Origin of the sequence: Arthrobacter sp. ov407 (genome assembly GCF_900102895.1) — a bacterium.
Lineage (GTDB): Bacteria > Actinomycetota > Actinomycetes > Actinomycetales > Micrococcaceae > Arthrobacter.
Window position 1 is genome coordinate 114,544 of record NZ_FNGD01000009.1, and the last position, 57,671, is coordinate 172,214.

The 57,671-nt window shown below is 67.5% G+C and carries 46 protein-coding genes (2 of these 46 only partly in view); 11 read left to right on the forward strand and 35 right to left on the reverse strand.

Annotated features, from left to right (window positions below; genetic code table 11):
- On the forward strand, positions 1-311 hold the 3' portion of the coding sequence (locus tag BLS42_RS13230) for a 3-hydroxyacyl-CoA dehydrogenase NAD-binding domain-containing protein (protein WP_090581859.1). 1,867 nt of this gene lie to the left of the window's left edge; the window shows 311 of its 2,178 coding nt (coding positions 1,868-2,178); the start codon falls outside the window, past its left edge; the stop codon is at positions 309-311.
- Between the two features lie 121 nt (positions 312-432).
- Here BLS42_RS13230 and BLS42_RS13235 read toward each other — a convergent pair whose 3' ends face one another.
- Positions 433-1,086, reverse strand: a complete 654-nt coding sequence (locus BLS42_RS13235) for a TetR/AcrR family transcriptional regulator (RefSeq protein ID WP_090581861.1) — start codon at positions 1,084-1,086, stop codon at positions 433-435.
- 62 nt (positions 1,087-1,148) lie between these two features.
- On the opposite strand from BLS42_RS13235, the gene BLS42_RS13240 reads away from it, so the two are divergent.
- A complete protein-coding gene (locus tag BLS42_RS13240; protein WP_090581863.1) occupies positions 1,149-2,498 on the forward strand; it encodes a nucleotide disphospho-sugar-binding domain-containing protein in 1,350 nt (449 codons plus the stop codon).
- 18 nt (positions 2,499-2,516) lie between these two features.
- Here BLS42_RS13240 and BLS42_RS13245 read toward each other — a convergent pair whose 3' ends face one another.
- The 11 genes from BLS42_RS13245 to BLS42_RS13295 form a co-directional block, all read right to left on the reverse strand.
- Complete coding sequence (locus tag BLS42_RS13245; RefSeq protein ID WP_090581865.1) at positions 2,517-4,091, reverse strand: ABC transporter ATP-binding protein; 1,575 nt, start codon at positions 4,089-4,091, stop codon at positions 2,517-2,519.
- The gene (locus BLS42_RS13250; RefSeq protein WP_090581867.1) at positions 4,088-4,846 is read right to left on the reverse strand and encodes an energy-coupling factor transporter transmembrane component T; all 759 of its coding nucleotides are present in this window, start codon (positions 4,844-4,846) and stop codon (positions 4,088-4,090) included. Before BLS42_RS13250 ends, BLS42_RS13245 begins: the two co-directional genes overlap by 4 nt.
- A gap of 109 nt (positions 4,847-4,955) precedes the next feature.
- Positions 4,956-5,777 carry a glycosyl transferase family 9 gene (locus tag BLS42_RS13255; protein ID WP_090581869.1) on the reverse strand — a complete coding sequence of 274 codons (822 nt, stop codon included), beginning with the start codon at positions 5,775-5,777 and terminating at the stop codon, positions 4,956-4,958.
- A gap of 147 nt (positions 5,778-5,924) precedes the next feature.
- The gene (locus tag BLS42_RS13260; protein ID WP_090581996.1) at positions 5,925-6,953 is read right to left on the reverse strand and encodes a nucleoside hydrolase; all 1,029 of its coding nucleotides are present in this window, start codon (positions 6,951-6,953) and stop codon (positions 5,925-5,927) included.
- Between the two features lie 71 nt (positions 6,954-7,024).
- Positions 7,025-8,002, reverse strand: coding sequence for an aldo/keto reductase (locus BLS42_RS13265; protein ID WP_090581871.1), 978 nt, complete (start codon positions 8,000-8,002; stop codon positions 7,025-7,027).
- Positions 8,003-8,046: 44 nt separating this feature from the next.
- The gene (locus BLS42_RS13270) at positions 8,047-8,265 is read right to left on the reverse strand and encodes a helix-hairpin-helix domain-containing protein (protein ID WP_090581873.1); all 219 of its coding nucleotides are present in this window, start codon (positions 8,263-8,265) and stop codon (positions 8,047-8,049) included.
- 67 nt (positions 8,266-8,332) lie between these two features.
- Positions 8,333-8,890 (reverse strand): hypothetical protein, encoded by a 558-nt coding sequence (locus BLS42_RS13275; RefSeq protein ID WP_090581875.1) that lies wholly within the window; start codon positions 8,888-8,890, stop codon positions 8,333-8,335.
- Positions 8,891-8,963: 73 nt separating this feature from the next.
- Positions 8,964-10,937, reverse strand: a complete 1,974-nt coding sequence (gene dxs, locus BLS42_RS13280) for a 1-deoxy-D-xylulose-5-phosphate synthase (RefSeq protein WP_090581877.1) — start codon at positions 10,935-10,937, stop codon at positions 8,964-8,966.
- 193 nt (positions 10,938-11,130) lie between these two features.
- Positions 11,131-13,944, reverse strand: coding sequence for an aconitate hydratase (locus BLS42_RS13285; RefSeq protein WP_090581879.1), 2,814 nt, complete (start codon positions 13,942-13,944; stop codon positions 11,131-11,133).
- Between the two features lie 192 nt (positions 13,945-14,136).
- A complete protein-coding gene (locus BLS42_RS13290; protein ID WP_090581881.1) occupies positions 14,137-15,531 on the reverse strand; it encodes a class I SAM-dependent RNA methyltransferase in 1,395 nt (464 codons plus the stop codon).
- Entirely contained in the window at positions 15,528-17,507 is a 1,980-nt protein-coding gene (locus BLS42_RS13295) for an APC family permease (protein WP_176803423.1), read from the reverse strand. The genes BLS42_RS13290 and BLS42_RS13295 overlap by 4 nt, the downstream gene beginning before the upstream one ends.
- Positions 17,508-17,661: 154 nt before the next feature.
- Between BLS42_RS13295 and BLS42_RS13300 the strand changes: the two genes are divergently transcribed.
- Positions 17,662-18,333 carry a potassium channel family protein gene (locus BLS42_RS13300; protein ID WP_090581885.1) on the forward strand — a complete coding sequence of 224 codons (672 nt, stop codon included), beginning with the start codon at positions 17,662-17,664 and terminating at the stop codon, positions 18,331-18,333.
- Entirely contained in the window at positions 18,334-19,077 is a 744-nt protein-coding gene (locus BLS42_RS13305; RefSeq protein ID WP_090581887.1) for a potassium channel family protein, read from the forward strand.
- An 82-nt stretch (positions 19,078-19,159) separates the two neighbouring features.
- Here BLS42_RS13305 and BLS42_RS13310 read toward each other — a convergent pair whose 3' ends face one another.
- The 4 genes from BLS42_RS13310 to dut all read right to left on the reverse strand — a co-directional run bounded on the left by BLS42_RS13310 (position 19,160) and on the right by dut (position 21,924).
- A complete protein-coding gene (locus BLS42_RS13310; protein ID WP_090581889.1) occupies positions 19,160-19,990 on the reverse strand; it encodes a DUF3159 domain-containing protein in 831 nt (276 codons plus the stop codon).
- Positions 19,987-20,436, reverse strand: a complete 450-nt coding sequence (locus BLS42_RS13315; RefSeq protein WP_090581891.1) for a hypothetical protein — start codon at positions 20,434-20,436, stop codon at positions 19,987-19,989. Before BLS42_RS13315 ends, BLS42_RS13310 begins: the two co-directional genes overlap by 4 nt.
- On the reverse strand, positions 20,429-21,157 hold the full coding sequence (locus tag BLS42_RS13320; RefSeq protein WP_090581893.1) for a DUF3710 domain-containing protein: 729 nt from the start codon (positions 21,155-21,157) through the stop codon (positions 20,429-20,431). Before BLS42_RS13320 ends, BLS42_RS13315 begins: the two co-directional genes overlap by 8 nt.
- Before the next feature lie 248 nt (positions 21,158-21,405).
- A complete protein-coding gene (gene dut / locus BLS42_RS13325; RefSeq protein WP_090581895.1) occupies positions 21,406-21,924 on the reverse strand; it encodes a dUTP diphosphatase in 519 nt (172 codons plus the stop codon).
- A 152-nt stretch (positions 21,925-22,076) separates the two neighbouring features.
- Between dut and BLS42_RS13330 the strand changes: the two genes are divergently transcribed.
- The gene (locus BLS42_RS13330; RefSeq protein ID WP_090581897.1) at positions 22,077-22,562 is read left to right on the forward strand and encodes a DUF3093 domain-containing protein; all 486 of its coding nucleotides are present in this window, start codon (positions 22,077-22,079) and stop codon (positions 22,560-22,562) included.
- A 36-nt stretch (positions 22,563-22,598) separates the two neighbouring features.
- On the opposite strand, the gene BLS42_RS13335 is transcribed toward BLS42_RS13330, so the two are convergent.
- Positions 22,599-22,898 carry a DUF4193 domain-containing protein gene (locus BLS42_RS13335; RefSeq protein WP_090581900.1) on the reverse strand — a complete coding sequence of 100 codons (300 nt, stop codon included), beginning with the start codon at positions 22,896-22,898 and terminating at the stop codon, positions 22,599-22,601.
- Between the two features lie 323 nt (positions 22,899-23,221).
- Here BLS42_RS13335 and sepH point away from each other — a divergent pair, with 323 nt between their 5' ends.
- Positions 23,222-24,652 carry a septation protein SepH gene (sepH, locus tag BLS42_RS13340; RefSeq protein WP_090581902.1) on the forward strand — a complete coding sequence of 477 codons (1,431 nt, stop codon included), beginning with the start codon at positions 23,222-23,224 and terminating at the stop codon, positions 24,650-24,652.
- A 15-nt stretch (positions 24,653-24,667) separates the two neighbouring features.
- On the opposite strand, the gene BLS42_RS13345 is transcribed toward sepH, so the two are convergent.
- The 3 genes from BLS42_RS13345 to BLS42_RS13355 all read right to left on the reverse strand — a co-directional run bounded on the left by BLS42_RS13345 (position 24,668) and on the right by BLS42_RS13355 (position 29,522).
- The gene (locus BLS42_RS13345) at positions 24,668-25,963 is read right to left on the reverse strand and encodes an alkaline phosphatase family protein (protein ID WP_256336462.1); all 1,296 of its coding nucleotides are present in this window, start codon (positions 25,961-25,963) and stop codon (positions 24,668-24,670) included.
- Between the two features lies 1 nt (position 25,964).
- On the reverse strand, positions 25,965-26,708 hold the full coding sequence (locus BLS42_RS13350) for a DUF5998 family protein (protein ID WP_090581904.1): 744 nt from the start codon (positions 26,706-26,708) through the stop codon (positions 25,965-25,967).
- A gap of 102 nt (positions 26,709-26,810) precedes the next feature.
- Complete coding sequence (locus BLS42_RS13355; RefSeq protein WP_090581906.1) at positions 26,811-29,522, reverse strand: bifunctional acetate--CoA ligase family protein/GNAT family N-acetyltransferase; 2,712 nt, start codon at positions 29,520-29,522, stop codon at positions 26,811-26,813.
- A 68-nt stretch (positions 29,523-29,590) separates the two neighbouring features.
- Here BLS42_RS13355 and BLS42_RS13360 point away from each other — a divergent pair, with 68 nt between their 5' ends.
- Positions 29,591-32,119 (forward strand): DNA gyrase/topoisomerase IV subunit A, encoded by a 2,529-nt coding sequence (locus BLS42_RS13360; protein WP_090581908.1) that lies wholly within the window; start codon positions 29,591-29,593, stop codon positions 32,117-32,119.
- 63 nt (positions 32,120-32,182) lie between these two features.
- Here the strand turns inward: BLS42_RS13360 and BLS42_RS13365 are convergent, their stop codons facing one another.
- Together BLS42_RS13365 and BLS42_RS13370 are read right to left on the reverse strand one after the other, a co-directional pair.
- Entirely contained in the window at positions 32,183-32,566 is a 384-nt protein-coding gene (locus BLS42_RS13365) for a VOC family protein (protein WP_090581910.1), read from the reverse strand.
- 287 nt (positions 32,567-32,853) lie between these two features.
- The gene (locus tag BLS42_RS13370; RefSeq protein WP_090581912.1) at positions 32,854-34,587 is read right to left on the reverse strand and encodes an HNH endonuclease signature motif containing protein; all 1,734 of its coding nucleotides are present in this window, start codon (positions 34,585-34,587) and stop codon (positions 32,854-32,856) included.
- A 165-nt stretch (positions 34,588-34,752) separates the two neighbouring features.
- Here BLS42_RS13370 and BLS42_RS13375 point away from each other — a divergent pair, with 165 nt between their 5' ends.
- Positions 34,753-35,271 carry a DinB family protein gene (locus tag BLS42_RS13375; protein ID WP_090581914.1) on the forward strand — a complete coding sequence of 173 codons (519 nt, stop codon included), beginning with the start codon at positions 34,753-34,755 and terminating at the stop codon, positions 35,269-35,271.
- Between the two features lie 9 nt (positions 35,272-35,280).
- On the opposite strand, the gene BLS42_RS13380 is transcribed toward BLS42_RS13375, so the two are convergent.
- The 4 genes from BLS42_RS13380 to BLS42_RS13395 all read right to left on the reverse strand — a co-directional run bounded on the left by BLS42_RS13380 (position 35,281) and on the right by BLS42_RS13395 (position 42,703).
- A complete protein-coding gene (locus tag BLS42_RS13380) occupies positions 35,281-36,333 on the reverse strand; it encodes a GNAT family N-acetyltransferase (protein ID WP_090581916.1) in 1,053 nt (350 codons plus the stop codon).
- Positions 36,334-36,354: 21 nt separating this feature from the next.
- Positions 36,355-39,987, reverse strand: coding sequence for a thiol reductant ABC exporter subunit CydD (gene cydD / locus BLS42_RS13385; RefSeq protein WP_090581918.1), 3,633 nt, complete (start codon positions 39,985-39,987; stop codon positions 36,355-36,357).
- Between the two features lie 7 nt (positions 39,988-39,994).
- Positions 39,995-41,044 (reverse strand): cytochrome d ubiquinol oxidase subunit II, encoded by a 1,050-nt coding sequence (gene cydB, locus BLS42_RS13390; RefSeq protein WP_090581919.1) that lies wholly within the window; start codon positions 41,042-41,044, stop codon positions 39,995-39,997.
- 63 nt (positions 41,045-41,107) lie between these two features.
- Positions 41,108-42,703, reverse strand: a complete 1,596-nt coding sequence (locus BLS42_RS13395; protein ID WP_090581921.1) for a cytochrome ubiquinol oxidase subunit I — start codon at positions 42,701-42,703, stop codon at positions 41,108-41,110.
- A 321-nt stretch (positions 42,704-43,024) separates the two neighbouring features.
- Here BLS42_RS13395 and BLS42_RS13400 point away from each other — a divergent pair, with 321 nt between their 5' ends.
- Together BLS42_RS13400 and BLS42_RS13405 are read left to right on the forward strand one after the other, a co-directional pair.
- Positions 43,025-43,411, forward strand: coding sequence for a BlaI/MecI/CopY family transcriptional regulator (locus tag BLS42_RS13400; protein ID WP_090581923.1), 387 nt, complete (start codon positions 43,025-43,027; stop codon positions 43,409-43,411).
- 6 nt (positions 43,412-43,417) lie between these two features.
- On the forward strand, positions 43,418-44,407 hold the full coding sequence (locus BLS42_RS13405) for a M56 family metallopeptidase (RefSeq protein ID WP_090581925.1): 990 nt from the start codon (positions 43,418-43,420) through the stop codon (positions 44,405-44,407).
- Positions 44,408-44,500: 93 nt separating this feature from the next.
- Here the strand turns inward: BLS42_RS13405 and BLS42_RS13410 are convergent, their stop codons facing one another.
- Both BLS42_RS13410 and BLS42_RS13415 read right to left on the reverse strand, forming a co-directional pair.
- Complete coding sequence (locus tag BLS42_RS13410; RefSeq protein WP_090581927.1) at positions 44,501-46,027, reverse strand: M20/M25/M40 family metallo-hydrolase; 1,527 nt, start codon at positions 46,025-46,027, stop codon at positions 44,501-44,503.
- A gap of 160 nt (positions 46,028-46,187) precedes the next feature.
- Positions 46,188-48,296, reverse strand: coding sequence for a DNA gyrase/topoisomerase IV subunit B (locus BLS42_RS13415; protein ID WP_090581929.1), 2,109 nt, complete (start codon positions 48,294-48,296; stop codon positions 46,188-46,190).
- Positions 48,297-48,547: 251 nt separating this feature from the next.
- Between BLS42_RS13415 and BLS42_RS20620 the strand changes: the two genes are divergently transcribed.
- On the forward strand, positions 48,548-48,769 hold the full coding sequence (locus BLS42_RS20620; protein WP_026266251.1) for a DUF7455 domain-containing protein: 222 nt from the start codon (positions 48,548-48,550) through the stop codon (positions 48,767-48,769).
- Between the two features lie 262 nt (positions 48,770-49,031).
- On the opposite strand, the gene BLS42_RS13425 is transcribed toward BLS42_RS20620, so the two are convergent.
- The 7 genes from BLS42_RS13425 to BLS42_RS13455 all read right to left on the reverse strand — a co-directional run.
- Entirely contained in the window at positions 49,032-50,369 is a 1,338-nt protein-coding gene (locus BLS42_RS13425) for an RNA polymerase sigma factor (protein ID WP_090581931.1), read from the reverse strand.
- A 283-nt stretch (positions 50,370-50,652) separates the two neighbouring features.
- Positions 50,653-52,152 carry a DUF4192 family protein gene (locus BLS42_RS13430; RefSeq protein WP_090581933.1) on the reverse strand — a complete coding sequence of 500 codons (1,500 nt, stop codon included), beginning with the start codon at positions 52,150-52,152 and terminating at the stop codon, positions 50,653-50,655.
- Positions 52,153-52,316: 164 nt separating this feature from the next.
- Entirely contained in the window at positions 52,317-53,195 is an 879-nt protein-coding gene (locus BLS42_RS13435) for a hypothetical protein (RefSeq protein WP_090581935.1), read from the reverse strand.
- Between the two features lie 88 nt (positions 53,196-53,283).
- Positions 53,284-53,940, reverse strand: coding sequence for a response regulator (locus BLS42_RS13440; protein WP_090581937.1), 657 nt, complete (start codon positions 53,938-53,940; stop codon positions 53,284-53,286).
- The gene (locus tag BLS42_RS13445) at positions 53,937-55,196 is read right to left on the reverse strand and encodes a sensor histidine kinase (protein ID WP_090581939.1); all 1,260 of its coding nucleotides are present in this window, start codon (positions 55,194-55,196) and stop codon (positions 53,937-53,939) included. Before BLS42_RS13445 ends, BLS42_RS13440 begins: the two co-directional genes overlap by 4 nt.
- 208 nt (positions 55,197-55,404) lie before the next feature.
- Positions 55,405-56,736, reverse strand: coding sequence for an MFS transporter (locus BLS42_RS13450; protein WP_090581941.1), 1,332 nt, complete (start codon positions 56,734-56,736; stop codon positions 55,405-55,407).
- Positions 56,737-56,771: 35 nt separating this feature from the next.
- Positions 56,772-57,671, reverse strand: partial view of a proteasome assembly chaperone family protein gene (locus BLS42_RS13455; protein WP_090581943.1) — the 3' portion only. 39 nt of this gene lie beyond the right edge of the window; the window shows 900 of its 939 coding nt (coding positions 40-939); the start codon falls outside the window, past its right edge; the stop codon is at positions 56,772-56,774.

A 57,671-nucleotide genomic window follows, 5' to 3' on the forward strand; every position in this document is an offset into this window, starting at 1 on the left:
CGGTGCCGGGTCCGGACGGCAAGCCGTTCATCCCGGCCGGAACGCTGGCGCTGATGTCCTTCGGCAGCTCACCGTCCACCGGCGAAGAGGTGCTCCGCCGGACGCAGGACGCGCTGGCGGAGGAAATCGGACTCATGCTCGAGGAGGGCGTCGTGGCCGGCCCCGAGGACATCGACCTCTGCATGATCCTCGGCGCGGGCTGGCCGATGTTCCTGGGCGGTATCACCCCGTACCTGGATCGGGTGGGCGCCTCGGAGCGGGTCAACGGGAAGAAATTCCTGGCCCCGGGGGTGGCGTCCGAACCGGCGTAAATCCGGCCTACGCCGGCCGGGAGCCGGCCGGGAGCCGGATTGCACGGCTCCGCCTTGTGGCGCCGCTGCCTGGACTTTGGTCCGGGCGGCGGCGTCGCTGTCGTTGACGCCTAAGCGACGATCATGTTCCGGGCGCCAGCGCGGCCTCGAGGACCATCCGCCGCAGCCACGCGAGGTAGCGCTGCGGCGTCCAGCCGGCCTGCACCACGAGGTGCTCATACTGGTACGGGGAGGTCAGGAGCCACAGGGTCAAGGCCACTTCTTCCAGTGGAATATCGGACCGAAGCCCGCCACGCTGCTGCAGCAATCGGGCGACCTTCAGGAAGTCCGTCCGGATACGCTCCTGCAAGCCGGCATGCGCAGACGCAAGCTCCGGGTCGCCCTGCGCGGCAGCGGCCATGGCCTGCCACAACCGCCCGATCCTGCCGTTGAGTTCCGCCGCGAAGGAGGCCAGGCCGAGCAGGCCGGTCCGGGCGTCCTCCTCAGCCAGCACGGCTTGCGCCTCCGGCACTTCAAGGATGGACCGCCCGCCGTCCTCGCCGGCTGACGCCGCCTCCAGGGCAGCGAGCAGCAGCCGCTTCTTGGGCCCGTGGGCCTGGACCGTTTCAACGGAAACACCGGCGTCGGCCGCGATGGCACCCAGCGTCGTTGCCGTGAAGCCCTTCTCCGCAAAGCAGCGGCCAGCTGATTCGAGCACGCGTTGGCGCGTGGCGGAAGCCTGCTCTTCGCGCAACGCGGACCGGTAGCGCCTCGGACGGGAAGTTTCAATTGCCATATTGACTACTGTCTCACAGTAATGAAAACTGATGCAACGCACTCATCCAATAAGGAGACACCATGGCATCGGTACTCGTCTGCTCCAGCCCTTTGGTCGGCCACGTCACGCCGATGCTTGCGGTTGCCGCCGGCCTCGTTGAACACGGACATGACGTCCGCTTCCTCACCGGCAAGCGCTTCGAACGCCAGGTGTCCCGGACCGGCGCTTCGTTTATCCCGCTGCCCCCGGAAGCAGATTTCGATGACACCAGCCTGGATGCCGCCTTCCCAGGCCGCGTCGGCCTGAAGGGCCCAAAGGGGATCCGCTTCGATATCCAGGAGATCTTCATGCGCCCGGGCAAGGCCCAACACCAGGCCATCCTGGCGGCATCCGCGGAACGCCGCGTCGATGCCGTCCTGGCCGAATCACTGTTCATGGGTGCCGCGCTGCTGCTGTCCGGGCCGGCGGTCAACCGTCCGGCGGTCATCAACTGCGGAATCGTTCCGCTCAGCCTCGCCAGCCGCGATACCGCCCCGTACGGGCTGGGCATCGAGCCGATGCCGGGGTTGCCCGGCCGGGTGCGGAATCGGGCCATGCAGGCCCTGACCGAAAAAGTGGTCTTCGGCCCGGTGCAGAAGTACGCCAATGAGATCTCCAGGGATGTCACCGGGTCCCCCTTCCCGACCTTCTTCATGGACTGGCCGCGCGCCGCGGACCATATCGCCCAGTTCACCGTTGCGGACTTTGAATACCCGCGCTCCGACCTCCCCGGGACGGTCCACTTTGTGGGCCCGGTGTCCCAGGGTGGGAAGAGCACTCCTGACGCGACGGGTAGTACGGCCACCTTGGGCGGGACGCCCGGGGCCGGGCTTCCCGCGTGGTGGTCCGAACTCGACGCCGGCCGCCCCGTTGTCCATGTCACCCAGGGCACCGTTGCCAACGGGGATTTTGATGACCTGGTCCGGCCCACCCTGGAAGGCCTGGCGCACGACGACGTCCTGGTGGTGGTCACCACCGGCGGCCGCCCCGTGGACGCGCTTTCCGGCCCGCTGCCCGACAACGTCCGTGTCGCCTCCTACCTGCCCTACGACGAGCTGCTCCCCAAGACCGACGTCCTGGTCACCAACGGCGGATACGGCGGGGTGCAGTTCGCGCTGCGGCACGGCGTGCCGCTGGTCGTGGCTGGTCAGACAGAGGAAAAGGCCGAAGTGTCCGCCCGCGTGGCCTGGTCCGGCACCGGCATCAACCTCCGCACCAACCGGGCAACGCCCGAGGCCGTCGCCAAGGCTGTCCGCACCGTCCTGTCCAACAGCTCCTACCGGGAAGCAAGCGGCCGGATCGGCACCGCGATACGCGCCTCCCGCGGCGTCGATGAGCTGGCGGATCTGGTGGAGAGCGTCTGCAGCGATCGCTCCCTCGAACGGGAGTAGCGGAAACCCCGGCCGGCGTCAGATCTCGCTCAGCCGGCCGCCCGTGAGTTCCAGGACGCGGTGCGCGTTCAGCCTTGCATAACTTAGGTCATGGGTGACTATGACGACGGCGGCGCCCCGCGCGGCGGCGCGGACGACGGCGGTCTGTAGCGCCTCGAGGCCGTGCCGGTCCAGCCCCACGGTGGGCTCGTCCAGGGCCAACACTGCCGGTTCGCGGGCTAGGACCGTGGCCAGGGCGAGCAGACGTTGCTGCGAGGCAGACAATTCAGCCGGGTGGGCCGCCTCGGTACCGGACAGCCCCACCGCGGCCAGCGCCGCCCGGGCCTTGCCCTCGGCTTCGGCTTTCCCGAACAGCTGCCCGAGTCCGAACGCGGCTTCCCGCAGGACAGTCCGTTCGAACAGCTGGTCCCTGGGGTGCTGGAACAACAGGCCCATGGAGGCCGCGACAGTTCCCACCGGCACGCCGGCAATGCTGCGCCCGCAGACCCGCACGTCCCCCTCCGTGGGCCGCAGCAAACCGTTGAAGTGCCGCAGCAGTGTCGATTTGCCGGCGCCGTTGGGCCCGGTCACGGCGATGATCTCGCCAGGGTGCACGGCGAAGTCCACGTCGCGGAGCACCCGGGCCAGCACTGGCGCACCTCGCCGCCGCGGATCCTGGCCGTAGCCGAACCCTACTCCGCGCAATTCGAGCGACGCCGACCCGGGGCCGGGCGCCGCGACAGGCACCGGACCGGGACCGCGGACTCCGGCAGCAACGCTGGATCCAATAGCAACACTGGGTGCGATTGCTCTCGGCCCAAGAACGCCGGGGCCGCCTACACCAATCACACCGGCGCGCTCCAGCTCGGCCGAGCCGGCCAGTTGTGCCGGCGCCCCGGCGGCGGTGACGGTCCTGCCATCAAGTATTGTCCAGTGCGTGGCTTCCCGGGCGAGGCGGTCCGCCGCCTGGCTCAGCAGGACGATGCCGGTCCCGCTGCCGCGGAGGCTGCGGACTAGATCCTCGAGTTGCGCGGCTCCTGCCGCGTCGAGCGAGGCCAGGGGCTCGTCCAGGATGAGTACGTCCGGTTCCGCGATGACGGCGCAGCCCACGGCGAGCCTGCGCAGCTCTCCTCCGGAGAGCGTGGCCGGGTCCCGGTCCAGCAGGTCCGAGAGTCCCGTGCGCGCGGCGGTGCGCTCCACCGCGCTGAGCATGTCTTCCCGCGGCGTCGCGCGGTTTTCCAAGCCGAAGGCCAGCTCCTCCGCGACTGTGGCGCGCACCGAGGAGAGCATCGCGGACGCGTCCTGCGGGACGAAGGCCACGCGGCGCGACCATTCGGCGGGGTTGATTCGGGGATCGTCGGGCGCGCCGCGGAATTCCAGCAAGGTGCCGTCGAGCTCCAGGCTGCCGCGGAATTGTCCCGCGTGACCGGTCTGGAGCCAGCCGGCCATGAGTTTGCCCAGCGTCGATTTTCCGCTCCCGGAGCCGCCCAGGACGGCGGTCAGGGAGCCCGGCGTGGCCGAGATTGCCGCACCGCTCAGCACCGGGGTGGTCTCGCCGTGGAACGTGAACGCCTCGACCCGGATCTGCAGCGCCGTCCGGGTGGTCGCCGTCATGACGGCACTCCGGCAGGCCAGGAGGCCACAATCCGGCCGGCGACGGCTGCTGCCGCAAACACCAGCGCGGCAGCCCGGAAGCGCCGCTGGGCGGGCGGGTCGGCGACTTCGCGGTAAGTGGTGCGGGGACCCGGGCTGCCGAATCCGCGGGCGTCGAGCGCCTGGGCGCGGCTGCCGGCGTCGTCGATCAGGGCCAGGACCAGCGGCACCATCTGCAGGCGGAGGGCGCCGAGGCGGGACACCAGGCCGCGCCGGACCACCATCCCGCGTGTTTCCTGGGCCTGCCGGATCCGGTCCAGGCGCACGGACACGGCGGGCAGGAGGGTGAGGGTGGAGGCCAAGACAAAGCCGAACTGCGGCGGGACCCTGCGCCCGGCGAGGGCGGAGACGAGGTCGGGAACGCTCACGGTAAAGGAAAAGAGCAGGAAAGCCAGGACGCAGGCGGTGGTCCGGGTTCCGAGCTCCAGCGCGAAGCCCAGGCCCTCGGCGGTTACCCTGGCCGGGCCCCACTGGGCCAGCACGGTCTGCCCTTCCGGGAAGAACAGGCCGTGGAGCACCAGGAGGGACAGGCACAGGGGCGTCAGGATCACCGCCGCGGCAGGCAGGACGCGCCCCGCAACTTCGCGGCGCACCGCGAGGAACACCGCGGCGAGGGCCACGGCGACAGACAGCGGCCAGTACGCAGCCGCCGTCGTGACGACGGCGGCACTGGCGGCGGCAGTCAGCGCGGTGAAGGGGTGGAGACGCTGTTTCATAATCACGGACTCATTAGCGCGGTGTCATCAGCACGGTGTGAGTGTCACTGTCACAAGGTCACAGGGTCACAGGGTCACAGGGTCACAGGGTCACAGGGGTCACAGAGGGTCAGGCGTCCGGCGTTGCCGGGGACTTGCCGGCGAGCACCCGGTAGTGCCGCACGAAAGGGAACTGGAAGGTGGTGCGGCGGGGCAGGGCGTAGGCGAGCAGCGCTGCGATCGTGAAGACGATCGCCTTGTCCATGGGATCGGAGATCAGCGCCTGCTTGGTGATGGCGGCCAGGAGGGTGTCTCCCATGGCCCGGAAGGCGCTGACGATCGCCCCGGTGCCCAGCCCTGACGTGCCGCCAAAGACGAACGCCGCGATCGGGGCGGAGACGACGCCGGCCAGGATGCCGGTGACGAAGCCGGCGATGGGGGCGAAGTAGAAGCGGCGGAACAGGCCGCCGCGGGCGGCCATGCCGGCGAGGAAGCCGATGAGGGCAGCACCGGCGGCGAAGGGCAGGACGGTGGGGTTGAAGAAGGACCAGACGATGCTGCTCAGCGCGCCCGTGGCGGCACCGGCTGCGGGGCCGGCGAGAACGGCGATCAGGACGGTGCCGATCGCGTCGATGTAGAACGGCAGGCCGGTGCTGCCCATCAGCTGTCCGAGGACCACGTTCAGGACCAGGGCCACGGGGATCAGGACCACGGTGGAAGTGGGGAGAACCGGCAGGACGGCCACAATCAGCAGCACCGCGCCGAGCAGGAAGCCGCCAAGGGCCACGAGGGCAGAGAAACTGGCCGGGCCGTTGGCTATGTCCGCGGGCTGGGTCAGCACCAGGAAGATGTACGTGGCGGCGATGGCGGCGGCGCCTGCGATTTCGAGCAGGCGCCGCCTGCGGCCGGCCGCCTGTCCAGGGGCAGTGACGGTGAGGGCTGACTGTGACATGGGGAGTGTTCCTTTGGCTGGGTGCAACAAGTTCATCCGCCTCATGTCACCTCGGCGCAGCTACTATCCTAGCGAGCAGCGGCCATCCTAGCGATCTGCGGACCCGCCCGGGAACTCCCCGCGTTGACTCAGCAATGATGCCCGGCTTCAGGGTGTCGAGAACCGGGGGCCCACCGCGCGGGCAAGGGCGCCGACCGAGGAAATCAGTTCGTCGAAGCAGTGCCCGGGGTTGTTGTCGGAGACAATCCTGGCGTTCGGCGCCAGCCCCCACAGCCCGCGGAAGTCGGCCACCGTGGTGCCGATCAGCAGCCGGGAATCCGTCTCGACGTCGACCGTGGCCAGCCGGGTGGCGAACGGTGTGCGTCCTGCGGCGGCGCAGGCCGCGAAGGCGTCGTGCACGTGCGCCACATAGCCCTGGCCGTAAAGCCGGTGGAATTCCATGTAGAACCGCAGGGCATCGGACAGGCAGGCGACGAGGGGGTTGCCGGAGCGGCTGCGCTGGCCTTCGGGCTGCTCGGGCAGGACGAGTTCAGGCTCCGGCGCGCCGGCGGCCTCGCCGAGGCGGCGCAGGTGCTCCGGGCGCATCTCGATCCGCTCGGTCATTTCCAGGGCACACAGGACCGGCAGTTTGTCCTCGGGCATCCCCCGGTAGGCGGCAAACACTTCCTTGGCCGCATGCGGGTCCACCGAGGTGTTCCATTCGGCAGTCGGGGTCGTGTTGCCTTGATAGTAGAAGCTGCCGCCCATGATCACGAGTCCCTTGAGCAGCCGCGGGAGTTCGGGCTCGCGGCGCAGGGCCAGCGCGAAATTGGTCAGCGGGCCGGTGATCAGCCCGGTGATCTCCCCCGGGTGCGCCCGCACCTCCTCCACCCAGACGTCGACGGCGTGCCGCCCCGAGATCTGCTGGTGCGGCGGCGGCAGCTCGGCGTAGCCGATCCCCTGCGGTCCGTGGGTCTCCTCGGTGGTGACCAGCGGGATCTCCAGCGGGACCTCGGCGCCGATGGCGACCTCGATGCCCTCGCGGCCGCACAGCTCCAGCAGGGCCAGGTTGTTCAGCGCCACCTGCCGGGCTCCGACGTTCCCTGCGGTGCACGTGATTGCCTGGAGGTGGACCTCTGGCCGGGACAGCAGGTAGACCAGGGCCAGGGCGTCGTCAATCCCTGTGTCGACGTCCATCAGGATCGAATGCGTGACGGCAGGGTCCGCCGTGGAGGCGCTCACAGCCGGACCGTTCAGGGCCGCACTGTTCAGAACAGTGCCACCTTGGGCGTGCGCGGGAAGAGGTCATCCAGCTCGGCGAGGTCGGCATGGCTGGGTATCCAGGCCACGGCGGCGGCATTTTGGCGCACCTGTTCCGGCGTGGTGGCACCGGCGATGACGCTGCTTACGGACGGCTGGGCGGCAAGCCAGGAGAATGCCACCTGGACTTCGTTGAGCCCGCGTGCGGCCGCGAACTTCCCGAAGGCATCCAACTGTTCCCAGTCGGCGTCGTGGACCAGGTTGGTGCGGGTGTGGCTGAGCCGGGTTCCCTCGGGGGCCCGGCCCGCCGAGTATTTTCCGGTGAGCAGGCCGTTGGCAAGCGGGAAGTACGGCAGGACGCCCAGTCCGTATGCCTCGGCGGCCGGCGTCACCTCGAGTTCGGCGCGGCGGTCCAGCAGGTTGTAGTGGTTCTGGCTGGAGATGAAGCGGGCTCCCCCGCGGGCACGCGCCACGTACTCGGCCTCGGCGATCTGCCAGCCGGCCCGGTTGGAGTGGCCCAGGTAGCGGACCTTGCCGCTCGTGACGAGGTCCTCGAGGGCAGACAGCGTCTCATCGATGGGCGTGAGCGGGTCCGGGGTGTGGAACTGGTAGAGGTCGATCCAGTCCGTGCCGAGCCGGCGCAGCGAGGCTTCCGCCGCCTTGATGATGTAGCGGCGGGATCCGCGCGCTCCGAAGTCCTCGCCGTTGGCGCCGCGCATGTCCATGCCGAATTTCGTGCCGATGACGGCGTCGTCCCGGCGGGCACCGAGGGCCCTGCCGAGCATTCTCTCGCTGAGACCGGGCTCCCGGCCGTAGGTGTCCGCGACGTCAAAGAAGGTGATCCCGGCGTCGAGGGCGGCATGCACGACGGCGTCGGTGCCTTCCTGCGATTCAGTCACGGTCCCGGGACGGCCCAAGTTGTTGCATCCGAGTCCCACGACCGAGACGGACAGTCCGGAATTTCCCACGCGGCGATATTCAGTCATGGATTTAGCCTATATCGCCCCGGCGGGCGTCCCGGCCAAGGCCGCTACCCTGCGGGCAGTTCCAGCCCGTGCTCGTCCATGGCGTCCTGGAGTTGCGCGACGGTGCGCGGGCAGACGCCAGGCATCCCGGCAAGCCGGCGCTGGCCAAGCTGCACGAGGTTTTCGAGGGTTTCGACCCCCGCGTGTGCGAGGGACTTGCGCGCCGGCGCCGCCAGTCCTGCGGGGAGTGGAGTGCTGCCTGGTCGAGAAGATTTTCGCGTCACTGCGTTGCCTTCCAGTCGGTTTCCCCCAAACTGATGTGAGCCGTTGCCGGCTCCTTACCGGTGTGGCCTAGAGCGTGAAGCTGTTGGCCGGTTTCGGTGAATGCTTGAGCTTATAAGTGTCCTCGCCAAACGGCGCGGCGCCAATGCTCAGCTTGGTAAAGTCCAGGTCCTCGCCGCGGATGCAGACCTTTATGGCGCTGACCGTCTTGTTGACGTCCGGGGTGAGGCAGAAGATATTGAGCCTGGAGTCGGAAAACTCGCTGCGGTCCACAATCCCCAGGCCGCGCCAGGCCAGGTGGCTGATCAGGGCGTCCTTGGCTTTTTCCTCAAGGTACCGGTCGCGGCTGGTTCCATCCTTGGTTTTCAGCGCATACTGGGCCACCACCCAGAACTGCTCCGCCTCGGGGATTTCAGCGTAGCCGTCCTCAGCGCACTGCACCGCGAAGGCGTCCATGAGGCGCTCCGCGGCCTCGGCGTCTTCGACGTCGGTTTCGTCGGTGGTGCTCTGGTGTCCGACGACACCATGGTTCATCACGAACTGGCTGTAGTCCTCATCAAACCAGGCTTCCCTAAACTGCAGGGTGCCCTCTTCGTCGCGTTTGTAAACCCGGATAATTCCACTCATATGCCAGTTCCTTCCTGGGCCGGCCGGCGCCAAGGAGCGGCGCAGGACGGGTAGTGCTCAACAGATGTGCTGGCTACAGCAGCGGCAGGCTGCCGGTGCTGGGGTGTTCCTGTCCGGGCAAGGGGCGCGCAAACGGCACCTTGGTGCCCAGGACCTGGGCGACGACGTCGTGCGTGATCTGCTGGGCGGTCAGTCCGACGCGTTCGAGCACCTGGTTGCGGGTGCCGTGATCGAGGAACTCCACCGGGAGGCCGACCTCATTGAGGGCGGTGTCCACACCGGCCGCCCGCATCTCCTGGCGGATCCGGGAGCCGACGCCGCCGGCCCGCACACCGTCCTCGATGCAGATGACCAGGCGGTGGTCTGCGGCGAGATCGATGATGGACCGCCGGACCGGGAGGACCCAGCGGGGATCCACCACCGTGGAACTGATGCCCTGGGCTCCGAGCCGGTTGGAGACGTCCAGCGCGAGTTCAGACATGGCGCCCACGCTGACGATCAGGACGTCGTTCTCGCTGGAGCCTGCGGGGCGGCGGGCCAGCACGTCCACGCCGTCGTCCAAACGTTCGACCGCCTCAACTTCGGCGCCGACGCTTCCCTTGGAATAGCGGATCACGCTGGGGGCGTCTTCGATGGCCACGGCCTCGCGCAGTTCTTCCCGCAGCCGGGTGGCGTCGCGCGGTGCCGCGAGGTGCAGCCCGGGGACGATCTGAACCATGGCCATGTCCCACATTCCGTGGTGGCTAGCGCCGTCGGGTCCGGTCACGCCGGCCCGGTCCAGGACGATTGTCACGCCGGCTTTGTGCAGGGCCACATCCATCAGCAACTGGTCGAAGGCACGGTTCAGGAACGTCGCGTAGACCGCGACCACCGGGTGCAATCCCCCGAACGCCATGCCGGCAGCGGAGGCGAGGGCGTGCTGCTCGGCGATACCGACGTCGAACACGCGCTCTGGGTGCCGGGCGGCGAACTTGTGCAGCCCGACCGGAATCAGCATGGCACCGGTGATGCCGACGATGTCCTTGCGCTCGTCGGCAATGTCGGCGATCTCGTCGGCGAACACGGCGGTCCAGGACTTGGCGCCGCCGGCCTCGGTGGGTGCGCCGGTCTCCGGATCGATGATCCCGACGGCATGGAACTGGTCCGCTTCGTGGGCGCGGGCAGGGGCGTAGCCGTGGCCCTTTTCGGTGATGGCGTGCACGATCACGGGCCCGGCGTAGTTCCTGGCCGTGGAGAATGCGTTTTCCAAGGCCTCGAGGTCATGGCCGTCGACGGGCCCGATGTACTTCATGCCGAGGTCCTCGAACATGCCCTGCGGGGCCCACCAGTCCTTGATGCCCTTTTTCATGGCGTGCAGGCTCTTGTACGTGAACTTGCCCGCGTGGCCGCCGTTCTGCAGTTTGCGCTTCCACCAATCGAGCGTGCCTTCGTAGGAGGGGGCGGCGCGGAGGGAATCGATCGTGGGACGCAGGGACGCGAGGTAGTCGGCGAATCCGCCGACGGTTGGGGCGTAGGAACGGCCGTTGTCGTTGACCACAATCACGACTCGGCGCTTCTTGTCCGCCGCGATGTTGTTGATGGCCTCCCAGGCCATGCCGCCGGTCAGGGCGCCGTCACCCACCACCGCGACGACGAAACGGTCGCCGTCGCCGGTCAGCTGCCGGGCGCGCGAGATGCCGTCGGCCCAGGACAGCGACGAGGACGCGTGCGAGCTTTCGACGATGTCGTGCTCGGATTCGCCGCGGTCGGGGTAGCCTGACAGGCCGCCCTGCTGGCGAAGCGTGCTGAAATCCTGCCGCCCGGTGAGGAGTTTGTGCACGTAGGACTGGTGTCCTGTGTCGAAGACGATGCTGTCGCGGGGGGAATCGAAGATCCGGTGCACCGCGATGGTGAGTTCGACGACGCCGAGGTTAGGGCCCAGGTGCCCTCCCGTCTGGGAGACGTTGCCGATCAGGAAATTCCTGACCTCGGCTGCCAGCTGATCCAGCTGCGCCCCGGACAACTTACTCAGGTCCTGCGGATTCCGGATGGTGTCCAAGATTCCCAACGGCCCCTCCTTCGGGTGGTAGACATGCCTTTTAACTCTAACGCCTCCGGGCGGGACGTCGCGCCGGAGCCCTGCACCGGTCCCCCGCCCGTCCCCAGCATCCCATCCGTGAACCGGGAACGCGAAGGCCCCGGCCGGTCAGTGACCGGCCGGGGCCTTCGCGTGCGTTACCGGAGCTGGCCGGCAGCTCCGCCTAGTGCGCGGAGATCTGGCGCAGGACGTACTGCAGGATGCCGCCGTTGCGGTAGTAGTCCGCCTCGCCCGGGGTATCGATGCGCAGTACGGCGTCGAAGGACGTGACGGTACCGTCTTCGGCTGTCGCTGTGACCTTGAGGGTCTTCGGCGTCGTTCCCTCGTTCAGGGCGGTGACGCCCTCAACTGCGTAGGTTTCCGTGCCGGTCAGGCCCAGGCTGGCAGCGTTCTGGCCGGCCGGGTACTGCAGCGGCAGGACACCCATGCCGATCAGGTTGGAGCGGTGGATCCGCTCGTAGCTCTCGGCCACGACGGCCTTGACGCCCAGCAGCGCCGTGCCCTTGGCAGCCCAGTCACGGGACGAACCGGAGCCGTACTCCTTGCCCGCCAGGACCACCAGCGGGGTGCCGGCGGCCTGGTAGTTCTGCGCGGCGTCGTAGACGTAGGCCTGCGGGCCGTCAGCCTGGCTGAAGTCGCGGGTGAAGCCACCCTCCACGCCGTCCAGGAGCTGGTTCTTGATGCGGATGTTCGCGAACGTACCGCGGATCATGACCTCGTGGTTGCCACGGCGTGAGCCGTAGGAGTTGAAGTCCTTGCGTTCCACACCGTTGGCCAGCAGGTACTGGCCAGCCGGGGTGTCCGACTTGAAGGAACCGGCCGGGGAGATGTGGTCCGTGGTGACGGAGTCGGCGAGCTTGAGCAGCACGCGCGCACCGGTGATGTCCTGGACCGGCTCCGGCTGGGCCTTCATGCCCTCGAAGTACGGGGGCTTCCGGACGTACGTGGACTTCGGGTCCCAGGCGAAGGTGTCGCCGGCCGGGGTCGAGAGTGCCTTCCAGCGGTCGTCGCCGTCGAAGACGCCCTCGTAGCCGCGGGCGAACATTTCCTTGTCGATCGAGGAATCGATGACCTGCTGGACCTCGACCGGGTTCGGCCAGATGTCCTTCAGGAAGACGTCGTTGCCGGCCTCGTCCTGGCCCAGGGCGTCGTTGTCGAAGTCGAAGTCCATGGAACCGGCCAGGGCGTAGGCGATGACCAGCGGCGGGGAGGCCAGGTAGTTCATCTTCACGTCCGGGTTGATCCGGCCTTCGAAGTTGCGGTTGCCGGAGAGCACGGCGGTGACGGAGAGATCGTTGGCCTGGATGGCCTCGGAGATCTCGGCGTCGAGCGGACCGGAGTTGCCGATGCAGGTGGCGCAGCCGTAGCCCACGATGTAGAAGCCGAGCTTCTCCAGGTACGGGGTCAGGCCCGACTTGTTGTAGTAGTCGGTGACCACCTTGGAACCGGGAGCCACGGAGGTCTTGACCCACGGCTTGGACGTCAGGCCCTTGTCGACGGCGTTGCGGGCCAGCAGTGCGGCGGCCAGCATCACGGACGGGTTGGACGTGTTGGTGCAGGAGGTGATCGAGGCGATCGACACCGCGCCGTGGTCCAGCTCGAATTCGCGTCCGTCCGCGGTCTTGACGCTGACCTTGTTGGACGGGCGGCCGTTGGACTTCGGGCCGTGCGCGTGCGGGGCCACGTCACTCAGGTGTGACGCGGACGCGGTGAAAGAGGGCGAGTCCGAAGCCGGGAAGCTTTCGTCGATCGCTTCGTCCAGGCTTCCGTCGGCCAGGTCTTCCTTCACGTAGTTGCGCAGGTCCTCGCGGAACTGGGCCTTGGACTCGGTGAGGATGATGCGGTCCTGCGGGCGCTTCGGGCCGGAGATCGACGGAACAACCGTGGACAGGTCCAGCTCGAGGTACTCGGAGAACTTGATCTCGCGGGAGGGATCGTGCCAGAGGCCCTGTTCCTTCGCGTAGGACTCCACGAGCGCGACGTTCTCGTCTGACCGGCCGGTGAGGCGCAGGTAGTCCAGGGTGACGTCGTCGATCGGGAACATCGCGGCAGTGGAGCCGAACTCCGGGCTCATGTTGCCGATCGTTGCACGGTTGGCGAGCGGCACAGCCGCGACGCCTTCACCGTAGAACTCGACGAACTTGCCGACCACACCGTGCTGGCGCAGCTGTTCGGTGATGGTCAGGACGACGTCGGTTGCCGTGGCGCCGGCCGGGATGGAGCCGGTGAGCTTGAAGCCCACGACGCGCGGGATGAGCATGGAGACGGGCTGGCCGAGCATGGCAGCCTCGGCCTCGATGCCGCCAACGCCCCAGCCCAGCACGCCCAGGCCGTTGACCATGGTGGTGTGCGAGTCGGTACCGACACAGGTGTCCGGGTAAGCGCGGACGATGCCGTCAACTTCGCGGGTCATGACGGTGCGGGCCAGGTACTCGATGTTGACCTGGTGCACGATGCCGGTGCCCGGCGGGACGACTTTGAAGTCATCGAATGCCGTCTGGCCCCAGCGCAGGAACTGGTAACGCTCCCCGTTGCGCTGGTATTCGATCTCCATGTTGCGCTCCAGTGCGCCGGAGTTGCCGAAGGCGTCAATCTGGACCGAGTGGTCAATGACCATTTCGGCCGGTGCCAGCGGGTTGACCCGCTTCGGGTCTCCGCCGAGCTCCTTGACGGCCTCACGCATGGTGGCGAGGTCAACGACGCAGGGCACGCCGGTGAAGTCCTGCATGATCACACGCGCCGGCGTGAACTGGATCTCGGTGTCGGGCTCGGCGCTGGGATCCCAGCCTGCCAGCGCACGGACGTGGTCGGCCGTGATGTTGGCACCGTCCTCGGTCCTCAACAGGTTTTCAAGCAATACCTTGAGGCTGAACGGAAGGTTTTCTGCACCTTCGACGGAGTTCAACCGGAAAATTTCGTATTCGGTTCCGGCTACATTAAGTTTGCCTTTTGAACCGAAGCTGTCCACAATGCTCATCGCAGGACTCCTCTCGCAACAGTTTCATCTTTGTCGCGCCGCTGGACCCTTGCTAGTTAGGTCTGCCTAACTAATACAGGCATCAGTACATCGAGGTACGTGATGCAGGTAAGAAACGCAGGGAACGGCCGTTAAATTAACGCCAGTGGTGATGGAGCGCGACGACGGACTACTCCGCCCATCCTAGTGGCATCACGGTTGGGGAGTCAGTAACGCCACAGTCTCCATGTGATGGGTGTGCGGGTACAGGTCGAAAGCACGCAGCCCGGCGATCCCCCAGCCGCCCTGCCGGAAGTAGCCGACGTCGCGGGCGAACGACGCCGGATCGCAGGAGACATAGGCGACGGCCCGGGGACCGGCGTCGATCAGCTGCTTGACTACGGCTTTGCCGGCACCGGCGCGGGGCGGGTCCAGGATCAGGGCGTCGAAGTTGCGCGGTTTCTGCCGCAGCACGCGTTCCACCCGGCCCTGGACGATCTCCACCTGGGCGGCGTCGTGCAGGTTTTTGCGTGCATCACGGCTGGTTCCGGGCGCCCCCTCCACCGAGAGCACGGATCCGGTCACCCCCACGGCATCGGCCAGCGGTGCCGTGAACAGCCCGGCACCCGCGTACAGATCCGCCACCACTGAGCCCGGCGCGAGGAAGCCGCCGTCGTGCAGGAAGCCGGTAACCGCCCCGACCAGCGTCTCCGGGGCATCCCGGTGGATCTGCCAGAAGCCGTCGCCGGTAACCCGGTAGTCGTGACCCGCCGCAGATTCCTGGACATAGGTGCGGCCGCGCAACTGCAGCACCTCGCCGGTAGCCGGGTCCAGGCTGGCCACCGAGACGTCGTCGGGCAGCTGGGCCAGGATGCCGCTGAGCCGCTTGGACCGGGTTCCCGGGGTGGGCACCAGCAGTACCAGCGGCCGGGAGCCGTTCGCGGGGGCGGCGACCTCGACGCGGTCGATGCCCTGCAGGTCGATTTCCCAGAGCCGGAGCGCGTTGATGCCGGCCACGGCCAGCGGCATTTCGCTCACTGGCAGGATGGTATCGGAGCGGTGGGCGTGCATGCCGAGCTTGCCGGCCGGCGTCACGGCAAAACCGGCGCGCGTCCGCCAACCCAGGCCGGACACGGCAGCGCCAGCAGCGCCGTTGGTTCCCTCAGCTGGACCGTCCCCGGCCACCATGCCGACGGCTTCGACTGTGATCTGCCCTGCGGGCGCAACTTCGACGCCGGCCAGCCGCTTGAGCTGTTCGGCCAGGACGTCGGCCTTGAGGCTGCGCTGGCGCGCCAGCGAAATGTGGCCGAGTTCGGCGCCGCCGACGGGCGGGTGCCGGTGCGACCAGGAGCGCGCGGAATCGGCGAGGTCCCAGAAATGCGGCACCCGGTCCGGTGAGGGCTCCAGGACCTCCACCACGTCGGCGCGCCAGAATTTGGCGGCGGGGCCGTCGTCGGTGAGCCTGACCCGGACCTTCTCGCCCGGAATGCCGTGGCGGACGAAGATGACCCGTCCCTCGTGCCGGGCCACGCAGTGCCCGCCGTGGGCGACGGGTCCGACGTCGACGACGAGATCCGTGTGGGTGTGCGTCTGGGTGTCGGGGGTCATTGGATATCCTGCAGTTTCTTGGCTTCTTCTTCGGACGATTTCAGCTGCCACGGCACACTGCACACCATGACGCCGGACTCGAAGTGCAGCCGGGTCTTGATGCGCAGCGCGGTCTGGTTGTGGACCAGCTGCTCCCACCATTTGCCCACGACGTACTCCGGGATGTAGACCACGATCAGGTCGCGGGGCGAATCCCGGCGCATGTTCTTGATGTACTCCATGATCGGGGTCACGGTTTCGCGGAACGGGCTGGCCAGCACGGTCAGGGGTACCGGGATTTCGAGTTTTTCCCAGTCCGCGACAGTCGCCTCGGTCTCCTCCGGGCTGATGTCCACGGTGATGGCGTCCAGCCGCGACGGGCGGGAGGCCCGGGCGTAGGCCAAGGCGCGCAGGACAGGTTTCCGCACGTGCGAGACGAGCAGCACGGCGTGCACCCGGGTGGGCAGCGCGCGCGGCGAGGAGTCCTCGTCGACGGCGAGTTCCTTGGCCACGTTGTCATAGTGCGCCCGGATGCTCCACATGATCAGGAACAGCACGAACATGGCCAGCAGCGCGATCCAGGCGCCCTGCGAGAACTTGGTGATGAGGACGATCACCAGCACCAGGGCGGTCATGAAGAAGCCCACGGTGTTGATGGTCCGGGACTTGATGATGCGCCGCCGCACGGCAGGTTCCTTGGACAGTTTCAGTTCCCGCCCCCAGTGCCGGATCATGCCCAGCTGGCTCATCGTAAAGGAGATGAACACGCCCACGATGTAGAGCTGGATGAGCTTTGTGACGTCCGCGTTGAAGGCGATGATCAGGACGAGGGCGCCGGCCGCCAGGGCCAGGACGCCGTTGCTGAAGGCCAGCCGGTCGCCACGGGTGCGCAGCTGGCGGGGCAGGTAGCCGTCCTGGGCCAGGATTGAGCCGAGCACCGGGAAGCCGTTGAACGCCGTGTTGGAGGCGAACACCAGGATGACGCCGGTGGCGGCCACCACGATGTAGAAGGGGATGGAGCCCGAGCCGAAGACGGTCTGCGCGATCTGGCTGATGGCCGGGTTCTGGATGTAACCCTCCTCCAGCGGCTTGCCGTTCAGGAGGAATTCCGTCGCCGGATCCAGCACGATGTGCACCTTGGTGGCGTTGGCCAGGTAGATGATGCCGGCGAGCATGGCGGAGGCAATCACGCCGAGCAGCAGCAGCGTGGTGGCCGCGTTCTTGCTCTTAGGCTTCTGGAAGTTGGGCACACCGTTGCTGATGGCCTCGACGCCGGTCAGGGCCGCGGCGCCCGAGGAGAAGGCGCGCAGCAGCAGGAAGGCGCCGGCCAGCCCGACGAGTCCCTCGTCGAAGCCAGGCTCCGGCACGATCTCGAACGCCGCCGACGGCGCCTGCCCCAGCTGGCCGGTCGCGGCTTGGAAGACGCCGACGGCGGTCATGCCGAGGATCGAGGCCATGAAGATGTAGGTCGGGACGGCGAAGACGCTGCCGGCCTCCTTGATGCCGCGCAGGTTCACGAGGGCCAGGATCACGACGCCGGTCGTGGCAATCGCCGCCTGCTGTCCGTGCAGCGAGGGCACGGCGGTGGTCAGGTACGTCGCGGCCGACGACATGGACACGGCCACGGTCAGCACATAGTCAACCAGCAGGGCCGAGGCTACGGTGAGGCCTGCATACTTGCCGAGGTTGACGTTGGCGATCTCGTAGTCGCCGCCGCCGGAGGGGTAGGCGTGGACGTTCTGGCGGTAGGAGGCCACAACGGTCAGGAGCACCACCATGACGGCGAGGCCCACCCACGGCGCGATGGCCACCGCGCTCACGCCGGCCAGGGCCAGGGTCAGGAGGATTTCATCCGGTGCATAGGCCACCGAAGACAGGGCGTCCGAGGCGAAAATGGGCAGCGCGATCCGCTTCGGCAAGAGCGTGTGGGCCAGACGGTCGTTCCGGAAGGGCTTGCCTACCAGCACCCGCTTCACGGCATTGAAAATTGTCAGCACCACACAAAGCTAGTCTGATTCGGACGCGATGTCATGACGGCGAAGTTGGCGTCCGCAAGCACGCGGCCCGCCGCCCCGTGGCCGTGGCCTCCCCGCGCCGCGTGGCCGGTAGAGTTTTACGCAGTATCAGACGCAGAACCAAGAGGAGGCCCATGTGGCGCACTTCGTGATCATGGGTTGTGGCCGTGTCGGGTCAACCCTGGCACACACGCTCGAGGACGCCGGCCATTCGGTGGCCATCATCGACCAGGATGACCGCGCCTTCCGGCGGCTCCGCACAGGGTTTTCCGGACGGAAGGTCACGGGGGTCGGGTTTGACCGCGAGACGATGAAGCGGGCCGGCGTCGAGGAAGCCTATGCCTTCGCCGCCGTTTCCAGCGGCGACAACTCCAACATCCTCGCCACCCGGGTGGCGCGGGAGACCTTCCACGTTCCTCATGTGGTGGCCAGGATCTATGATCCGGGCCGCGCCGAAATCTACCAGCGCCTCGGCATTCCCACGGTCGCCGCGGTCCGCTGGAGCGCCGACCAGGTGCTGCGCCGCATCCTGCCCGAACAGCACATCGCCGGCGACTACCGGGAGCCCTCGGGCCGGCTGGTCCTCGCCGAGGTTGACCTTAACCCCGACTGGATCGGGCACCCGATCTCGTCGATCGAGAAGGCGGCCGGCATCCGGATCGCGTATCTGACCCGGTTCGGCGAGGGCATGCTGCCAGCTGCCGGCACGTCATATCAGGACGGCGACACCGTCCACGCCATGCTGAACGTGGACCGGAGCTCCGAGATCGGCCATATTCTCGCCAAATCCCCCGCCAAGGAGTCCTGAGTGAAAGTCGTCATCGTCGGTGCCGGAAGCGTCGGTTCCTCGATCGCCCGCGAGCTGCTGGCCCACAAGCACGAAATTCTGCTGATCGATGAGAAGCCGGAGGTCATCGGCCGCAGCGGCCTGCGGGGCGCGCACTGGCTGGTCGGTGATGCCTGCGAGCTGAGTACCCTGCAGGACGCCAAACTCGAGGACGCCGACGTCGTGGTCTCCGCCACCGGTGACGACAAGGTCAACCTGGTGGTCTCGCTGCTGGCCAAGACGGAATTCGGCGTCGGGCGCACCGTTGGCCGGGTTAACAACCCCAAGAACGACTGGATGTTCGACGACTCCTGGGGCGTCGACGTCGCGGTCAACACCCCCCAGCTCATGACCGCGCTGGTGGAGGAGGCGGTGGAGATCGGTGACCTGGTCCGGCTGCTGACGCTCCAGACCGGGGTGTCCTCGCTGGTGGAGTTCACGGTTCCGCACGACTCCCACGTGATCGGCCTGACCGTGGGCGATGTCAAGTGGCCCGAGGACTCCACGCTCGTGGCGATCCTGCGGGATCAGGCGCCCATCACACCGAGCCGCGACGACGTGATCGACGGCGGCGACGAACTGTTCTTTGTCACCACGATCGCGGCCGAGGACGAACTCCGCGCCCTGCTGGCACCCGAATCCCCGCTCGAGGATCAGCACCCGGTGACCTCGGATCAGCACGGCCACGGCACCCAGCCGGCCGGGGACGACGGCTTCGAGGGCTAGAGCAGCTCCGCTCTCAATAGTTGCCCTGTCAGTAATGGCCGTTCCCAGAGCTGGGAACGGCCATTACTGATAGGGCAACGGGTCAGTTGGGCTCTTTGGCGCCGGCGGGCACAGTGGCCGGCCGGGTGAGCAGCCAGGCAATCCAGATCCCGAGGATGTAGAGCGGGGCGCCCATGAGGAGCCTGGTGGTGGCGAGGGCGGCGAAGCCCTGCTCCCCCATGAAGTAGAGCGGAACCTGCACCACGAGCCGCAGGACCAGCACGGAAACGATCACCCAGGTGCCGATGCTGTAGGCCTTGACCCGTTTCGGGTCCTTGCGCCATTCCAGGCCCTCATTGCGGATGAAGCCGAAGAGCAAGCCGGCGATCGGCCAGCGTACGAACACGGAAATGGACATGGCCAGGATGTAGCCGAGGTTGGTGAAGAACCCCAGAACGTAGAAGTTCTCTGCCTTGCCGGTCGAGGTGGCCAGCCACGCGGAGAGTCCGACGCCGATGAAGCCCGCCAGCGCCTGCGTCAGCGGTTTGCGCTGGAGAAGCCGTGCCACGGTGAAGACGGCGGCCACCGACAGGGAAGCAATGACCGACAGCGTCAGGTTTTCCCGGTCAATGGTGAAGGCAATCAGGAAGACGAGGCCAGGCAGGATGCTCTCGGCGATGCCCTGCATGCCACCGGCGCTCTTGAGCACGTCGATGTTGCCGTTGCTCGACCGGTGCAGGCCGGCCTTGGCCGCATAGTCCTCGGCAAGCTGGGCGACCGTGGGCTGTGAGGCAGCGGGCTGGGCGGCGGCGGGCTGGGAAACAACAGGTGGGGAAATGTCCCGGTTGCCGCCCGCGGTTTTCCCCGGCTCCTGCTGTCCGGCATCCCTGTCTTCCCGCTGGGGGGCCCGTTCGGGGTGTTCGGGCAAGGTCATTGCTCCTCCTGGCGGGAGAGTATTTCGTAGCGGGGATTGAAGATCGTGGGCAGCCCGTCGCGCATGGTGACCATGCCCTCGAGCCGGAGCTCTGTTCCGGCGTCGACCCCGGGGATCCGGCGCCGCCCCAGCCATACGACGCGCAGCCGTTCCTTGGGGCCGGCGGGCCGCTGGCGCTGCGCACCCGGACGCACCCGGTGAGTGGACACCTCGTTGGTGGGCAGGCTGCTGGCCGCTGCGGCTCCGCCCTTGGCACCAAACGCGGGGAAGCGGGTGACGGGAGCGGGGGCATCGTGATCGATCAGGATCGCGATGAAGGATGCCACCTGGTTGGCCGGCATGTACGTGACGGACTCGATGAAGCCGTGGCACAGCACCCGCCCGCGGTCCGGCAGGTCCCGGACCGACATGGCGGGGGCGGTTTTCCTGCCGGCGGCATCAGCCAATCTGGGTTATCTCCGGTCCGCGTTCGGGCTGTTCGAATTCGGGGGCCTGCGGCGACGGGGCGGCCGGGGTGTCTTTGGGCAGGCGCAGCTGCAGCAGATCACGCGGCGGCATGGGGTTCTCGCCGCGGACCACGACGATCTGCCGGAAAAGCCCTTCCAGCCCGGCCGCGGCGTCGCGGTCCAGTGCCGCCTCGCCGCCGAAGACGCCGCGGAGGAACCAGCGCGGGCCGTCGACGCCGATGAAGCGGGCCACGCGGTACCCCTGACTGCCGTCCGCGCCGCCGGCGGGAAGCTTCGCCACGAGCTCGGTGCCGAAGCTGCCCTCGACCTCCTCGACCTGGCCGCCCTGGCTGCCGACCGACTGGCCGATCTGCTCACGGATTTCATCCCACAGGCCCTCGGAGCGGGGGGCGGCGAAGGCCTGCAGCTGCAGGCTCGAGCCCTCCAGATCCATGGTGACGGCGACGACGCGCTGGCTCGCCTCTTCGACTTCCAGGCGGAGTTGGAGTCCATCGCGGGGTGCGATCAGCAGCGCACCGAGGTCCACGTACCCGTCCTGGTCGTCGATTTCCGAGACGTCGAAGGGGCCTGCCGCGGCCCGGCCGGCGGTTTTGGCGGCGCTCCCGGCCGGCGTCGCGGCGGCATCAATGGCAGCTTCCGTGGCCTCGCCCGGCTCTGTCGGCTGCTCCTGCTTGGCTTTCCTGCCGCGCCCAAAAACCATGGGGTGTCTCCTTCAGTTGTGATCCTGTGCCGCCGCCCGGCGCCATCCAGACGCCTGTCCGCGTGGCAGCCCGCTACCCTGCGGCCGCCTGCTCAATTTTTCCTGCACCGCTGATCTTGCCTCAGCGCCTGTGTTGCTGCTGTGTCTGTGTTGCTTCAGTGCTTATGTTGCTTCGGTGCCGTGCTACTTCAGTGCCGTGCAGCACCGCAATATCCCGATTGACCCCCGTGGCCAAGCCGGGCCTGCGCTCAGGCCGGTCCGCCGAAACCGCCGGTGGAGCCGAAGCCGCCCCCACCGCGGACCGAGCCGTCGAGTTCCTCGACCGGAAGGAACCGGGCGTACTCCACACGCTGAATGACCATTTGTGCAATTCTATCGCCGCGACGGAGCTCGATCGCCTCGTCCCGGTCCGTATTGAGCAGTGTCACCGCGATTTCTCCGCGGTAGCCTGCGTCCACCGTGCCGGGAGCGTTCACAACCGTCAGTCCGTGCTTGGTGGCGAGGCCGGACCGGGGATGGATCAGCGCAACGAAGCCATCCGGGAGCGCAATCGAGACGCCAGTGGGAACGAGGCGGCGCTCCCCCGGTGCGAGGACGACGTCCACGCGGGCGCGAAGGTCGGCGCCGGCGTCGCCCGGGTGCGCATACGACGGCGGCTCCAGACCGTCGTCGAGCATTTTCAGCTGTACCGTCAAGGTGGGCGTTCCGTAGGCTGCGTCGCGGGCCGTCACTGCGGCACTGGCGACGGCGGTGTTTTCTTCAGTCACAGTCCCTCACTCTAACTCCCGCAAGGAACATCGTCCTAGCCGCCACTGGCCTGCCCGCGCACACCGCCCACTGCATTGAAGCTGGGTTGAAGCGGCTTGGAGCGGACTGAGGCCGAGATGAAATAGCCCCGGAAAGATGAAAAGCTGTGCTTATGCCCGAATCCAGCGCAGCCGCGCCTGCCCCAAAGAGCGCCCCGAGCGACTCCCCTGTCCTTTACGCCGAGAAACTCTGGCCGAACTTCTGGATCTGGCTGGTGTCGGCATTGTTCTCCAGCGCAGGGATCCTCATGCTGGCGCCCATCAGCATCTGGGCCGGCATTACCGCGGCGATCGTGATCTTCGTCGTCATCTCCGTACTGCTGGTGCTGTCCACGCCGTCAATCACCGTCACCAGGACCACACTGCGGGTGGGCAGGGCCTCGATTGAACGCGGGTTCCTGGGCAAGATCACGGCATTCCGCGGCAAGGAAGCGACGGCGGAACGGGGCACGCGGCTCAATGGGCTGGCGTTCCTGTGTATCCGCGGCTGGGTGGATCCGGTGGTCCGGATCGAGATCGAGGACCCCTCGGATCGCACCCCGTACTGGCTCACGTCCACCCGCCACCCGGAGCAACTGATCGCCGCGCTCAACTCCTAGTTCCCACCGCCTCCTACCGGCTATCTGCCTGTCTGCCTAGCCCTCGCAATCCTTGCAGTACTTAAGGCCGTCTTTTTCGCGAGCAATCTGCGAACGGTGGCGGACGAGGAAGCAGGAGGCACACGTGAATTCGTCTGCCTGGGCGGGCATGACCCGTACCAGCAGTTCCTCCCCGGACAGATCAGCGCCGGGAAGTTCGTAGCCTTCGGCAAGGTCGGACTCATCTTCATCCACCACGGCGGAAGGCTTCTCCGTACGCCGCGCCTTTAAAGCCTCAATCGAATCCTCGCTGAGGTCTTCTTCGGTCTTACGCGGCGCATCGTAATCAGTCGCCATTATTTGTTGCTCACACTCCGCATTCGTTCGGTCGATTCGCCGTTCCAGGATGGCCCGCCGGGATGGTAACCCTGGCCTCCGGGAGCGGTTCACCGTAGTCAACGCCGGACATGCGGTTTTTGTGCCCGGTGTCGGGTCATTTTTGCTTAAGCACCTCCCGAATGCCAGAGCCCGCCGGTCCCCTCCCCACAATCTCTTCCGCAGACCGGCCAAAACCGCCGGAAAGCCGCGGAAAATCACGGCGCGCCTGCCGTCCTAACCCGAAATGCGCCCCGCTGGTGGCAGAGTTTCGATTGTTAGTAATGCCAGGGTGGAGGATTTGTATGCAGGATCTACGGCTTCTAGGCGTCCACGACGACGGAGAGCATCTCCTGTTGAGTGGCACCGGCGGCGAGATGTTCCAGCTGCCGATCGATGAAGCACTTCGGGTGGCAGCGAGCCGGACGTCGGCGAAGACCGCGTCCAGCGCGGCCGCACCCCCTATTGCCATGTCTCCGCGCGACATCCAGACCAGGATTCGCAACGGAGCCACCGCCGCCGAAGTAGCGGAGCTGTCCGGAATTCCGCTGGAGAAAGTCCAGCGCTATGAGGGCCCAGTCCTGGCCGAACGCGAGTACGTCGCCCAGCAGGCCCGCAAGGTGGAGGTGGCCTCCCCCGCCCCGGGCCACGACGTCTACCGGTCCGTGTTCGGTGAAAACCCGGCGTCCCTCAGCGACATGGTCGAGCACCGCCTCCGGGCTTACGGCGTCGAACCCTCAACACTGGAGTGGGATTCCTGGCGACGTCCCGATGGCAGCTGGAACGTGGTGGCCCGCTTCGAGCCCAAGCCCGGCGGTCCTGCCGGGATCGGCGAGGAGCCGCCGGCCATGTGGACCTTCCATCCCGCCCGAAAGTCTCTGCAAAACGCCAACCGCTGGGCCCAGCAGCTGAGCGAACTTGAGCCGCTCGAAGGACCCGTGCCGACGCGGCGCCTTACGGCCGTCTCAGACCGGCCCTTCGACTTTGAAACCGACGCTGAGGCCGCGGCACGCACGGCGACCGGCCAGCACAGCATTATTCACCAGATGCTGCTTCAGCAGGACAGGATCCACCAGGAACAGGACGCCGACGGGCTGCTGGACATGCTTCGTTCCCGTCGCGGACAGCGGATCGGGGTGGACGAAGACGCGGACGACGCCCTTGCCACGCTCCTGAACACCGGCGTCCCCGCGGCCCACCCCCGGCCGGCGGAAGTGTCCGAGGCCCCCCAGGCGACGGAACCGGAGTCCATCTCCGAAGCCGCTGCGGCTGACGAATCCGACCCTGCCCAAGCCGACCCTGTCGAAGCCAACACAGGGCAGCCGGAGGTTCCGGCCTTGGAAGCGGCAGCCCCGTCGGAAACCGATGCCTTCACCCGCCGCCGCGACGGCAGGCCGTCAATGCTTTCCCGGCTGACCCTCGCACCGCGCCTCCCGGACGAGGACGATGCCCTGAAACTGCACGACGGCGTCAGCACCGAGACTCGGGAAGTCACCATCGCCGCCTCGCAACTGCGCCCGGCGGGCAAGGCGCCCACCGCAAGCCCGGGCCTGGATGAATTGATCGGCGGCGGATCGTCCCGGCGGCAGCACCGCGAGTCCCACGCCGCTAGCCGGAACGACGCCGGCCGGATCGACGCCGGCACAGAGCAGCCGGAGCGCCAGCCGGCCAAGCCCAAGCGGTCAAGCGTTCCCAGCTGGGACGAAATCGTCTTCGGAACCCGCAACGACCAATAAGAAGACCCCGCAGCGTCAGCGGCGGGGCGCTTTCTTACCGTCCGCTTGGAAGTAGAGCAACGGGACTTCCCGCTCGGCTTTCGTCAGGGACCCGTGCTGGCCCACGACCTCCAGGGCAGTGGACCGGACCCTGCGCGTATCGTAGAGCGCCAGCGAGTCCCGGGCCGCGATCATGATGTCGCCGATCCGCGAGGCGGCCTCGGCCCGAACGTCACCGAACAGCCCGCCCGCGATCGCTTCCTCACGGGTGAAGGCCCATATTCTGTCCCCGAAACGGGACCGCCAGTTTGCCAGCAGTCGGGCGCGGGCGGCGTCGTCCCTTCCATCCTCGAGGTACAGGTGGACCATCCGCGGCTCGCCGGCGGTGTGGCGGACGCCGGCCAGGAGTGCCGGCTCCGCGGAGTAGTCGATCCGCTGCGATTCCGGCACATCCACCATGCCGTGATCGGCCGTCAGCAGCACGGTGGTGCCGGGCGGCAGGGTGGCGTTGAGCCGCCGCACCGTGGCATCGAGTTCTTCGAGCTGGTGCTCCCACTGGGGTGACTGGCAACCGTGCCGGTGCCCGGCCTTGTCGAGCTCATTGACATAGAAGTACATGAGCGAGGGCCCGGCGCCGGCCATGGCCTCGGCGGCCGCCTCGGTCCGGGCGTGCGACGTGGTTCCGGTGATGAAACGGCCTCCACGGAGCGCGGCCTCGGTCATGGCCGAGGTGCTGAACTGCGGGAGGCTGACGGTCGTGACATCGACGTGCTCCGCGGCCCTTTCGAATACGGTGGGGAACGGCTGCCAGATCCGCGGTTCCACGCCGGCGTCCCAGTTGCCAAGCATGTTCACTACCCGGTCCTGGTCCGGGTCCAGGACGTCGTAGCCCACCATGCCGTGCTGGCCGGCCGACAGTCCGGTGCCAAAGCTGGCGAGGGATGCCGCGGTGGTGGACGGGAACGCCGAATCCAGCGACACGGGCACCTGGCCCTGGCCGGCCTGCAGGACCGTGCGCAGGAACGGGGTGTGGGCGATCTTCTGCTTCAACAGGTTCCGGCCCAGTCCGTCGGCCAGCACCACGCACACGCGTTTGGCGGGCGGAAGATTCAGTTTGTTCTCGAACCCCGGGACACCCAGGCTTGCCGCCGCGCTGGTCAGGACCTCGGCGATGGACCGGTGTCCGAAAGCCGGGGCGGCCGGGAGCGGGGACGGACCCACGCCGGCGGCCACCGCGGCGGGCAAGGACACACCGGGGGCGGCCAGGCTGGGACTCAGCACCGGCTCTGGCAGCTGATCTTGGTCGGGTTCAGGCTGACGGACGCGAGCCATGTCAGCGTTGGTGGCCGCGGCTGAGGCGGTTTCCGAACACACCCATCCGCGGTCGGGGCGGCAGGCCGGGCCCGTTGTGCGGGACCGGGGCCGTGGAGCCGGTGTTCACGGCACGCAGGGCGCGGGCGAAAAGCTTGGCGTCCTGCACTGCCTGCAGACCGTCCGCTTCGGCGCTGATCCGCAGCACGATGTCTTCCTGCGCGATGGTGCCGCTGTAGCCATGATCGGCCTCGCACTGCGGGTCCCCGCAGCTGGCCGGGCCCATGTCGAGGCGCTGGCCGCCGGACCACGCGATGGACAGCGTCAGCTCCCGGACAGGGTCGGAGGGCTTGTAGTCCTGCGGCTGGGCGTAGACGTAGCTCAGGACCACCGAGCGGATCTGGGTCACGGGGACGGACTCGGTCGACACCTGGGCGACGGTCTGCTCGCCGGCGTCGTCGAGCTGTTGGTCATCGACGTGGGTGATGACCAACATGTCCTCGGTCAACACCAGGACAGTGATGTGGCGGCGGACCTCGGCGCGGTCGAAGTGGGTCTCGAGATGAACCAGGTGGGCCACGCAGTCGCGGCCGTCCAGGGCATCGGCGACGACGTCAGCCACGAGCCGGGGGTAGAAACCGGCCTGCTGGAGAGAACCTTCCAGGCTCTGGCCCTGCGCACTGTGGTCATGGAGGCCGTGGTGGTGCGCGGCCTGGCGTGCGGGGGCGGTCGCCAGGGGCTTGGGTGTTGGAGGCTGGGAGCTCATAGTCTCCATTTTCACAGATCGGCTGGGGACTTGCTAACTGCCCGGCCCCGGACGACGCCGTCGGCTGAGGCGGCCAACCGGGCCGCCCTGACAATATCCGGCCTAGCTGCGCATCGCCCGGCGCGCACTGTCCGTCCGCTGGGCGGCATTCGCGATCCTGACGTCGGCGGCAAGGATCGAGGCGCCGTCGGGCCCGGCGAGGACGGGATTGAAGTGCACCAGCGCGATCTCCGGATGGTTGTCCTTCAGCCTGGTGAGGCGGGCGGCGAGGTTTTCCAGGGCCGTGGCGTCTACGGCGGGCAGGCCCTGATACCCGAAGAGCTTCCGCGACGCCCGGGGCGTCCGGATGAAGTCGTGGACGTCGGAGCCGGAGAGCGGCGGCACACGGTGGGCCCAGTCATCGAGCAGGTTCACGGCGTCGCCGGCCAGGCCGAAGGAGATCACGGGCCCCAGCAGCGGATCTTCAATGGCACGGAAAGTGCAGGCCTGCCCCACGGGAACCATGGTCTGCACTTCGAGGGACGGGGAGCCGTACCGCTCGAGCGACTTGCGCATCTGCAGCACGTTGCGCCGCAGCGAATCGGCGTCCTGGATGTCCAGCCGCACGCCGCCGAGGTCCAGCCGGTGCCGCAGCGCCGGATCCGTGGTCTTCAGTGCCACGGGCCAGCCGAGCTGCTCGGCCGCTGCAACGGCCTCTTCCGCCGTCTCGAACCCGACGGACGGAACCAGCCGGATGCCATAGTGGCCCAGCAGCCGCGCTGCCGTGTCCTGGTCCAGCCGGACGAGCTGCTCGCCGCCCACATTGCGCAGCAGCTGCTCCAGGTCAGCCCGGGCAGCCTCCGGGTGGCAGCCTTCGGGTTCCACGAACAGGCCTTGATCCCGGTCCAGCCACTGCGCGTAACGCACGACGGCGGCCAGGGCCGCCACCGCCGCACCCGGGTTGGAGTAGCACGGAACAGGTGGAGCCAGCAGGGGCTGGTGTGCTTGTTCCGGTTCCGCGCCGACCATGCCTTCCACATAAATGGAGGGATCAAGGATTCCGCTAAAGGCGGCGACCACCGGTTTGCCGGCCGCCGCGGAGCATTCGGCCAGCACGCCGGCGATCTTTTCGACGGTGAGGCCGTGCGCAGGAAGCAGCGCCACCACGGCGGCGTGCACAGTGTCCGCGGTCAGGGTTTCCTGCAGGCTCCGCCGCAGGGCCGGCAGCGCCCGGGACATGCCGGCGTCGAGGTCAACGTCGGCAACGATCCGTTCCACGCCGAGCCCCTGGCGGGCGGCACTGTCCGCGACCACCTTGCCTAGGGCGCGCGAGTTGCTGAAGACGGCGATTCCGGGGCCTCCGGGCAGCGGTTGGCTCGACACGATCTGGGCGACGTCCATGAGCTCTTCGATGGTCTCTACCCGGATCACGCCGGCCTGCCGCATCATGGCGTCCAGCGCTTCCGGCGGCGCCTGGGTGGTGCGGACGGCGTGCCCGGGCGGCAGGTTCAGGCCCATGGCGTCGGACTTGGCCACAATCACCGGTTTGGTCCGGGCCAGGCGGCGGGCCAGCCGGGAGAACTTGCGCGGGTTGCCGATCGATTCCAGGTACAGGCCCACCGCCGTGGTGTCGGGGTCGTCCTCCCAGTACTGCATCATGTCGTTGCCGGAGACGTCGGCGCGGTTGCCGGCGGAGAGGAAGGTCGAGATGCCTACCCGGCGGCGGCTGGAGGCGGCGTAGAGGGAGACGCCGATCGCGGCCGACTGGCTGAACAGCCCCAGCCCGCCGCGGCGGGCCAGGGCCGGTGCCATCGAGGCGTTGAGGGACACGGCCGGGTTGGTGTTGACAATGCCCAGCGACGCCGGCCCAATCACGCGCATGCCGTTTTCTCGGGCCTGCCGCACGAGTTCGCGCTGGCGGGACAGGCCGCGGTCGCCGTCGTCCGCGTATCCGGCGGTGGCCACCACGATCCCTTTGACGCCTGCGGCGGCGCATTCCTGGACCACCTTGGGGACCTCGTCGTACGGGACCGCGATGATGGCGAGCGTGACCGGGCCGGGGACCTCGGAGAGCCGGGAGAAGGAGAGCATGCCGGCGAGTTCCAGGGCCTCCGGGTTGATTGCATAGACCGGGCCGCTGAACCCGCCTTCGATGACGTGCTCGAGGAGCTGGTAACCCACGGCGCCCCATTTGCGGCTGGCTCCGATCACGGCCACGGAGGACGGGGCGAGCAGTTCCTGGATGCTGCGGGCCTCGGCGCGGTGCTCGCGGGATTCCATCACGGCCCGGGACTTGTCGGTGGGGTCGATGTTGAACTCGAGGCTGACCACGCCGTCGTCGAAGTGCCGTTTGACGTCGTAGCCGGCGTCGGAGAAGACCATGAGCATCTTGCGGTTCTCCGGGAGCACCTCGGCGCTGAACTTGCGGATTCCGTTCTCGCGCGCGGCGGCGGCGAGGTGTTCGAGCAGGATCGAACCGATGCCGCGACCCTGGTGGGCGTCGGCGATGTTGAAGGCGACCTCGGCGTCCGCCGGGTCATCGAGCCGGTCGTAACGGCCGATGCCCATGATTTCGCCGCCGATCGTGATGACCAGGGCCACCCGGTCCTTGTAGTCCACTTCGGTGAAGCGCTTGAGTTCCTTGCTGGAAAGCTTGGACTTGAACGCGAAGAAGCGCATGTAGATGGACTTCTGGGACTGGCCCACGTGGAAGGCCTGGACCGCATCTGCATCGGAGGGGTGGATGGGGCGCACATGCGCTGTGCCGCCGTCGCGCAGGACAACATCGGCTTCCCAATATTCCGGATATACGCCGTCCGCCGGCTGATCCACCATAGGCTTAGCCTAGTCATAAACTTACGCAGTCCCCGTTCAGCACCCCCTCAGAAGGATCCACCAGCCTTATGGCACGCCGCCAAACCACGCCCCCGGCAGGGGAAGCCAGTCAGGATTTCACCGAGAACATCGTCGATATCGATGTCACGTCCGAGATGGAAGGCTCGTTCCTTGAGTATGCCTATTCGGTGATCTACTCGCGGGCCCTCCCGGACGCCCGCGACGGGCTGAAGCCCGTACAGCGGCGCATTCTCTACATGATGTCCGACATGGGGCTGCGCCCGGATCGCGGCCACGTCAAGAGCGCCCGCGTGGTGGGCGAGGTCATGGGCAAGCTGCACCCGCACGGCGACGCCGCGATCTACGACGCCATGGTGCGCATGGCCCAGGACTTTTCCCTGCGGCTGCCGCTGATCGACGGACACGGCAACTTCGGCTCGCTCGACGACGGCCCCGCGGCCCCCCGCTACACCGAGGCCCGGCTGGCAGCCGCGGCCCTGACCCTCACGGACCACCTCGACGAGGACGTCGTCGACTTCGTTCCCAACTACGACAACCAGCTGACCCAGCCGGACGTGCTGCCGGCCGCGTTCCCGAACCTGCTGGTCAACGGCGCCACGGGCATCGCCGTCGGTATGGCCACCAACATGGCCCCGCACAACCTCGTGGAAGTCATCGCCGCCGCCCGGCACCTGATTGACAACCCGGATGCCACGCTTGAGGACATCATGAGATTCGTCCCCGGCCCGGACCTGCCCACCGGCGGCCGGATCGTGGGCCTTGACGGCATCCGCGACGCCTACGCCACGGGCCGCGGCTCCTTCAAGACCCGGGCGAAGGTGGACATCGAGCAGCTCTCGGCCCGCCGCACCGGCCTGGTGGTCACGGAACTGCCGTACATGGTGGGCCCGGAGAAGGTGATCGAGAAAATCAAGGACGCCGTTAACGGCAAGAAGCTCACCGGCATCAGCGACGTCGTGGACCTCACGGACCGCAAGCATGGTCTCCGGCTGGTCATTGAGCTCAAGAACGGCTTCAATCCCACGGCCGTGCTCCAGCAGCTCTACCGCTACACACCGATGGAAGACTCCTTCGGCATCAACAACGTCACGCTCGTCGACGGCCAGCCGCAGACCCTCGGGCTGCTCCAGCTGCTCTCGGTCTACGTGGACCACCGGATCAATGTCGTCCGGCGCCGCACGGCCTTCCGGCTGGGCAAAAAGAAAGACCGCCTGCACCTGGTCGAGGGCCTCCTGGTCGCGATCGTGGACATCGACGAGGTCATCCAGATCATCCGGTCCTCCGACGAGGTTGCCGCGGCCCGGACCCGGCTGATGTCCATTTACGATCTCTCCGAGATCCAGGCCAACTACATCCTGGAACTGCGGCTGCGGCAGCTGACCAAATATTCCCGGGTCGAGCTGGAGAAGGAGCAGGAGGAGCTCCGCCGGGAGATCGCCGAGCTGGAGGCGATCCTTGGCTCCCCCGCGCTGCTCCGCGCCCTGGTGTCGGACGAACTCGGTGAGATCGCGGAGAAGTACGGCACACCGCGCCGGACCGTGCTGCTGGAATCCGAGGCCGTCTCCCCCACCGTGGCAGCCGCATTGGGCGCAGCCACCGGGGCCAAGGGCAAGGCCGCACCGCTGGCCCTTGAGATCGCGGACGATCCTTGCTGGGCCATCCTCACCGTGTCCGGGCAGATCGCCCGCACCGCCAACCAGGACAGCCTGGCCGAGGCCGGCCCGCGGACCCGGCATGACGTTTTCTCCTCCGTGGTCAAGACCACCGCCCGCGGCGAGATCGCAGCCGTGACTTCGCAGGGCCGCATGCTGCGCCTGCAGGTCATGGACATGCCGGTGCTGCCGCCGACCTCGGGCACGCCGAATATGGCCGGCGGCGTACCGGCCAAGGATTTCATCACGCTCCTCAAGGGCGAGTCGCTGGTGGCCTTCGCTCCGCTGGACCAGGTCCTCGCAATCGGAACGGCCCAGGGCGTGGTCAAGCGGGTGCAGCCGGACTATCCGCTGAACCGCGAGGACTGGGAAGTAATCGCGCTCAAGGACAAGGACACCGTAGTTGGCGTTGCACCCACCGGGTCCGACGACGACGACCTCGTCTTCATCACGCGCCAAGCCCAGCTGCTGCGTTTCAGTGCCTCCGCCGTCCGCCCGCAAGGCCGAACCGCGGGCGGCATGGCTGGGATCAAGCTTGCTGCCGGGGACCGGGTGATGTTCTTCGGGACCGCCGGCGCCGCTGACGCCGCCGCCGTCGTCGTGACCATCGCGGGGACGGACGGCGCCCTGCCGGGCACCGCCCCCGGGGCTGCGAAGGTCACTGCGCTGGCCGAATACCCGGTCAAGGGCCGGGCCACTGCCGGGGTGCGGGCCCACCGCTTCCTCAAGGGCGAGGACACCCTGCTCCTCGGCTGGGCCGGCCACGGTCCGGCCAAGGCTTCCTCACTGGCCGGCGTGGCGCGCTCACTCCCGGGCGAGCATGGCCGCCGCGACGGCTCCGGAATCCCGCTGTCCCAGGCGATCGACGCCATTGGACCCAGCATGGCGTGGTCAGAGGAACCGGACGCCGGCACCGACACGTAGCCCCGGGGACGCACAAAGCCCGGCCGGAGGCGCTTTCGCGATCCGGCCGGGCTTTGTGACTTGCTACGGCATGTGGACGAGGGTCAGGATGTTGCCCTCCGTGTCCAGGAACCACGCGGCCGAGCTTCCGTCCGGAGTGGTGGCTATGCCGTTCTCGGTTTTTAAGCCCGGGAAATCGTATTCCTCGAAGACGACGCCGTTGGCGCGGAGTTCAGCAACAGCGCCCGCCAGGTCATCGACCATCCAGCCGATCTGCGTGTTCTTGGCTGTTCCGGCATTGGGCGTCTGGTACAGGAGAAACGCGGATCCTGCGCCGCATTTGTACTGCAGGTTGTCCTCGGCGGCCGCGTTTTCGGGTTCGAGCCCGAGCTTATCGCGGTAGAAATTCCGTGCGCGGGTGATGTCTGCTGCCGGTAGCACTGCGCCGACTTGCTTGTCCTTGAGCATGGCTATTCTCTTTCCAGGCCCGCCCCCCGGAAGGAATAATACTCCTCCACGTGCGCAACGTACCTGAGAAACTGAAAGCGCGCTTCCGCGGCCGCCAGCGGCGTGGCCGGGACGTTTGTCCGGCGTACGTCGGACCGCTGACTGAGGTGCGGCAGACCGCTGGCGGGAATGTTCAGCCGATGAATTCGTTGAGCGTGATCACGTTGCCGTCCGGGCCCGTTCGGCCGTTCCGCGACCGCATGATTCGCCGGGCCGGGTCACGCGGCGCCCCGTCACGAGACGCCCCGTCATGCGGCAGTCACTGGATCGGTGGGTCGGAAGTAGTGGTTCCGTCGGGGCTGCCGGCGGGGGTCGAGGTGGGGTGGCGGGATGAACCACGGGATGCCGGTCTGGATCTGGATGGTCCATTGTTCCTTGTGGATCAGATGGTGGTGATGGCTGCACAACAGCGTCCCGTTGTCCGTGCCGGTGCTGCCACCGCGGGACCAGTAGGTGATGTGGTGGGCCTCGCACCACGGTGCCGGAATCGTGCATTGCGGGAAGGCGCAGCCCCGGTCCCGGGCGGTGAGTGCTTTGCGGACATGGGGCGGAAAGACACGGGAGGCCCGTCCGATATCCAAAACCTGCCCATCCCCACCCAGCACCACGGGGATGATGTCGGCGTCGCAGGCGATCTTGCGGATGGTGTCGGCGGTGACGGGCCCAGTGAACAGCAGCGTCCCGGTGCCCGTCCCGGGCTTTCCGGTGGTTGCTGTGGCGCCGGTGGTCTCGCCGAGTCGGGTGAGCAGGTCGCGGTAGTCGATGGTGGCCATGACCTGCGGCCGGAGTCCGCCGGCGGCGGGCAGCCCTCCGGTTGCCAGCGCCGCCTTGCACGCGCCGACCAGACCGTCGAGGAGCTTCTGCGGCCGGGAGCGGAGGTCGAGACTTGCCGTTGCGTCGGTTTCGACGCCCATGCCGGCGGCCGAAACTGCGGCCGTGCCCTCTCCCGTGCCGGCATCAGGATCCGTGACCTCTGCGTCGTCCGGTCCCGTGGCGCTGCCCTCACGGGTGTCGGGTCCCGTGCGGGGGTTGGTGGCGGTGTTCATGACGGTGAGGAGGTGTTCGAACTGGTCGGTGGTCGCGAAGATCTCGAGGTGGTGCAGGCCGTGGCGGCGGCGGCGGATGAAGGCGCCCTGGAGCTGGCGGAGCAGTTCCTCGGAGGGTTCGGCGCCGTCCTGGTCCAGCGCGTCGGCCCAGCTGCGGGTGACGCGGACGAGGAAGTCGGCGTCGTTCTCGGCGGCCGTGCGGGTCAAGGCGTGCTCCATCCGGGCAGCGGCCTCGTCGGCGCACAGGGGCCTGACCCGCGCCAGCGCGACGGCGATGACCGTCGCGGCCCGGGACGCGACCTCGCCGGCCGCGACCGCGGCCCCGAGCTCCCGGTGCACGGGTGGCAGGGTCCGGCCGGCGAGTCCTTGGCGGGGCAGCACGGCCTCGGCGAGGGAGAGCCGGCGCCGCGCCTCCGCGGCGCCGATCCGCAGCCGCGCCCGCAGGAACTCCACGGTGTTCCGGTACCCGTCATCCACGACTGACGCCGGCACGGAAGACGCGTCAGCGGTTACTGTCGCGGACGCGTCCGCGCCTGCTGCGGCGGTGGTGCCGGGCGGCTCCGCGGCTCCGGATCCGCCGGTCTCCCAGCCGCCGGGGCTCTCCCGCCAGCCCGTGGTCCACGAGGTGACAGCCCCCGCGGCAACCCCGGCGGCCGCGGACTGCTTCCGGGTCCGGTCCACTGCGGCGGTCGCCACGAGCTGCAGATACTCCATGGTGCGGGAGAGCTCCTCGACCTGTCCGGCGAAGTCCGCGGCCTCCTGGAGTCCCCACGATCCCGCGTCCTCCACCGCCGTCGCACTCACCGTCTGCAACGCTGCCAGGGCCCCGTCCACACCGTCAACGCCGCCCACACCGGACTGCGGCGCCGGGTCCGTGCCCCGGTCCGTGTCCTGCCCCTCGTCCTGGCAAGCAATGAAATCCCTGACGGCTTCCATGACTCAACGATCCCAAAGGGGTGCGACATTGTAGGCGGAACAGACTGCGCTGCGTCGTCCTGACAGATTCAGCTTCCCACCGCCTGCACCACGGCTCCGGATTCCGCACCGACTCTTGCAACGGGTCGGGATGCCCGGCGGAACAAATGCACCTACACTGCTTCAATGCCTATCATTCCGGATACCAAGGACTGGACCTGGGTCCTGTCACGGCCCTGCCCCGAGTGCGGTTTCGATGCCTCCGCTGCGACCCCTGCCACGGCGCCGGGGATGGTCACCAGCATGCTCCCGCGGTGGCGGGTGGCCCTCCGACGGCCGGACGCGGCGGAACGCCCCAGTGAGGCCACGTGGTCCGTCCTCGAGTATGGCTGCCACGTCCGGGACGTCTTCACGCTATTCGATCACCGCCTGTCGCTCATGCTGACCGAGGACGATGCCCGGTTCGATGACTGGGACCAGGACACGACGGCAATCGAGAAGGACTACGCCAACGCCGACCCAGCCGAAGTCGGCGCTGAATTGACCGCCGAGGGCGAGCAGATTGCCGCGTCCTTCGCGCGGGTCCCGGAGGAGGATTGGGGGCGCAAGGGGACCCGGAGCAACGGCTCGGTGTTCACTGTCCTGACCTTCGCGCAGTACTTCCTGCACGACGTCGTCCATCACCTCCACGATGTGGACGGCTAGCGCGAAGAGCTACGGCACTGCCGGCTCCAGATCCTTGTCCCACGCCATGCTCCGGTTGACCGCCGCATAGCCCATCTTGACGTAGAGCGCGAGGGCTCCGGTGGGGTTCTCCGAATCAACGTCCAGTGAGGCCACGTCCATCCCCGCGGCGGTGAAGCGGCGCATGGCATCGGCCAGGAGCGCCTGTGCGATGCCCCGGCCCCGGAATTCCCGCCGGACTCCCAAGAGCTCCGTGTACCCCTCGCGGTACCCCCGGGCCAGGGCGGCCTCTGCGTCGTGGGTGGCCAGCTGGTAGCCGGCCACCGTCCCGGTGGAACGGTCCAGCACGACGCCGCTCAAGTCCGGCCGGGCCTGCGGATCGTTCACCACAAAGCCCCAGGCCTCCTCGTCGCGCGGCTCGCTGCCCCAGTGGTCCCGAAATGCCGCGTTGTGCGCCAGCCGCACCGGCTCATGCAACTCCGGTCCAAACGTCACGAGCTCCAGCCCGGGGTCCAGGCCGGCGTCAGGCACAGCCTGGTTCAGCGGCCGGTGCATCTCGTTGTAATAGCGGACAACGCCGTAGCCTGAACCGGCGAACAAGGCGGCCTGGTGTTGGTGCTGCTGCTCCATGTAGAGCCGCAGCCTGGGGCGCAGGACCGCGGCCCGTGCGTCCCCGGCCTCGTCGGCATTCCCCGCCGCGCCTGCGTCCTCGGCGAAGCGGTCCCTGGTCCGCTGTTCCATCCAGCCCAGCAGCCCGGTACCGACCCCGCTCCCCTGCCACTCAGGGTCAACGCAGCCGGAGCCGTTCGCCTTGTCACCATCGCGGTTCTTGGTGATCCGGCCGTACGCCCGGGCAACACCGTCCGGATCGAAGCCGAGGATGGTGTTCACCGCCACAGGGTTGTTCGTCGACTCCAGGATCTGTTCCAGGTCCGCCCGGCGCTCAAACCAGACGGGCTGCTCGACGGCGGCCGTCCGGGCGATCAGCCCGGCCCACGCGTCCAGGTCCCTGTGCTCCGCCGCGCGCCAGGACAGCCGCGGATCGAGTGCGGGCCGGGACGGGAGCGCGCCGTTTTGGTTCATGGCAACAGGCTAATGGGCGGGCTACCCCCGCGCCAGCACGGCCGCAGCCGCCGGACCGTCGCCCGCGGCAGGCGCGGCAGCAGCGGCGTCGAGGTCAAGTCTGGTGTCAGCGGCGTCGATATCGTTCGGGTTGTGGGTGACAAGGACAACGGTCCGGTCGCGCAGCCCCTCCCGCAGTTCGGCGAGCATGAGCCTGCCTGACTCGGCATCGAGGTGCGCCGTCGGTTCATCGAGCAAGATGACATCGGCCCCGGTCATGAGCGTGCGCGCAACGGCCAGGCGCGTACGCTCCCCGCCGCTGAGAAACGCCCCGCCCGGGCCGATCCGGGTGTCCAGTCCGTCCTCAAGCCGGGCCATGACCGGACCGAGTCCGACGGCGTCGAGGGCGGCGCGCATCTGTTCGTCGCCTCCGGCCGCTGCAGCCTTTCCGGCCCGCGCCGCATCCCCGGCCGCACGCGTGGCACTACCCGTGCCGGCGCGAGCGGTCTCCGGCTCCGGTCGCGCCAAGAGAAGGTTGCCGCGGATGGTCGAGTCGAACAAGTGCGCCTCCTGCGGGCACCAGGCTGCGCGTCCGCTCAGGTACAGGTGGCCTCGGGCCGCCGGCAGGAAACCCAGGATCGCAGCCAGCAGGGTCGACTTGCCGGAGCCGGAGGCACCGGTGACGGCCAGCCAGCGCCCGGGGCCCGCCTCGGCCGTGAGTCCGGTATAGACGTTGCCGCCGCCTGGCCACGCGGCAGCGAGGTCCACCAGTTCGATTCCGGGTCCGCCGCCGGGCCGCGAAGCCACGTGCACAAGTCCGTCGGCAGCGGCGTCGTCGTCCAACGGCTCACCATTCGCCCCAGGCTCCAGGACGCCTGCCTCGCTGATCCGCCGCATCACGGCACGCAGCGCCGGGTATTGCCGCACTGCCGTGGTGATCGCCGCGTACGGGTCCACGAGGGCAAGCTGCACGAGGACGACGACGGCGACCGTCTCCGGTTCGACCGCGCCGCTCAAAGCGAGCGGGGCGGCCAGCACGGCGCTGGCCAGGGCGGCACACGTGCAGGCCAGGACGGTCAGGGCCTGGCCGAGCCCTTCCGCCCACGCCGACCGCTGTGAGGCAGCGGTCGCGGCCCGGTCCGCCCTGCCTATCGCACCAAGCACGGGTCCGCTCACGCGGTTCGCATTCAGTTCTGCGCGCGCGTCCAGGGCGGCGGCCACGTGACGGAGCACGCCCGAGCGGAGCCTTTGCTCGGTGCCGGCAGACATGCGGTCGGCAGCCAACGCCAGTGCCGGGGCAACGACGATGCTCAGCAGCGCTGCCGCGGCCACAGCGGGCAGCGCTGCGGGAAGCAGCAACCCGATGCCGCACACTGCGGCCGCGGCGACCGCAATGGCAGTCACGGGCGGCAGCACCACGCGGGGCAGCAGCTCGCGGACAGTGTCGACGTCGTCCACCACCGTGCCCAGGACGTTGCCACCCTGCAGGAGCCGGCGCAAAGACAGTGCCCGCCGGCTCAGCGACTCCCACAACCGGCCCCGGAGCCGGGTCAGGGCGGCGAACACGGCGTCATGCAGCAGCAAACGCTCGGCGTACCGCAGGCCCGCCCGGCCGACACCGAAGAACCGCACGCCGACTATCGCGGTGAGCAGGTACAGAATGGGCGGCTGTTGGCTGGCGCGGATGATCAGCCAGCCGGACAGCCCGGCGAGGGCGACGGCGAACAGGGCCGCCAGCGTGCCTACGACTCCGGCGGCGGCAAACCGTCCCGCCACCGGCGCCAGCAGGCGGCGCAGCTGGGAGGTGACTGAGCCCGCCGAGCCGGCGGCCACGGCAGGCGCGGCGCCGGACTCAGGACGGCCCGACGCCGGGGTCGGGGTCGGGGTCTGGCTCGGACCCGGCGTCGCTGCCGCTGTCGCTGTCTCCGCGACGGAAGCCGGCCGGATTGCCGCGTCCTGCACGTCGGCATCACCCCGGGCAGGTGCCGACAAAGCTGTGACGGCGTCCGGAAGTTCGATGCCAGGGTGCCCGCCGGCGCGCGGAGCCACCGCGACGAGCGTGTCGGCAAGCTCCCGGGTTTGCCGGTCGTGAGCTACGAGCAGCACGGTGACTTTTCCCCGGAGCCCGGCGAGGGTCCGATTCACCAATGTGGCCGATTCCCGGTCCAGATGGGCGGTGGGTTCATCCAGGAGCAGTACGCTGGCGCCGGCCTCGATCCGTGCCAGCCCGCGGGCCAGCGCCACGCGCCTCAGCTCCCCCGGGCTCAGCTCGGCGGGGTTCTTGGCGGCCAGGTGCTCTGCGCCCACGGCGGTGAGGCACCGCTGTGCGGCCGCATCGTTTTCCGCCCCGCCGTCCGCACCGGCTGCAGTGTCGGCCGCGGCGGCGTCGGGTCCATAGGTGGGAACGCCGAGATACAGGCGGATCTCGTCCAGCACTGTGGAGGCCACCATGACGGGGTGTTGAGGCACCCAGGCGAGATCCGCCGTCGTGAATCCTCCGAAGCGTCCGGACACGACGGTTCCCGTGCCCGTCCCGATGGTCCCCGCGAGGACTCCGAGCACAGTGCTCTTGCCGGCACCGCTGGCCCCGTCGAGTGCCGTGATCCGGCCGGCTGGGGCGGTGAAGCTCAGTGGTCCGACGGCGGCGTCCGTGCGTCCGCCGAATCGAACGGTCAGCCCGTCCACCGTGACGGCAGGCGGCCCAGCAGCGGGCTCGGCGGCCGGCTCCGGGGTCAGCGGTGTCGCTCCGGGGTCTGCGAGGACGCCAGTGGTTTCGGCGAGCGCGGCCCGGCCTTCGTCGCTGGCGTGGTGTGCTGTGCCAAGCTCCCGGAGCGGCAGGTAGCAGTCGGGAGCCAGGATGAGCGCCAGCAGCCCTGCCTCAAGCGCCATGTCGCCGTGAACCAGGCGGACGCCGATGAACACGGCGACCACTGCCACGGAAATGGTTGAGATCAGCTCGAGGGCCAGGGCGGAGAGGAAGGCCGTGCGCAAAGTCCCCATGGTCCGGGAGCGATACTCCTCGGACATGTCCTCCAGTGCCTTGCGCTGGGCGGCGGCCCGGCCCAGTCCCACGAGGACAGGCAGGCCTTTGGCGAGCTCGAGCATGTGGCCGGAGAGCCGCGCCAGTGCGGACTGGGCTTGCCTGACGCGTTCCTCCGTGTACCGCCCGATCAGCACCATGAACAGCGGCACCAGCGGCACCGTCAGCACGATCACCACCGCGCTGATCCAGTCGGCAAACAGGATGCGGGCCCCCAGCAACAGCGGGATGGCCGCGCAGTTCACCAGTGCGGGCAGGAACTGCGTGTAGTAGTTATCCAGGGCATCCAGCCCCCGGGTGGCCAGCACTGCGAGGCCGCCGTCGGCGGGGCCGGCCGACCGCGTCCCGTTCCGGAGCGCCTGCTCCAGCAGCTGGGAGCGCAACTCCTCCTTCACCCCGAGCGCCGCACGGCGTGAGGCCACCGTCTGGGCCCACACGGTCAGTGAGCGCAACACGGCCCCGGCGACACCCAGAACCAGCTGGTCTGCCCAGGTGGGGTCATGCGCCGCGAGACCGGCGAGCATCGATGCCACAGCCTGAGCCATCAGCACAAGGGACAATGCCTTCAGGGCGGCCAGCAGGCCCAGCAGGTAGAGCGCGGAACGGGTCGCAGGGCCGGCGGGGAACGGTCTCATCGGGGAGTTAGTCCTTCGGTGCCAGCGCTTTGGCGGCGATCGCGGGAAGGAAGCTGTGCGCCTCCGGAATGTGCGCCGCGCTGACCCTGCGCCGGAACACCCAGTACGTCCAGGCCTGGTACGCCAGGACCAGCGGCAGCCCGATGCAGGCCACGATGCTCATCAGGCCCAGGGTGTAGTCCGAGGACGAGGCGTTGGAGACGGTCAGGTTGAACGCGGGATTCAGGGTGGACGGCAGCACCACGGGAAAGGCTGCGCCGAAGATAGATGCGCTGCCGAGCAGGAGGAATGCCCCCAGCGACATGAAGGCACGGCCTTCGGCATCCTTGCGGGCGAAGTTCCACGCCAGGAACGCAGCGACAACGGCGGCGACGACGGCGGCGATAGTCCAGGCCTCGCCGCTGAGAAGCTGGAGGCTCACGGCCCAGCCGGCGATGGGCAGCAACAACACGGGCAGCAACCGGACGAACCACGCCCGCGCCCGGTGGCGGACTTCGCCGTCGGTCTTCAGCGCCAGGAACCCGAGCCCGTGCAGGAGGGAGAACCCGACGACGGCGAACCCGCCGAGGACGGCGTAGCCGCTGAACCAGGCGAACGGGCCGCCCTCGCGGTCACCGTTGGCGTCCAGCGGCAGACCCGTGGTGGTCAGGGCCAATGCCGCGCCGACGCCGAAGGCCGCGACGAACGATCCTGCCGAGATGGCCCAGTCCCAGCGGGCGCGCCACCGGGGGTTGTCCACCTTGCCGCGGTACTCGAATGCGACTGCCCGGAAGATGAGCGCCACGAGGACCAGCAGCAGCGGCAGGTACAGCGCGGAGAACAGCGAGGCGTACCACAGCGGGAAGGCCGCGAACGTGGCGCCGCCGGCGGTCAGGAGCCAGACCTCGTTGCCGTCCCAGACCGGGCCGATCGTGTTGATCAGGACGCGGCGCTCCGTGTTGTCCCGGGCGAACACCTTCATCAGCATCCCGACGCCAAGGTCGAAGCCCTCAAGAAAGAGATAGCCCGTCCACAGCACCGCGATGGCGACGAACCAGATGGTGGGTAGCAGTTCCATGCTGAGAATCCTCTGCGCTTTTCCGTGTGGGGTTGCTGGATAGGTGGGTTGCTGGGCGGGCGGCTAGTAGGCGAAAGCCAGGACGTCGCCGTCGGGTTTGCCCGGACCGCCCCGGGGGGTGCCGTCTTCGTTTTCGTCAACGGGGGCATGCACGAGTTCCGGCATGGCCGAGGCCACGCCGCCGCGGACGTACTTGACCAGGAGCTTGACCTCCACCACCAGCAGCACCGCATAGATCGAGGTCAGGACCACGAGGGAGGTCAGGATCTCGCCGGCCGAGACTCCCGGTGAGACGGCCGCGGCGGTGAACATGAAGACCTGATCGATTCCGCTGGTGTCCGGGTTCGGGGCGACGACGAACGGCTGGCGGCCCATCTCGGTGAAGATCCAGCCCGCGGCGTTGGCACCGAACGGTGCCAGGATGCCGAACACCGCCAGGCGCATGAGTCCGCGGGAGGCCGGCACGGTGCCCTTGCGGGTGGCCCAGAGTGCCAGAAGGGCGGCGAGGGCGGCCACGCCGCCGAAGCCGATCATCATCCGGAAGCCCCAGTAGGTGACTTCCATGACGGGCACGTATTGGATTTGCTGGCCGGCGCGGTCCCCGTAGATGGGGTTGTCCGGCACTGTGGTGCCGTACTTGGACTGGTACTCATCTAGCAGGCTGTTGACGCCCTTGACCTCGGTGGTGAAGTCGCCCTTGGCCAGGAAGGACAGGATGCCGGGGACCTCGATCACGGCCACGATGGCGTTGCAGTTCTTGGAGCCGACGTTGCCGACGCTCAGGACCGAGAAGCCGGTACCGTCGTGGCAGGCGGCCTCGGCGGCGGCCATCTTCATGGGCTGCTGCTCGAACATGAGCTTGCCCTGCAGGTCTCCGGTGACGGCGGTGCCTGCGAAGGAAATCATGGCGACGACGGCGCCGATGCGCAGCGAGCGGATCCAGACGGTGTGGTCGTTGCGGTCCCGGCCGAGGATGCCGGCGGCTTCGCCGGGAATCACCTTGCCGTCGGCCCCGATCGTGTCGATGCCGTCGTGGCGGCGGCGCCACAGGTGGTACCAGGCGATGCCGAGGAGGAAGGCCCCGGCGACGGCAAGGGCACCGAAGAGGGTGTGCGGCACGGCAACGAGGGCGGTGTTGTTGGTGAAGACGGCCCACGCGTCGGTCATGACGGGCCGGCCGTTGAGCATTTCGACGCCGACGGGGTGCTGCATCCAGCTGTTGGCCACGATGATGAAGTAGGCCGAGAACACGGAGCCAATCACGGCGACCCAGAGGCAGGCCAGGTGGACGCCGGGTTTGAGTTGTTTCCAGCCGAAGATCCACAGGCCCAGGAACGTTGACTCGACGAAGAAGGCCAGGAGCGCTTCCATGGCCAGCGGTGCGCCGAACACGTCTCCGACAAAGCGGCTGTACTCGCTCCAGGCCATGCCGAACTGGAATTCCTGCACGATTCCGGTGGCGACGCCCATGATGAAGTTGATCAGGAAGAGCTTGCCCCAGAACTTGGTCATGCGCAGATATTCCGGCTTGCCAGTGCGGTACCAGAGCGTCTGGATCACAGCCACCACCAGCCCGAGGCCGATCGTGAGCGGCACCATCATGAAGTGGTAGACCGTGGTGATTCCGAATTGCCAGCGTGCGATTTCCAAGGCGTCCAAGGCAGTCCCTACTTTTGGCTAGGTTCGAGCAACTTCTACGCGGCGTAGAAATACGTCTTCTACAGAGTGTAGAACACATCGGCGCTTGCCTGTAACTCAGACTCCCACGGCACGTCACGGCCTGCAATGGCCGGACAGCCCCCGCCCCGGGGCCTCGGGGCGGCCTCTCCGACACGCCGAACGGCCGTGTTCTACTTCATGTAGAAAGAATGCGCAAAACGCGGTAAATTTGTAACTGAAGTGTTCACATACACCGCACCGGCAGGCACCAGCATGTTCCCAGCACGACGCCGGCGCGGCAGTCATAGAAGGATGTACGCAATGGCAAGTCTCGGTGAACTGGAACGGGCCGTGATGGACCTGCTCTGGGCAGGCCAAGAAGCTGCGACGGCCAACACGCTGCGGGACCTTCTCGCGCAGAGCACCCACCCCCAGGACGGCACCGCCGGGCATGTGGGCAAGGACCTCGCGGTCACCACGGTGCTGACCGTACTCTCGCGCCTCGAGCGGAAGGGCCTCGTGGAACGCGAACGCGGTACCCGCCCCCACCGCTACCAGGCCGTCTCCAGCCGCGCGGACCACACTGCGGAGCTTATGCACGAGGTCCTCGGCTCCGCACCGGACCGCGAGGCCGTCCTGGCCCGGTTCATCGGTTCCGTCACGGACAACGAAGCAGAAACCCTGCGCAAGCTATTGGGCCGCAGCTAACGCCCGATGTTCTGGACCTCATATTTTCTGGCGGTCCTGGCGATAGCATTGGCGTGGCCGGTGCCTATCCTCCTCTCCCGTGCCCAGTGGCCGGCCCGCTCCCCCTTCACGGCCATGCTGCTGTGGCAGGCGATCGCCCTGGCCGGCGGCCTGTCCATGATCGGCGCCATGCTGGTCTACGGGCTCGAGCCGGTCGGGGATAACCTGCTCTCCGGTCTGCGGGCCCTGGCCGGGATGGCCTTCAACAATGCCCCCACCACCGATCTGGGCTTCTGGCACATCTTTGCGCTCTCAACCGCGGCCCTGCTGACGGCGCACCTCGTTTTCACCCTGCTGCTGACCTACTACAAGATCCAGCGCCAGCGCCGGCGCCACCGCGAACTGCTGGACCTTCTCGCCTCACCATCCTCCGACGGCCCGGGAACCATGGTCCTCAACGTGGACTCGCCCGTGGCGTACTGCCTTCCCGGCGGCGCACGGTCCGTGACTGTTCTCTCCGACGGGCTCATGGCCGCCCTGGAGCCCGATGAGCTGCGTGCCGTGCTGATTCACGAGAACGCGCACCTGAGCCAGCGCCACCACCTCCTGCTGTGGGCCTTCGCCGCGTGGCGCCAGGCTCTGCCGTGGCTCCCCACCACGCGGCTGGCGCAGGAGTCGGTCAACTCCCTGATCGAAATGCTTGCCGACGACGTCGCGCTGAAGACGGAGAGCAAGACGACCCTGATCAAGGCGATTGCCATTGTGGCCAGCGGGTCCCCGGCCACTCCGGCGGCACGCCTGGCGTTCGTCGAGCCCGGCCTGTCCGACGTCGACGCCAGCCAGCCCGGCGCCACCGGGGGTGCTGGCTCGGCCGGCACGACGGCGTCCCGCGTCAGCCGTCTGCTCTCGCCCCGGCCGCCGCTGTCGGAACCGCTGCGCGCCGCCGTCCTGGCATGCTGTGCGCTGCTGCTGGCCCTTCCGACGGCCTTGTTGCTGGTCCCCGGCTTGCTCGGCTAGGGCCGGCCCGATGCCAACCTGATCCTCCCGCTCAAACGGCGGGCCGCCCCGCCAGAAGAGCGGCGAAGCGGTCCGGGTTGGGCGGTGCCGCTCTTATTTCAGCAGCTTGCTGCCCTTGAATTGGAGATCGACGGCGCCCGCGCCGTTGCCCTTGGAGGTGCCATTGATCGCCGAGGTGGTCATGGCGAAGGTCAGTGTGGAATGGGCGATCGCGTCGGCCATTTGCTCCAGCACCGTGGTGTTGACGTTGCCGATAGTGTCGCAGGCCTGGTGGTAGCAGGCGTCATGCGCCACATTCGCTGTCCCGCCGAACACCGCCGCCTCCTGCGCGGTCTTGATGCCTTCCGCGCCGGTGAACAGGCCGCCCGCCGGAATCCCGTTGGTGATGAACCCGGAGTAGTCCGAGCGCCCGTCGAACTCTGTCGGCGCGGTCGGCAGGTTCTGGGATTTGAAGTAGTCCACGAATACCTTCTCGACGAGCCCGGAGCCATTGGGTCCCTTGGTGCCGAAGGAGGAACCGTCGCCGTCGTAGACGTACCGGACAAAGTTCGGCGAGCCGACCATGTCGAAGTTGAGGTTGACCGCGTGAGTCTTGACCTGGCTCGCCGTCAGCTGGGATGCGTAGTAGTCGGAGCCGATGAGTCCTGGTTCCTCTCCTCCCCAGAAGGCGAAGCGGACCCTGTTGACGGGGGTCTGGCCGGACGCCTTCAGCTGGATCGCCGTCTCGAGGATGGAGGCTGTCCCGGTGCCGTTGTCGTTGATGCCGGGCCCCTCGGGCACGGAATCCAGATGCGCCCCCACCAGGACGGTGCGGTCCGCGCGTCCGCCGGTATCGGCCAGGATGTTGAAGGACGTCAGCGCGGTGACGGTGGCATTCACGGAGAGGTGCATGCTGACGTTGCTCAGCCCGGCGAGTTCGGCGCCGGTGGCGAAGCTTGTGCTGACCACCGGGAGACCGGCCTGAGGCGCGTCCAGCGTGCCGCCGAACAGGGCAAAGCGCTCGTCCCCCGGGTCGACATTGCCCTGGTTGAAGATGATGACGCCGGCTGCCCCGGCCGCGGCTGCGTTGTCCGCCTTGATCCGGAAGGTGCAAGTGCCGCGCTGGATCAAGGCGATGTTGCCCGCCGTGAATCCGCCAAAGTCAGCTGCCTCGCAGCCGCTTGTGGAGGCCCTGTCGCCGGCCAGGTTGATGTCGACGGCGGTCAGTGGGGCCGTGACGTTGCCGGAACCGGAGTAGGCCATATCGAGGAAGCCGTCTGGGGCGTCATAGGCGTAGCTTCTTGGGGATGGCGAGAGCCGCCCCATGGAGGCCGAGACGGTGTCGTAGCGGTCGTAGGGAAAGGTTTGGCGGACCGGGGTGTAGCCGGCGGCACGTAACTTGCCCTCGACGTACTGGGCGGAGGCTTCATAGCCCGGGGTGCTGGCAGCGCGGGTGCCTGCGTTGGCGTCCGCGACCGCCTGGAGCGCTGCGAGATGCTTCATGATGTTCGTTGCCGACACGGCAGCACGCAGGGAGGCCGTGTTTGTTCCGTTGTCTGCGAGTGCGGGCGGCGCAAGGGTGGCCGCCAACCCGATTGAGGCGGCGATGGCCGCGCGGCGGATATTCCGGCGTTGCTTCATAGGGATCTCCTGGATTCGGCTGCGGAATCCGAATCCGGGCGTCCTTGCCCGCATCGGTGAGATGAAGCTATCGGAAGCACCTTGGGCAAAGGTTGGTAGCGGCAGGCCCAGCGGAGCCGCCGCGGGAAATCAGCCACCGGCCCTTCCCGACGGCGGGACGTCAGGCGTCGATGCGCTCCCGGTCCAGGTTTGCGGCGCCTGCAATGATGAAGTCCTTGCGCGGCGCCACGTCCGAGCCCATGAGGAGATCGAAAGTCTCTTCGGCCTGCTTGGCGTTCTCGATCCCGACCTTGCGCAGCGTCCGGTGACGCGGGTCCATGGTGGTTTCGGCCAGCTGCTCGGCATCCATCTCTCCCAGCCCCTTGTACCGCTGGATCGGCTCCTTGTAGCGCTTGCCCTCTTTGGCGAGCCGCGCCAGCAGGACATGGAGCTCAGCCTCAGAGTAGGTGTAGATCATCTCGTTGGCCTTCTGGCCGGCGTTGACCACCTCCACACGGTGCAGCGGCGGAACGGCGGCGAAGACGCGGCCCTCGTCGATCATCGGGCGCATGTAGCGGAAGAAGAGCGTCAGGAGCAGGGTCCGGATGTGGGCGCCGTCGACGTCGGCGTCGGTCATCAGGATTACTTTGCCGTACCGGGCGGCGCTGATGTCGAACGACCGGCCGGAGCCGGCTCCCACCACCTGGATCAGGGCCGCGCACTCGGCGTTGGAGAGCATGTCCCCCACAGAGGCCTTCTGGACGTTGAGGATTTTGCCGCGGATCGGCAAGAGCGCCTGGAAGTCCGAGGACCTCGCCAGCTTGGCGGTGCCGAGGGCCGAGTCACCTTCGACGATGAACAGTTCGGAGCGTCCGACGTCGTCCGTGCGGCAGTCGGCAAGTTTGGTGGGCATGGATGAGGTTTCCAAGGCATTCTTGCGGCGCTGGGTTTCCTTGTGGACCCGCGCCGAGATGCGGGACTTCATCTCGCTGACGATCTTTTCCAGCAGCAGCGCGGACTGGGCCTTGTCGTTGCGGTTTGCGGACGTCAGCTTGGCGCTGATCTCCTGTTCCACCACCTTGGCCACGATGGCCCGCACGGCCGACGTGCCCAGGATTTCCTTGGTCTGGCCCTCGAACTGCGGTTCTGCCAGCCGGACCGTCAGGACTGCGGTCAGGCCGGCGAAGATGTCGTCTTTTTCGATCTTGTCGTTGCCGGCCTTGAGCTTGCGGGCGTTTGTCTCCACGGCCTTGCGGAACGTCTTGAGCAGGGCCTGTTCGAAGCCGGACTGGTGGGTGCCGCCCTTGGGCGTGGAAATGATGTTGACGAACGTGCGGACCGTGTTGTCATAGCCGATCCCCCAGCGCAGCGCGACGTCGACCTCGCAGTCGCGTTCGACCTCCGCGAGCTGGCTGTGGCCCTTTTCGTCAAGGACGGGCACAGTTTCCTTGAATTTCCCGGCACCGTGAAGACGCCAGATATCCGTGACGGCCGGGTCGGCGGCGAGGAAGTCGACAAACTCGGAGATGCCGCCGTCGTGGTGGAAGACCTCCTCATGCGGGCCCGATTCGCCGGGCGTGCCGGCAACCCTGCGTTCGTCCCGGACCGTGAGCTTCAGTCCGGGGACCAGGAATGAGGTCTGTCGGGCACGTGCGGCGAGGTCGTCGTAGGAGAACTTGGCGTCGGGTGTGAAGATCTGCCGGTCCGCCCAGTAGCGGATCCGGGTTCCGGTCACGCCGCGCTTGGCCTTCCCCACGACATCGAGCACGGAGCCGTCGATGAACGGTTCGAAGAGCGTCGCGGGGTCCGGCTTGGTGCCTGGATCCTTGAACCGGCCCGGCTCCCCCCGGCGGAAGGACATCTTGTACGTCTTGCCGCCGCGGTCCACTTCGACGTCGAGGCGGGCCGAGAGTGCGTTGACCACGGAGGCACCCACGCCGTGCAGGCCGCCGGAAGCGGTGTAGGAGCCGCCGCCAAACTTTCCGCCGGCGTGCAGCTTGGTAAATACCACCTCGACGCCGGTCAGCCCGGTTTTCGGTTCGACGTCCACCGGAACGCCACGGCCGTCGTCGTGGATCTCCACCGAATTGTCCGCATGCAGGATGATCTTGATGTCGTGGCCGAAGCCGGCGAGGGCCTCGTCGACGGAGTTGTCGATGATTTCCCAGAGGCAGTGCATGAGTCCGCGGGAGTCCGTGGAGCCGATGTACATGCCCGGGCGCTTACGGACGGCCTCGAGGCCCTCCAGCACGGAGAGGTGCCGGGCGGTGTAATCAGAACTGGGTGCCACGGGTCGTGAACTCCTTACAGGATCGGGACCGCCCCTGCAGCGTGCGCAGGCGGGCAGTCACAGAATTTGACGCTCTTCCTAGGTTAGTCGGACTCCGGGTCATCCACGGTTTGCCACTCCCCGCAGGGACTCTCCGGCCACTCGCCGTTATTGAGACGTGATACGCGGACAGCGAAAGTAGGCCATCCGTGCCATGTATCGGCCACGAATGCTGGTTATATAGGTATACCGATCTACTAAGGAGGCCGAACATGACAACAGCAGTTGCGGACCGCACACTGACTGCCGCAGACCGGTGCGATCGTTGCGGAGCACAGGCATATGTCCGAGTTGTTCTCGGTGCCTCCGGCGGTGAGCTTCTTTTCTGCGGCCACCACGCACGCGCCGTAGAGCCGACACTCAAGCCGCTCAGCTCAGACTGGCATGACGAGACTGACCGCCTTCACCAGAAGGCCCCGGTTCCGGTCGACTAGACCGCACCGGTTTCGGCTCGGCGCCCTACAGGGTTCCGGGCGACCTGAGACCACTGCATCAGGGCCCCTCCATATCGGAGGGGCCCTGATTCGTTAAGTGACTGGTTCCCGGGCGTGCAGCAGCGATGTACTTGGCGGCATCCACAGCAAAATGGCGGCAGTAACAGCAACGCGGGGTCACTTCCGGCCCAGTCCGATGAGGACGGGCGGGATGTAACCCCGCGTTGCTGTGAACTTCGCCTAGCCTGCGGCCGGTCGGCGCTTAATCCAGGTAGTCGCGCAGGACCTGTGACCGCGACGGGTGCCGCAGCTTGGACATGGTCTTGGATTCGATCTGGCGGATCCGCTCACGGGTGACGCCGTAGACCTTGCCGATTTCGTCTAAAGTCTTCGGCTGGCCGTCGGTGAGGCCGAAGCGCATCGCGACCACGCCGGCTTCGCGTTCGGAGAGCGTGTCCAGCACCGAGTGCAGCTGTTCCTGCAGCAGGGTGAAGCTCACGGCATCCGCGGGAACCACGGCTTCGGAGTCCTCGATGAGGTCGCCGAACTCGGAGTCGCCGTCCTCGCCAAGCGGGGTGTGCAGCGAGATAGGCTCGCGGCCGTACTTCTGGACCTCCACGACCTTTTCCGGGGTCATGTCCAGCTCGAGGGCCAGCTCCTCCGGGGTGGGTTCGCGGCCGAGGTCCTGCAGCATCTGGCGCTGGACACGGGCCAGCTTGTTGATGACTTCCACCATGTGCACCGGGATGCGGATGGTCCGGGCCTGGTCGGCCATGGCCCTGGTGATCGCCTGTCGGATCCACCAGGTGGCGTAGGTGGAGAACTTGAAGCCCTTGGTGTAGTCGAACTTCTCGACCGCACGGATCAGACCCAGGTTGCCTTCCTGGATCAGGTCCAGGAACAGCATGCCGCGGCCGGTGTAACGCTTGGCCAGCGAGACGACGAGGCGGAGGTTGGCCTCCAGCAGGTGGTTCTTGGCACGCTTGCCGTCGTGGATGACAAATTCGAGCTCACGCTTGAGCTTCGGATCCATGCTGCCGTCGTCGGCGGCAATCTTCTCCTCGGCGAAGAGTCCGGCCTCGATTCGCAGGGCCAGGTCCACTTCCTGCTCGGCGTTCAGCAGGGCGACCTTGCCGATCTGCTTCAGGTAGTCCTTGACGGGGTCGGCGGTGGCGCCGGCGGACATGACCTGCTGCACCGGGGCGTCGTCGTCGTCGGCGTCGGAGTACACGAAGCCGGAGCCGGTGGTGGCCGCGGCCTTGCCGGCGACTTCTTCGCCTTCTACGTCGTCGCCGAGCTCGGCGGCGTCGGGCGTGACGTCGTCGAGATCCTCTTCGGCGTCGACGTCATTGTCGGACGCACTGGCTGAGTTGCCGGCGGCTTCCGCCGCGGCTTTGGCGCCGGGCTTGGGCCCGCGCTTCTTGGGCTCAGGCTTGGCGACTCCGGTAACGGTGTCGCCACCCTCTGCGGAAGCGGCGTCCTTGACAGCCTTGTTGGCTGCGCGCGTCGCGGCGCGCTTGGCGTTGGTCGCCGCCTTCTTCTCCTCAGGGGACAATTCGGCCTGGTCGGCGGATTCCTTCTTCGCGGAAGTCGGGGTCACTGAAAACCTTTCTAGCTGCGGTTCTGCGGATCGCCATACGGGCAACACCACTATGACCCTGTCAAGTCCGTGTTTGACATCAAGCGCAACCACGGCCAGCAGAGCCACTTAGTAGAACTGCTGGGATGGCCTTAATGTTCCCTGTTTCCAAGGTTCATTTAGGGCACTTGATACACGGACCCAACCGGGTCGCGGCAACCATTGTCTCACGGTTTTCATTCTGGGCGCCTTTCGGGACGCCGGGTCCACAATATTGCCCGGGCTTCCCCGCCGCGTCAGTTACTCATGCCGCGTCAGGCGCAAACTTCTGCCAGGCGGCCTCGCGCCTGGCCGCCCAACCGCAAAGGGTGCCGCGCCGGCCGAGCTCTGCCAGCAGCTCCGCGAGCCTGTATCCCGGGTGCTCCTGCAAGGCCTGCCGGTACAAGGCGTCGGCGTAGGAGCCGCGGCCACGGCACCATTCGATCCACCCCCGTGCCGTCACTGCGGCTGCAGTTGGCTCCCCGTCACCAAGACCGCCGAGCCGCTCGAGGACCCGCTCAAGCCCGACCAGCAGGGTCCAATCCGGGACTGATGGCGCCAGTCCGAGCAGGACCTCCCCGTAGCCGGGGACCGCTTCGGTAACCGGAACGGCGCCAGCAGCGGGCCTGCCGGTGGTAGACGCCTGCGGCAGAGGACTAGGCGTCGGCCCGAGCCGTGAATAGGACATGGTTCCGGGCGGGGCGGCGGACCCGGCTTCCGTGTCGAACATGCCGAAGTCCTCGGCGCCGTACTCGGCCGCGGACCGTCCGGCCGCGGCCATGACGAGGACGGCGTCCCGCCATGACGGAATACACAGACTGGCCCGCAGGTAGCCGGCCAGTTCAGGTGAGAGCACAAGTGGCTGAGCCGCGTTCCTGGGTTCGAAATCACTAGGATCCAGGTTCCCGGCGGGGTGGTTCCCGTTCCCGGTGGCGTGGTTCCCGGCGACGGTCGTTCCGGCATCGGTGATGGTAGCCCCAGGGGCCACGGCGCCGGAGTCAGAAGGAAGCTCCCGGCTAGTGGCAGCCTGCATGGCCATGGTCCAAACATCGAGCACCTGGTCAAATTGCGCCCGGTCCCGCCGTCGCGGGGAGAATTGCTCCGCCCAGCCGCACTCGGCCGCGCGCACCGCCGGGTCCACAGGCAACGACGCCGGCTGAGTCCCTTGCGCACCGGGGACGGCGCCGACACTGCTGCCGCGGTAGACCATCTCGGCGTTGAGCCTGCTGTTCTTGATCTGCTCGACCGGCCGGCCGGGCGACCCACAGCAATCCGGATCATCGCATTGCGCGTTGCGCCAGAACTTAGTCCCGATAATCCAGGCGTCCCGCAAGGGCAGTCCGGCTGCCTCGAGGGCAAGCTCGAGTTCCTTGAGCAGGCCCGCCCACGCAGGGCCACCGCCGGGACCGCTCGTGTCGGTGTCGGTGAACAAGGCCAGCAGCGAGCCGTCGGCTGCGTCGTCCGCCTCCAGGTAGGCCACGACATTTCGTGCGAAGTCGGCCAGCATGTCCCTCCGGCCGGAGCCGGCGCGGCGCTTGGAGACGGCGGTACCCCGCCCACCGGCCACGGAGGCACCGTCTCTACCGCCGCTCCCACCGGCTCCGCCGCCGGGCTCGGGGAGGTCGACCCGCAAGGTGGCTCCGAGCCGTTTGCCTTGCAGGGTCATGGCCACCAGGCTGTTTTCCGGCCAGTAGCCGAGAGAGTGCGGGATGAAGCCGAGGATGTCTTCGGGGCCGGTGATTCTCAAGTGATCGGGAGCTGTCATGAGCCCAGCTTCGCGGCGTCCGCGTCCCCGCGGCAGTACCAGACTGCGCTATGTGGATAACCGCGCCGAGTTCGCAACCGCTATGGCGGAACCGCCGCCAACGGACGGAGTCCTGTCACCCCCGAATGCTGACAGGACCCCGCCGGCTGTTGCGCCGTGCCGCGCTACTTCGAGGCAGTGCCACCCAGTGCTGCCGCGTTGGCGTCGGCCGTCCGGCGAATCTCTTTGACCTTCGCGATCTGCGGGGCAAGTTCCTGCATGCGGGTTGTCAGGTACTTGTCCAGGACTTTGTCCAGGGCAGCGTGGAACCCGGTCTTGTCCCGGCAGACGGCGTCGGTCACGGCGATTCTGAACTCTTCCTGGCCGCCCGCAGTTTTACCGGCATCGGCGGCCTGCCCCGGGTTAGCAAACGAGGCGTAAGGGGTTTCCTTCATGCAGGCCACCCAGTCAGCGACTGCTTTGGTAATGCCCGAGTCGCCGGAGGCGGACAGGGTGGCCGGGAAAAACCAGTTGGAGGCGATGCCGGTGGCGAGCATGTAGTTTTCCGCGCTGCCGTAGATCTGCGTCATGGCTTCGCCGCGGCATCCGCCGGAGGACGTTCCCATACCGTCCACCGTGGTCATTGACGCGGTGTCGCCGGGCCCGGTGAGTGCCTTGGTGAAGGCCGGATTGGCGAAGAGTTTGCCGTCCGCGGACCCGGGAGCCGGCTCGTGAGGTCCCTGCGGCCCGGTGCTGGCGTAGCCGCTGGCCTTGGCCGCCTCAACCGTGAGCCGTTTGAATCCGATGGCACCGTTGAGGTCCAGCGTCAGGTCGGAACTCGGCGGCGTGTAGTCGAAGCCGGCCTTGGCCATGCAGCGCCGGACAGCCTCCTGCATGCCCTTTTCGGCGATCGGATCTGTTGAGGCGTAGGCCTCTGCCTGGCGGATGATCCCTGGGACGGGCTCCGGGGACGCGGTAACCGACGCGGCCGGGATCGCAGCCGCAGCCAGTGCGGCGCCGGTGCCTACGATCAGCACGCCAGCGCCGAAGATCTTCTTCTTCATGGTGGACTCCTTCGGTTGTTTTGGGCAATGCGGTGGCCGGCCTTCCCTGTGTGGGAAGGCCAGGCAGGTGGGACGGTGATGTTGGCGGCTAGTTGAGGACGTTGTTTTCGTAGGCGAAGGCCACGAGCTGGATGCGGTTCTTCAGCTTCAGCTTGGACAGGATGCTGCCCACGTGGGATTTCACAGTGGCTTCGCTGAGCACCAGTGAGGCCGCGATCTCGGCGTTTCCCAGCCCTTTGGCGGTCAGGAGAAACACGTCGCGTTCCCTGCCGGACAGGCCCGCCAGAGCAACGTCGTTCCCGGAAGAGGGCGTGGTGTAGTCGCGCAGCAGTTCGTTGGTGATGGCCGGGGCGATGACTGAGTGCCCCGAGTGAACCGTTCGGATGGCGGCCAGCAGGAAGTCGGGTGTGGTGTCTTTGGTCAGGAAACCGGCCGCGCCGGCCTGGATGGCGCGGACGACGGCTTCGTCGTGCTGGATGGTGGTCAGAACGATGATTTTGGTGGCACTTCCACTGGGCGTTTCCAGGATCGTCTTCGTGGCCGTGATTCCGTCCATGACGGGCATCCGGATGTCCATGAGAAGCACATCAGGGCAGGTCTCCTGTACGAGTTCGACGGCGGCCTCTCCGTTGACGGCTTCGCCGACAAGATCCATGTCCGTCTGGCTGCGCAGGATCATCTTGAGTCCGGCACTGAACAGCGGCTGGTCATCGGCCAGGGCAATCCGAATCGGGGTACCTGTCACAGCAGTGCTCCGTCCAGGACTGGAAGTTCAGCTGTCGCGGGGACAGATTCCGGGTACCGGTCAGGACCCGTCGCAGGGAGGAACGCCATCACTTCGAAGGTCTCGTCGCCCCGGACTGTTTCGACCCACCCGCCCGCGGCCGCGGCGCGGGCTTTCATTCCCGCGATCCCGCGGCCCGACGGGGTTGTGCTCGGTGTCGCGGCAGGGCTGGTGATCAGCGACGATCTGATACGGAGCTCAAGGGATGCTGCCGTCCACACCAGGTGCAGCTGCGTGCCCTGGCTCCGGTCTCCGTGCTTGAAGGCGTTTGTGAGGCTCTCCTGCGCCAGCCGGTAGACCGTTAGCTGCTGGCCTGCGGTCATGTCCCGTGGCTGGCCCGTCGTTTCGATCGTGACAGGCATGCCGCTGGAGCTCAAACGTTCGGCAAGAATCACCAGGTCTTCAACCCTGTGCGCCGGGTGGTCGGTGACCTCCGTGGAGAAACCTTCGATGAGCCGGCGCGTTTCGACCAGTGCGGTCCTCGCCGATTCGGCGATGACCTTGGATGCTTCTTCCACGGTTTCCGGTTCTGTGCGGTGGATGAATCGTATTCCGTCGGCCTGCGCCACGATGACTGTCAGTGAATGGGCCAGGACGTCGTGGAGCTCCCCGGCGATTCTGTTGCGTTCCTGTTCTACGGTGAGTTCGGTCGCCGTCTCCCGGAGTTTGGTTTCCGCCGCGAGCTGCGCCCTCCGGCTCCTCGAGAGGTTGTTTACTGCCACACCGACGGCCCAGGTGGCCAGGTTCAGAGCGGCGAAAGCCCCGAAGATCAGAAAGGCGTAGGTGAGGGTTCGCAGTAATCCCCTGCCGTATATCGGGCTGGCGAAGATGATATTTATCCAGGTCTGGTCGGTGAACCAGTTGACGGTGATGATGCCGGCAAAGATGACAGCCGCACTGGGTGCGACCCACCGGCTTCGGGTCTTCCATCCGATCGCTGCGAAGAAGATGACGACGGGAACAGCAGCGTAGCTCAGCACGCCGGACAGAAAGACCAGCGGGAAGATCTTGAGGCTCTGTAGGACCAGGGAGACGAAGACCAGCCCCAGGGCGGCCGCCGGCAGGATCTCGGCCACAGCGACACCCGTCACGAGCGCCAGCAGCAGGGCACTCTTTTGGTCGAAATGGCGCTCCTCCAGAATAAAGATCGCCCCCAGCAGCAGCACGGCCATGGCCGGTGCCGCGAGGAGCCTCAGAGACTGGATCGTTTTGAACATGGCTTCACCCTAAGCGGGCTTCCGCACCACTGACGCTCATTCTGAGTGAGTTCCACCGGAATGATGAACAACTTCACTCCAACGGATGATCCATCAGCCACGGCAGCCATAGAGGATCCACAATCGTTTCGGCACAGCGACCGTGAGCTTCAGGCGTTCCCGCGAGCCGCACGAACCTGCCAAACAAGCGAACCTGACAAACTGCGGATCAGGGCGTGCGGCGCCGCTCCGCGACCAGCCTGCGCTGCCCGGCGAGAGCCTTGAGCAGCGGCGGAACCATGACCCCTTGGGCTGCCATCTGGCGCCGGACTTTCCGCCGGGTCGCGATGATGCCGCAGGCTCCCCCGGCAAGCACCAGGAACTGCACGCTGAGGGCGACGCGGAACGGATCCAGGCCGTAGAGCTCACCATGGGAGAACCCGCTGGCGTGCAGGAGGTCGAGCACCAGCCCAATCAGGTAGATGGACACCAGTGCGGCAAAGAAGCCGCCCACGTTGACAATGCCGGTGGCAGTGCCGAGCCGGTGAGCGGGGTTGAAAGTCCGGGCGAAGTCGAAGCCGATCATGGAGCCGGGACCGCCGACGGCCAGGGTCACCACGAGGGCAGCCAAGAGCCAGAGCGGTGCGCGTCCCGGCAGCAGCAGCACCGCTGCCCAGGCGACGGCGGTGCACCCGGAAATCAGGAGCACCATGGTGGAGCGCCGCAGCGGATGCCGGGCAACGAATCTGCCCATCAGCGGTCCGGCGGCAATGGCACCGGCCACGTACAACGCCATAAGGGCCGAGACGGTTCCGCCGTCCAGCCCCTGGGCGGAAATCAGGAAGGGGTAGCCCCACGTCATGGCAAAAACCGTGCCGCTGAACTGGACGGTGAAGTGGCTCCACAGCCCGAGCCGGGTCCCGGGTTGCCGCCAGGCGTGCGCCAGCGAAATCCCGGTAGCGCGCAGCCCCTGGGAATGCGGCGGAGCCGGGTGCCCGGGCGGAAGGTCCTGAAGCAGGAGCAGGACCAGCACGACGGCGAGGGCCGACATCGCCGCGAGTGTCAGGAAAGCCGGAGTCCAGCCCGCGGAGTGCAGGATCATCGCGAACGGCACCACACTGAAGAGCTGGCCCAGCTGCCCGGACATGCCGGTCAGCTGCGTCAGCAGCGGCACACGCCCCGGCGCGAACCAGAGCGGGATAAGCCGGATCACGGAGATAAACGTCATGGCATCCCCAGCGCCCACCAAGACGCGTCCCAGAACTCCGCCGGGGATGTTGTCGGCAAACGCCAGCTGAAGCTGGCCGAGCCCCATCAGGACACCGCCGCCGGCCAGCATCGCGCGGGAGCCGAACCGGTCCACGAGGACGCCTACGGGAATCTGCAGCGCCGCGTAGACCAGGAGCTGGAGCACGGTGAAAAAGGAGATCTCGGCCGCGCTGGCGTGGAAGCGTTCCGTTGCCTCCAGGCCGACCACCCCGAAAGAGGTGCGCTGGCTGACCGCCACGAGATAGGCAAAGATCCCAATGATCCAGATCAGCCAGGCGCGGGGAGAGGTCACTCCCCCATTATGCCCGGGTTCATGATAAATAGTATTTATTCGCCGGGTTCTTTACGGGCCAGGTACGCCTCGACGGCAGCACCAAGGGCATCGGCGTTGGGGATTTGGTCGTTCTCATCTGCCAGCAGCGACCTCCGCACCGTCCCCTCGGCCTTTTCGTCGTACCGGGTCTCCAGCCGTGAGACCACCTGCTGGACCTCCTCGGATGCCTCGATCTGCTCGGCAATCTGCCGGCCCACGTCACGGCCGGCCTCGCGCAGACGGTCGGTCGGCAGCATGAGGGACGTTGCCGCGCCCAGGTACTCCAGCCCGGCTACGGCAGCCGTTGGGTACTCGGCTTCGGCCAGGTAGTGCGGCACATGGATCACATAACCGGCGATGTTCCGGCCGGCCTCCGACAGCCGCAACTCCAGGATGTGCCCCACCGCAGCCGGGACCTCCACCGTGGGCTTCCAGACCGAGATTCCCTCGATCAGCTCCGGCCGGTTGCCGTGCACGGTCACACCGACCGGCCGGGTGTGGGGCACCGGCATCGGGATCGAATGGATCCAGGTGACGAGGTTGACGTCGAGCTCCTCGACCAGGCCGACGACGGCGCGCGCGAATCGTTCCCATTGCAGGTCCGGCTCGAACCCCGCAAGGAGCAGGAACGGGCTGCCCAGCCCGTCGACCAGCCGGTAGAGGGCAAGGCTCGGCGCCTGGTAGTCCTGCAGGTGGTCCTCGACAAAGCTGATCTGCGGGCGCCGGGAGCGGTAGTCGATCAGCTGGTCGGCGTCGAACTCGGCGATCATCTGGGCATCGAGGGTGTCCAGCAGTTCAGCGGTGATCTGCCGGACCACGTGGCCGGCGTCGGCGAAGCCGGTGAACCCCATGACGAGGTTGAGTCCGCGCAGTTCGGTGCTGGAGAACAGCGCGTCATCACGGATGTAGAGCGT

What these genes read in the sequence shown, in the direction of transcription:
- sepH (WP_090581902.1), top strand. Translation starts at nt 23,222, where the DNA reads ATGCAGGATCTACGGCTTCTAGGCGTCCACGACGACGGAGAGCATCTC.
- BLS42_RS13380 (WP_090581916.1), bottom strand. Translation starts at nt 36,333, where the DNA reads ATGAACCAAAACGGCGCGCTCCCGTCCCGGCCCGCACTCGATCCGCGG.
- BLS42_RS13335 (WP_090581900.1), bottom strand. Translation starts at nt 22,898, where the DNA reads ATGGCGACTGATTACGATGCGCCGCGTAAGACCGAAGAAGACCTCAGC.
- BLS42_RS13265 (WP_090581871.1), bottom strand. Translation starts at nt 8,002, where the DNA reads ATGACTGAATATCGCCGCGTGGGAAATTCCGGACTGTCCGTCTCGGTC.
- BLS42_RS13290 (WP_090581881.1), bottom strand. Translation starts at nt 15,531, where the DNA reads ATGACCCCCGACACCCAGACGCACACCCACACGGATCTCGTCGTCGAC.
- BLS42_RS13360 (WP_090581908.1), top strand. Translation starts at nt 29,591, where the DNA reads ATGGCACGCCGCCAAACCACGCCCCCGGCAGGGGAAGCCAGTCAGGAT.
- BLS42_RS13285 (WP_090581879.1), bottom strand. Translation starts at nt 13,944, where the DNA reads ATGAGCATTGTGGACAGCTTCGGTTCAAAAGGCAAACTTAATGTAGCC.
- BLS42_RS13330 (WP_090581897.1), top strand. Translation starts at nt 22,077, where the DNA reads ATGCCCGAATCCAGCGCAGCCGCGCCTGCCCCAAAGAGCGCCCCGAGC.
- BLS42_RS13255 (WP_090581869.1), bottom strand. Translation starts at nt 5,777, where the DNA reads ATGTCACAGTCAGCCCTCACCGTCACTGCCCCTGGACAGGCGGCCGGC.
- BLS42_RS13355 (WP_090581906.1), bottom strand. Translation starts at nt 29,522, where the DNA reads ATGGTGGATCAGCCGGCGGACGGCGTATATCCGGAATATTGGGAAGCC.
- BLS42_RS13405 (WP_090581925.1), top strand. Translation starts at nt 43,418, where the DNA reads ATGTTCTGGACCTCATATTTTCTGGCGGTCCTGGCGATAGCATTGGCG.
- BLS42_RS13250 (WP_090581867.1), bottom strand. Translation starts at nt 4,846, where the DNA reads ATGAAACAGCGTCTCCACCCCTTCACCGCGCTGACTGCCGCCGCCAGT.
- BLS42_RS13235 (WP_090581861.1), bottom strand. Translation starts at nt 1,086, where the DNA reads ATGGCAATTGAAACTTCCCGTCCGAGGCGCTACCGGTCCGCGTTGCGC.
- BLS42_RS13370 (WP_090581912.1), bottom strand. Translation starts at nt 34,587, where the DNA reads ATGGAAGCCGTCAGGGATTTCATTGCTTGCCAGGACGAGGGGCAGGAC.
- BLS42_RS13435 (WP_090581935.1), bottom strand. Translation starts at nt 53,195, where the DNA reads ATGAAGAAGAAGATCTTCGGCGCTGGCGTGCTGATCGTAGGCACCGGC.
- BLS42_RS13410 (WP_090581927.1), bottom strand. Translation starts at nt 46,027, where the DNA reads ATGAAGCAACGCCGGAATATCCGCCGCGCGGCCATCGCCGCCTCAATC.
- BLS42_RS13320 (WP_090581893.1), bottom strand. Translation starts at nt 21,157, where the DNA reads ATGGTTTTTGGGCGCGGCAGGAAAGCCAAGCAGGAGCAGCCGACAGAG.
- BLS42_RS13375 (WP_090581914.1), top strand. Translation starts at nt 34,753, where the DNA reads ATGCCTATCATTCCGGATACCAAGGACTGGACCTGGGTCCTGTCACGG.
- BLS42_RS13345 (WP_256336462.1), bottom strand. Translation starts at nt 25,963, where the DNA reads ATGGCTCGCGTCCGTCAGCCTGAACCCGACCAAGATCAGCTGCCAGAG.
- BLS42_RS13275 (WP_090581875.1), bottom strand. Translation starts at nt 8,890, where the DNA reads ATGAGTGGAATTATCCGGGTTTACAAACGCGACGAAGAGGGCACCCTG.
- BLS42_RS13365 (WP_090581910.1), bottom strand. Translation starts at nt 32,566, where the DNA reads ATGCTCAAGGACAAGCAAGTCGGCGCAGTGCTACCGGCAGCAGACATC.
- BLS42_RS13245 (WP_090581865.1), bottom strand. Translation starts at nt 4,091, where the DNA reads ATGACGGCGACCACCCGGACGGCGCTGCAGATCCGGGTCGAGGCGTTC.
- BLS42_RS13310 (WP_090581889.1), bottom strand. Translation starts at nt 19,990, where the DNA reads ATGACCTTGCCCGAACACCCCGAACGGGCCCCCCAGCGGGAAGACAGG.
- BLS42_RS13260 (WP_090581996.1), bottom strand. Translation starts at nt 6,953, where the DNA reads ATGGACGTCGACACAGGGATTGACGACGCCCTGGCCCTGGTCTACCTG.
- BLS42_RS20620 (WP_026266251.1), top strand. Translation starts at nt 48,548, where the DNA reads ATGACAACAGCAGTTGCGGACCGCACACTGACTGCCGCAGACCGGTGC.
- BLS42_RS13240 (WP_090581863.1), top strand. Translation starts at nt 1,149, where the DNA reads ATGGCATCGGTACTCGTCTGCTCCAGCCCTTTGGTCGGCCACGTCACG.
- BLS42_RS13400 (WP_090581923.1), top strand. Translation starts at nt 43,025, where the DNA reads ATGGCAAGTCTCGGTGAACTGGAACGGGCCGTGATGGACCTGCTCTGG.
- BLS42_RS13445 (WP_090581939.1), bottom strand. Translation starts at nt 55,196, where the DNA reads ATGTTCAAAACGATCCAGTCTCTGAGGCTCCTCGCGGCACCGGCCATG.
- cydB (WP_090581919.1), bottom strand. Translation starts at nt 41,044, where the DNA reads ATGGAACTGCTACCCACCATCTGGTTCGTCGCCATCGCGGTGCTGTGG.
- BLS42_RS13430 (WP_090581933.1), bottom strand. Translation starts at nt 52,152, where the DNA reads ATGACAGCTCCCGATCACTTGAGAATCACCGGCCCCGAAGACATCCTC.
- BLS42_RS13350 (WP_090581904.1), bottom strand. Translation starts at nt 26,708, where the DNA reads ATGAGCTCCCAGCCTCCAACACCCAAGCCCCTGGCGACCGCCCCCGCA.
- cydD (WP_090581918.1), bottom strand. Translation starts at nt 39,987, where the DNA reads ATGAGACCGTTCCCCGCCGGCCCTGCGACCCGTTCCGCGCTCTACCTG.